We start from the raw sequence: 55,685 nt of genomic DNA, 5'->3' as shown, positions 1-55,685 counted from the left end.
TTTCCGGGCGTACCGCGGCCGGGGGACAGCGCTGCCGCGGGCCCGTTCTCACGGGGATGGGGGGAGGCTTCCGGGATGAGGAAGCGAAGACAACGATGTCGGCGGGCGCGTGGTGGTCGGGCCGACGGTCTCGCGATGGGGGATTCTGGGGCTTCGTGAACGTTCACGTGAGCGTTGCCGTTGAGTATCGGGGCGCCCGAAAACCGGTGTCAAGGGACTGCGCGGCAGATCTTGCACGGCGGATCCGCCGACGGGCACGGCGGCCCGGGGCGTCAGGCGGACTCGCGTACGACCAGTTCGGGCGTCACCCAGGCGTCCGCGCCCCGCAGCGGCTCCTCGCCGGCGCACAGCCGGGCCATCTGCTCGACGGCCAGCCGTCCCAGCTGCCGCTTGTCGATGTGCAGGGTGGTCAGGGCGGGGTCCACCAGCTCACCCAGGGAGAGACCGTCGAAGCCCAGCACGGCCAGATCGTCCGGCACCCTGCGGCCGCGGCGGCGGGCGGTGCGCATCGCCCCGACCGCGATCAGGTCGTTGAAGCCGAAGACCGCGGTGATCTCCGGCCGCGCGTCCAGCAGCCGCTCCATGCCGGCCTCGCCGCCCGCCACGCTGTGCTCGGGGCACAGCACGATCCAGCTCTCGTCGACGGGCAGACCGTGCCGCCGTATCTGCTCGAGGAAGGCCTGCCCACGGGCCCCGGGGCCGTGCTCGCCGTCCAGCATGCCGATCCGGCGGTGCCCGGCCTCGACCAGGTGGGCGATGCCCTGCTCGACACCGGCGAAGGCGTCGATGCCGACGGCCGCGAACCGGGTCTGCTGCGGGCCGCGCTCCAGCAGCACCAGGGGCACTCCCCCGAGGTGCCGGGTGAGCACCTCGTCCGAGTCCTTGAAGTAGCCCACGACCGCGTCGGCCTGGTGCGAGAGCACGTCCAGCGCCTGCCGCTCCCTGGCCTCGTCGATACGGGAGTCCCATACGACGACCTGCCAGCCGCGCTGCTCGGCCGCCTCCAGCACGCCGGCGGCCACCTCGGGGAAGAACGGGTTCCGCAGGTCCGGGATGACCAGGCCCGCCGTCACCGCCCCCTTCTGGACGAGCCCGCGCGCGAACCGGCTGGGCCGGTAGTCCAGGAGCCGCGCCGCCTCCAGCACCCGTTCCTTGGTGCCCGGGTCGATCTCACCCTTGTCGTTGACCGCCCGGGAGACCGTCTGGCGTGACACCCCGGCCAGCCGTGCGACATCGTGGATCGTGGCCCGGCGCCGGGCACCATCGGGCCGGTCCGTGCCCGGCTCCCCCCGCTGATTGTCCGTCCGCACGCAGAGCACTGTATCCGGCGCCGGATCCGGCCCGGCAGGGGAAGCGGGGCGGGCCGCTCAGTCGTCGAGCTCCGTGAACAGGGTGAGCTGGAGGGCGCCGGGGGCTTCCAGCCGGGAGTTCAGGGAGTTCCACGGGGTGCGCGTCGGCTCGGCGACGACCTCGGCCCCGGCGGCGGCCAGCTTCGCCGTGACGGCGACGGAGTCGTCCACCTGGAAGGCGACCCGGACATGCCCGGCCACCCGACGCCCCACCTCGACCTCGTCGATGAAGGCCGCGTGGTTCGGATCGGTCAGCTCCAGCGTGGCCCGCCCGGCATCGAGAATCGTGACCCGCCCGCCCTCCGAGGCGAAGGCTCCCTTCTCGGCCAGACCGAGCACGTCCCGGTAGAAGTGCAGCGCGGCGTCGTAGTCGTCGGCGGTCACGACGAGCCGGAGTTCTCGAACGGCTGGTTCCTCGGGCATGGGCTCCTCCGTGATCTCGGGTAACCGCAGACAACCCGGGCCCCGGCGGGTTGATTCCCGAGGTGTCCCTCAGAACAGCGCGCTGTACGCGTTCAGCGCCGGCTGCCCGCCGAGGTGCGCGTAGAGGACCGTGGAGTCGCGGCCGATCTCCCGGTCGGAGACCAGGCCGATCATTCCGGCCATGGACTTCCCCTCGTACACGGGGTCGGTGACCATGCCCTCCGTCCGGGCCGCGAGGCGCATCGCCGCCAGGGTGGTCTCGTCGGGGATGCCGTAGATGCCCGCGTGGTAGCGCTCGTCGAGTTCGACGTCGGACTCGGTCAGCTCGCGCTTGAGGCCGATGAGCTGCCCGGTGTTGTGGGCGATCCGGGCGATCTGCGTGCGGGTGGCGGCCGGCTTGGCCGAGGCGTCGATGCCGAGCACGCGCCGGGGCCGCCCGCCCGCCTCCTCCAGCGCGGCGAACCCGGCGACCATGCCGGCCTGCGTCGACCCGGTCACCGAGCACACGACGACGGTGTCGAAGAAGACGCCCAGCTCCCGCTCCTGCTGCACCACTTCATGCGCCCAGGCGGCGAAGCCGAGGCCGCCGAGCGGATGGTCGGAGGCACCGGCCGGGATGGCGTACGGCTTCCCGCCGCCCTCCTCGACCTCCCGGAGCGCCTGCTCCCAGCTCTCCTTGAACCCGATCCCGAACCCGGCCTTCACCAGCCGCACATCGGCCCCGGCGAGCCGGCTGATCAGGATGTTGCCGACCTTGTCGTACACGGCGTCGGGCCAGTCCACCCAACTCTCCTGTACGAGGACGCACTTGAGCCCGGCCCGGGCGGCGACGGCCGCGACCTGGCGGGTGTGGTTGGACTGCACCCCGCCGATCGAGACGAGCGTGTCACAGCCCTGGGCGAGCGCGTCGGCGACCAGGTACTCCAGCTTGCGGGTCTTGTTCCCGCCGTACGCGACACCGGAGTTGCAGTCCTCGCGCTTGGCCCAGAGGGAGGCACCGCCGAGGTGCTCGGTCAGCCGCTCCAGACGGTGGACGGGCGAGGGCCCGAAGAGCAGCGGGTAACGCTCGTACGAGGAAAGGGGCATGGGTCCTCCCGGGTTCGGGGGTCGGTCAGTCGGCGAGTGCTTCGAGCCCCCGCCAGATCTCCGCCGTGACGCGGACCGCCTCGGCCACGTCACCGGCCGCGCAGGCCTCGATCAGCCGCTCGTGCAGCCCGGTGGAACGGCAGCTCCCGCCCTGCCCGAAGCGCCGTCGCTCCAGGCGGCGGATGAGCGGGGTGTAGCGGGCGGCCGTCGCGGCTGCGGCGCGATTGCCGCTCACCCGGACGAGGACCTCGTGCAGCGCGTCGTCGGCACGCAGGGCCGCGTCCACGTCTCCGCTGCCGACGGCGGCGGCGAACCGCTCGTTGGCGGCCCGCATCTCCTCGATGTCCGCGGCCTTCAGCCGGGGCACGGCGACCCGCGTCACCAGCTCGTGCATGGCACCGACCACGGCGGCGGCGTCCCGCACGTCGGAGGCCACGAGCGGAGTCACCCGGGTGTAGCTCTGCGGCTTGCTCTCCAACAGCCCCTCGTCCACCAGCCGGGAGAACGCGTCCCGCACCGGCGCCCGGGACAGCCCGAGCCGCTCCGCGAACTCGGCGTCCCGCACCACCGCCCCGGGTTCGATCTCCCCGGCCACGATGGCGTCCCGGATCGCCGCGTACGCCCGGTCCCTGAGCAGGGTCCGGGGCACGGGTCGGATGGCCTCCATAACTGAAATGTTAGATGTCAGTGGTGGCCGTGGACAAGGCCTTGACCTGTTCACATGCGTTGATCATCCCCGGCGCCTGTCACGAGGCCATTGACCACGAACAGCCCAGAACGATCGACCACGACACCATGAACGCGGCGAACACCAATTGGCGAAAGGCTCTTCACCCGGTCAAGGGCCACGGACTCGTCATAGCCATGCATCTCACTACACGCCGGAGCGACGTGCCCGACCGTGGACACCAACTTCTGCAGCTTGGACGCCTTGTACCCGATACGGAGGTCCAGCAGTCCGGCGAGACGAACGAGCGCGGTAGCCCGTGAGATCTCCACGACGTGAATCGGGCGTCGACTCATGACAGCGTAGCCATTCACCACATGTCCCGGTCTCCGCTGCCTTCGGTCCACCCGAACCCTGTTCGCGACTCCCAAGCGCAAGAGAGCATCGGACACCTGCACCGCAAGGAGAGGCGAGACGGTGGCGAACTCGACTGATCCGTGCTTGGTACCCCGAGGATTGACCCTCTCGCGAACACAGCCATCGGTGTCGACAAGACCTGAAAGACATCCGATCCAGAATTCACGACTGAACCGGATATCGGGGAGCTGCTTCTCATCGCATCGCTGACCCCACACTCCGAATCGCCGCAGGCAGTCTGTGAACGGGTTGCGATGCCCCGCCCTGTAGGGAAACCGCAGCCGCACGATGGCACCCTGCGGAATCTCGCGCACACCACACCCGTACTCGGCAGCGAACTCACGCATGAACCCCACCGCTCCGTCCGAAGGGTCTCCGTGAAATTCCGGGGTACACGAGGTCATCCCGCCGTCCCCGAGCATCGCGCCGACGAAGTACCCCTCGCGGGCTTTGCCCTCCCTGCCAAAATGAGAAGCGGACAATGGAAACGGCACGCGATCACCCGGAACCAGGAGATCGGTGCGCTTCCACTGCCACGCCTGCCGCCCGATCCGCCGTTGGGTCACCCACGGCTGATCCAATGCCGCTTCGACCGTACGGCCAGAGACGAAACCGATCTTCATCACCGGTCTAAGGATGCCCCCGAAAACAGAGTCCGGAGCCGAAGCGACGATTTCACCGACCGAATGGTCTCGCAGACCCTGGTTTGCCCCGTACCGAACAGGCCTGGTGTCCCACGGCTTACTGAAGGAGAGCACGGGGAGGCATTGGGCGACCACTTCCTCAATCGCACGCACCGATCCGTCCGGCAGCCACACGCGCGAGCCCTCGACAACCCCTCCGTGCCCGCCCGTTTCCACAGCCCACCCCGCATCGAACGACAACCAGTGCGAGCGACAAACGCTATGGCGGCGCGAGGATGGGCTGGGACAAGCGGACGAAGATCACTCGTGTGAGGGACTGAGGCGGCTACCGGCGCTGCCGCTTCCAAGGCCCGGTGATGGCCAGCATGATGCCCGGGGTCTGAATGTTGGCGTAGAGCGTCCGGCCGTCGGGAGAGAAGGTGACACCGGTGAACTCGCTGTATTCCGGCTCCTCCTCGGTGCCGGTGTTGAGCTCGTTGCGGGCGATCGGGTACGTCCGTCCGCTGTCGGTGGCGCCGAACAGGTGCTGGATTCCTTCCCCGTCCTCGGCGATGACGAGGCCGCCGTACGGGGAGACGGTGATGTTGTCGGGGCCGTCGAAGGCGCCGTCCTCGGAGGGGTCGGGGTTGACGCCGAGCAGGACCTTCAGGGTCAGTGTCCGGCGCTTGGGGTCGTAGAACCAGACCTGCCCGTCGTGCCGGCCGGGGCTCTCCTCACGGGCGTACGAGGAGACGATGTAGGCGCCGCCGTCGCCCCACCACATGCCCTCCAGCTTGCGGGCGCGGGTGATCTGGTCGTCCTTGAACTGCTTGCGCACGGGGGTGGTGCGGGCGTCGCGGTCCGGCACGTCCAGCCAGTCGACGCCGTACACGGTGCCGATCTTCGTGGCCCGGGACAGGTCGTCGACGAACTTGCCGCCGGAGTCGAAGCACTTGGGAGCCTGGAGGACACCGGCGTCGTCGGCGAGCTCGCGGAACTTCCCGGGGCCGTACACGAAGCCCTTCGGCGGGGTCCAGCGGAAGAAGAGGCCGTTGGGGCCGGCGGCGTCCTCGGTGAGGTAGGCGTGGCCCCGCCTGGGGTCGATGACGACGGCCTCGTGGTCGTAGCGGCCGAAGAACTTCAGAGGCTTGGGGCCGCGGTTGACGCGCCGGTCGCACGGGTCGACCTCGAACACGTAGCCGTGGTCCTTGGTCATGCCGTTGACGCCGGCCTTGTCGGAGTTCTCCTCGCAGGTGAGCCAGGTGCCCCAGGGGGTGCTGCCGCCGGCGCAGTTGGTAGAGGTGCCGGCGATGCCCACCCACTCGGCGACGCGGCCGCCGGGGCGCACCTCGACGACCGTGCAGCCACCGGCGGCGGCCGGGTCGTAGACGAGGCCCTCGGTGAGCGGCACCGGGTGCTCCCAGTTGGCGCGCGGGCCCTTCAGTTCGTGGTTGTTGACGAGCAGGGTGGTGCCGCGGGGGCCGTCGAAGGTGGCGGTGCCGTCGTGGTTGGACGGCGTGAACTCGCCGGACTCCAGCTTCGTCCTGCCGCTGTAGGTGAGGATCCGGTACGTGAAGCCGGCGGGCAGGGCGAGGATGCCCTCGGGGTCCGGGACCAGCGGCCCGTAGCCGACTCCGTGCCGGGAGTCCGCGGACGCGTCCCCCGTGCTGTCGGTGTCGTAGGAGGCGAGGGCGTTCGGTGCGGTGGCGAGGGCGCCGACACTGCCCGCCAGCGCGACACCGGCACCGGTGATCACGGAGGTTCTGGCGAAGTCCCTGCGGGTGAGCGACATGGTGTCTCCTGTGACGGTGAGAATGCCGTGGAGGGTGGCGGACCTCGTTTCGGCAACACCGTCTCGCTCACCTGTGAACGCGAGTTGAACACCGCCCCAAGGGGCGCGGGGAACTGCGCGACAAGCCACGCCGAGCCGGCACCCGCAAACCGGGATCAACCACCCTGTTGCGACCGCGCCTTGAACGCAGCCTTCCGGGCCTCCTTCGCGACCTTCTTGTCCGGATGCAACCGCCCCATCGCCTCCAGCACATCGGCCACAGCCGGATGATCCACCCGCCACACCGCCGCGAAGAACCCACTGTGCTGCTGAGCGAGCCCCTGAACCAGCGCCCGCAACTCCTCGGAGTTCCCTTCCGCGGCAAGCTGCGCGGCCACCGTGTCGATGGTCAGCCAGTACACCATCGCCTCGGACGGCGGCGGCACATCCACCGCCCCGTGCTCGGTCAGCCAGACCCGCGCGAGCCCGCCCAGCTCGGCGTCGTCGAGAACCTCCCGCAGCGCCGGCTCGGCCGAGGCGCCGACCAGGGACAGCGCCTGCTGGCAGCGCAGCCGCCGCAGCGGCGCACCGGCGTCCGCGCCACGGGCCGCCGCCAGCAGCTCCCGCGCGGAGGCGAGGGGGTCACGGCGGGCCAGCCACTGCTCGGTCTCGGCCTGCGCGGCGGCCGGCGGGAACGCAGCCGTGCCGTGGAGCAGCGCGTCGGCGCCCTTGTCCGCGAGGTCCCCGACGGCCGGTGCCTCGAACCCGGCCTCCAGCAGCCGGGCGCGCATCCCGTAGAGCCCGAGCGGGGTGAGGCGGACCATGCCGTAGCGGGAGACGTCGGTGTCGTCGACGGGCGCCGCTGGCTCCTCGTCGGCGTCGGCCATGAGCGCCTCGTCCACCGGCTGGTACTCGACGAACCCCACCGGCTCCAGCATCCGGAACTGGTCGTCCAGCCGCATCATCGCGTCGGACACCTGCTCCAGGACGTCGTTGGTGGGCTCGCCCATGTCGCTGGGCACGATCACCGACGCGGCCAGCGCGGGCAGCGGCACCGGCGCCTCGCCGGGCGTGTCCTCGCCGGCGGTCAGCAGATAGAGGTTGCCGAGCACCCCGTCGAGGAACTCGGCCTCGGCCTCGGGGTCCCAGTCGAGTCCGGAGAGGTCGAGTTCGCCGTCCTCGTCGACGAGGTCCGCGAGTCCCTCCAGGTCGGGCACGCTCGCGTCGGCGAGCACCGTCTCCAGGGCCGCGAGCCACAGGGCGAGCACGTCCTGCGGCGAGCCGCCGGTGAGCAGGGCGAGGTCCTCGCCCGCGCGGACGGTGCCCTCCTCCTCGTCGACGACCTCGACGAGCCCGGTGTCCACGGCCACCCGCCACGCCTCACCGGCGTCGGCGGCGGCATCGTCCCCGCTCAGCCCGAGTGTCTCGGCCGCCGCGGGCAGTTGCTCGTCGACGAGCCCTCCCCCGGCGTCGACGCGGGTGTCCGGCCCGGCCCAGCGGGCGAGCCGGGCGGCCCGGGACAGCAATGGCGTGGACAGTGCGGCACGTGCCAGCTCCGCTTCGGAGTGCAGCCGCACCGGCGGCAGGGGGGAGCTGTCTGACATCGGCTGTTTCTCCTAGGGCGCCTCTTACGACTCAGCCGCTCAGCCTAGACGGATTTCCACCCATGCCGCCTGCTTCATCTCCCCGTCAGCCGCCGTACATGGCCGAAACCTTGACAAGTGACATGAGCAGGCTGGAGATTGACGCGCGTAGAAGTCGGCGGACAGTTGTTCACCGGGACGGCCCCACCCCGTCCGCCCGTCCACCGTCCGCTACGCGCGTCACACCGCCCGCCCCACAGGTAGCGGCAGTCAGTCCACGCACCACCCTCGTCCCGGCACCTGTCATGTCCCCGGAGGGAACCCCGTTGCCGAGCAAGTCGTCCGCGCGTCTCGCCGCGCTCACCGTCGCCGCCGCGTGCTCCGCGGCATCCACGATCGTCCTCACCACCCCCGCGCACGCGGACTCGGTCCGCGTCCACGACGTCCAGGGCAACACCCGGACCTCCCCGTACGCCGGGAAGCAGGTCACGGACGTGGCCGGAATCGTCACCGGCATCCGGACGTACGGTTCCTCCCGCGGCTTCTGGATCCAGGACCCGAACCCGGACGCCGACCCGGCGACCAGCGAGGGCGTCTTCGTCTTCACCGGCTCGGCGCCGAAGGGCGTCGCCGTCGGTGACTCCGTCACGGTCAGCGGCACGGTCGCGGAGTACGTCCCCGGCGGCGCCGCCTCCGGCAACCAGTCGCTGACGGAGATCACCAAGCCGACGTTCACGGTCCTCTCCAGCGGCAACACGCTCCCCGCCGCCACCAAGGTCGACGCCAGGTCGGTCCCCGCCGCCTACGCCCCGCCCGGCGACTCCACGGCGAGCGGCTCGATCAACGCCCTCGCCCTCAAGCCCTCGAAGTACGCCCTGGACCACTACGAGGCGCTGGAGGGCATGACCGTCCGCGTCTCCGACACCCGTGTCGTCGGCGCCACCGACCCGTACACCGAACTCTGGGTGACGGTGAAGCCGCACGAGAACCGCAACCGCCACGGCGGCACGGTCTACGGCTCCTACGACGCCCAGAACACCGGCCGACTCCAGATCCAGTCCCTCGGAGCGACGGCCGACTTCCCGAAGGCGAACGTGGGCGACACGCTCTCCGGCACGACGGCGGGCCCGCTCGACTACAACCAGTTCGGCGGCTACACCCTGGTGGCGAGCGAGCTCGGCACGCTCAAGACCGGTGACGTCAAGCGCGAGAGCACCCGCAAGCACAAGAACGGCGAACTGTCGGTCGCGACGTACAACGTCGAGAACCTCGACCCGTCCGACGCCACCTTCGCCGAGCACGCCTCCGCGATCGTGAACAACCTGAAGTCGCCCGACATCGTGTCCCTGGAGGAGATCCAGGACAACAACGGCGCGACGAACGACGGCACGGTCGCCGCCGACCAGACCCTGACCAAGCTGATCGACGCGATCGTGGCGGCCGGCGGCCCGAAGTACGACTGGCGCTCGATCGACCCGGTCAACGGCGCCGACGGCGGCGAGCCGGGCGGCAACATCCGTCAGGCGTTCCTGTTCAACCCGAAGCGGGTCTCCTTCACCGACCGCGCGGGCGGCGACGCCACGACGGCCACCGACGTGACGAAGATCCGCGGCAAGGCGCACCTCACGCTGAGCCCCGGCCGTATCGCCCCCGCCGACGAGGCCTGGAAGAACAGCCGCAAGCCGCTGGCCGGTGAGTTCGCGTTCCGTGGCCGTACGGTCTTCGTGATCGCCAACCACTTCAACTCCAAGGGCGGCGACCAGGGCCTGACCTCCCAGTTCCAGCCGCCGTCCCGCAGTTCCGAGACCCAGCGCCACCAGCAGGCCACGCTGGTGAACGCCTTCGTCAAGGACATCCTCGACACCCAGAAGAACGCGGACGTCATCACGCTGGGCGACATCAACGACTTCGAGTTCTCGAAGACCGCGAAGCTCCTGGAGGGCCGCGGCGAACTCTGGTCGGCGATCAAGTCGCTCCCCCGCAACGAGCGTTACTCGTACGTCTACCAGGGCAACAGCCAGGTCCTCGACCAGATCCTGATCAGCCCGTCGATCCGCCGCGACTGCGACTTCGAGTACGACAGTGTGCACATCAACGCGGAGTTCAACGACCAGATCAGCGACCACGACCCCCAGGTCCTGCGCTTCCGCCCGTAACGCCCGGGGGCCGGCTGAACGACTGCTTCAGCCGGCCCGCGGTCGGCGCGTCAACGCCCCTGGTGATGCCTCCACCGGAGCACCCCGACTGCCACCACCGCCCCCGCGGCCGCCCCCACCACCAACACCGGCCGCGGATGCCGCAACCCGGCCTGAACGGCGTTCCGCACCGGCTGGGGCCCCGTATGCGTCGCCCGGTCCTGCACCGTGTGCCCTGCCTGCACCGCACTGGTGCGCAACTGCACGGTCATCGCCCCGGCCTTGTCCCGGAGATCAGCCGCCCGCGCACGCGCACGCCCCTTCACATCCGCCTTCCCCGCCAGCTCCTCCACGGTGTTGCCGAGTTCGCTGCGGGTCCGCTCGATCTGCCGCCGCAGCTCATCGGGCCCCTTGGCCCCGCCCGTCGCGTCCGTCATCGATGCGCCCTTTCCCTGATCGCCTCCACGTCCGCCTTCACACTGCCGAGGGCCTCCTCAGGCGTGGGAGGCGTGGCCCGCCGCAGCTGCCCCCGGCCGACCACACCCAGCACGGCCGCGATGGCGAACAGCACCCCCGTCACGATGAGCGCCGAGGCCCACACGGACAGCACCAGCGAGAGCGCGGCAACCCCTGTACCGGCCAGCGCGAGCAGCCCCGCGTAGGCGACGGCACCCGCCGCGCCGAGCAGCCCGCCACCACGCCCCGCACGCCGCCCCTTCTCGGCCAGCTCCTCCTTGGCGAGCGCCACTTCCTGCCGCACCAGCAGGGAGAGCTGCTCCGCGGCCTGTCCGACGAGTTCGCCCACGGAGTGGTGCTCGTCGTGCACGACCCGATGTTCCATGGTCCCGGTCACAGTGTTCCGCCTCCTCTCGAAGTAGGAACGCCCGAGTACCCTCACCGCCCTCACACAACCTCGAAGCAGATCTGACCAACACCTGGTAGCAAATTTAAGTGGAGCTACACAGTCATGCGGCCGACACTACTGACATGACGACGACGCCACCGTTCGGCCGCACCCTCTGCGCGATGATCACCCCGTTCACCGAGACCGGAACCCTGGACCTCGACGGCGCCCAGCACCTCGCCGCGTACCTGGTCGCACACGGCTGCGACGGCCTCGTCCTCTCCGGCACGACGGGCGAGTCCCCGACCACCACGGACGCCGAGAAGTCGGCCCTGATCGCCGCCGTCCGTGAGGCCGTGGCCGACAGGGCGTCGATCGTCGCGGGTATCGGCACCGCCGACACGAGGCACACCGCCGACCTGGCCCGGGAGGCCGAGAAGGCGGGCGCGGACGGCCTGTTGGCGATACCGCCGTACTACAGCAGGCCCCCGCAGGACGCGATCGAGGCCCACTTCCGCGAGATCGCGGACGCGACCGAACTCCCGCTCATGCTCTACGACATCCCGATCCGCACCGGCGTCCGCGTCGAGCCCGGGACGATCCTCCGCCTCGCCGCACACCCCCGGATCGTCGCGGTGAAGGACTGCTCGTACGACTTCCTGGGCGCCCAGAAGGTGCTGTCCCGCACGGATCTGGCGTACTACGCGGGCTGCGACGAGCACAATCTCGCGCTGTACGCCGTGGGCGGCAGGGGTTACGTCAGCACGGTCGCGAACGTGATCCCGGGCCACCTGCGAGCGGTCCTGGACGCGTTCGACGCGGGCGACACCGCGCACGCGGCCCGCCTCCAGCAGCGAGCCACCCCCCTCATCGAGGCGATCATGTCGGCAGGCCTGCCGGGCACCGTCACCACGAAGGCACTCCTCACCGCGCTGAACCTCCCCGCGGGCCCGGTCCGCGCTCCCCTGCGCCCCGCCGACCGCACCAGGACCGAGGAACTCCTGTCGCTCCACAGGACCCTGACCACCACCTGACCGGCCCCGGGGTGGGCCCTGCCCCGCCAACGGGCCGGGGTCCGCACCGCACCCACGTGCGATACGAACCCCGGCACCTCGCCCCGCAGGCGTGCCGCCGATTCAGTTCCAGGCGTACCCGTCACCGAACAGCAGCGTGTGCTCCAGCACGTCCTCCGCCGGGTCGTCGACCTGCCCGGTGCTGACGTTGACCAGACCGAACCGGTGGCCGTTGTGCGAGTTCGTGTTGGTCTCGTCGGCGTGCGCGGCCCCCGCCGGAATCCAGCACACCGCCAGTGCCGCGACCGCCCCGGCCAGACAGCGCGCCACGACCCGCTCCCGCTCGTTCCTCATGCCCCGGTCCTCGTTTCATCGGTTCGACGTCAGATCGGACACTGCGTCCACCGGTTCATCTGCCTGGCCCGTCACGAGGTCACGCCCGCTAATACGTCCGCATGCGGCCCGGCTCAGCGGAAGCCGTCGCCGTTCTCCGCCGCCCACTGCCGGAACGGCCTGGCCGCGGAACCGGTGACCCGCGCGACCGTGTCGCGCACCGCCAGCAACTCGTCGTTGACGTCCCCGCCCATGAGATCGAGCACCGCGTGCGCGGTCTCGTCCCCCAGGAAGGGCGCCATCTCCCGATGCGCCTCCTCCGGGCTGATCTCGACGAGGGTCACCGTCCGCCCCAGAGCCGCCGCCACGGCCGCGACCTGCTGCCGGACGGTGACGCGCGCCGGCCCCGTCAGGGCGTACGTCCGCCCTCGATGACCCGGATGGATCAGCGCCACCCGGGCGACCGCGGCGATGTCCGCGGGATGCACGGCGGGAAGCCCGACGTCCGCATACGGCGCCCGGACCACGCCCTCCGCACGGATCGACCCCGCCCACCACAGAGTGTTCGAGGCGAACTGCGTCGGCCGCAGGATCGTCCAGGCCATCCCGCTGTCCTTGAGCAACCGCTCGACGGCCAGGTTCTCGCCGGCCGCCGGCAGATGCGGATGGGTCTGCACGGTGATCGACGACACGAGCACCACATGCTCCACACCCGCTCGCCTGGCAGCCGCGAGAACCTCCTCCTCGGCCCCCGTCCCCGACAACAGGAACAGCGAACGCACCCCCTCCAGCGCGCCCTTCAGGGAATCCGCCCGCGCGAGATCACCCTCGACGACTTCGACCCCCGCAGGGACCGAGACCCGTCCCGCATCCCGCGTCAGAGCCCGCACAGCCACGGAACCACCCAGGCTCAACTCCCCCAGCAGAGCCCTTCCGATGTTCCCGGTCGCACCGGTCACAAGAATCATCGCCGCCCGCTCCTGCCCCCAGATATCGATCACTTGCCCGGCAGGCTAGGACCTCGACTTTGCTTGAGGTCAAGGCGGCGGAACGGCCCTGAACACACGAACGCCCTCCCGGCCGTTCTCGGGCCTGGGAGGGCGCTCGGCGATGACCGACGCGGATCAGTTGTGGCTGTGCAGGATCTCGTTCAGCCCGCCCCACACCGCGTTGTTCGGCCGGGCCTCGACCGTTCCGGTGACCGAGTTGCGGCGGAACAGGATGTTGGAGGCGCCGGACAGCTCGCGGGCCTTGACGATCTGGCCGTCGGGCATGGTGACGCGGGTGCCGGCGGTGACGTAGAGGCCGGCCTCGACGACGCACTCGTCGCCGAGGGCGATGCCCACGCCCGCCTCGGCACCGATCAGGCAGCGCTCACCGATCGAGATGATGACGTTGCCGCCGCCGGACAGCGTGCCCATGGTGGAGGCGCCGCCGCCGATGTCCGAGCCGTCGCCGATCAGGACGCCCGCGGAGATACGGCCCTCGACCATCGACGTGCCGAGCGTGCCGGCGTTGAAGTTGACGAAGCCCTCGTGCATGACGGTGGTGCCCTCGGCGAGGTGCGCACCGAGGCGGACCCGGTCGGCGTCGGCGATGCGGACGCCCTTGGGGGCCACGTAGTCCGTCATGCGCGGGAACTTGTCCACGCTCGTCACCTGCAGGTGCAGGCCCTCGGCGCGCGCGTTCAGGCGGACCTTCTCCAGGTCGTCGACGGCGACCGGGCCCAGCGAGGTCCAGGCGACGTTGGCGAGGTGGCCGAAGATGCCGTCGAGGCTCTGGCCGTGCGGCTTCACCAGACGGTGCGAGAGCAGGTGCAGACGGAGGTAGACGTCGTGCGCGTCGACCGGCTTCTCGTCGATCGAGGCGATGACCGTGCGGACCGCGACCACCTCGACGCCCCGGCGGGCGTCGGGGCCGACCGCGGCGGTCGCGCCGTCGCCGAGCAGCTCCGCGGCACGCTCGGCGGACAGCCGCTCGGTGCCGGAGGGACCGGGCTCGCCGGCCAGCTCGGGTGCGGGGAACCAGGTGTCGAGGACGGTGCCGTCGGCGGCGATCGTGGCGAGGCCGGCGGCCACGGCGCCGGTGGTGCGAGGAGCAGTCGTGTCGGTCATGAGGGCAACCTAACCGGCGGACGGCGGTCGATGCGAACCGGTACGGAGGCGTCTCACGTGCCGGGCGGTACGTCTCCCCTGCTGGTCGGCGACGCGGGGCGGCCGCCCCGCCACCGGCCTCACCCCCCGCCCGCCATCGGCCTCACTCCCCCGTCCCGCGAGGACCCGCCCCCGCCATGACCCGCCCCAGCACCTCGCGTGCGTACGCCTCGTCGTACGGCACCCCCGTCAGCAGCACCTGAAGACAGATGCCGTCGATGAGCGCCACGAGCGCCCGCGCGGTGACCGGATCCGTGCGCCCGGACAGCAACTCGGCGAATGACTCGGTGCACTCGGAGGCGACAGGGCGCAGGGCGGGTCGCCGCAGCGCGGCCAGATACAGCTCGTACTCCAGCTCGATGGCGTTGCGGTCGCCCGCGAGCCACTCGCTCATCCACCCGGCGAGTTCGGCCGCGAGGTCGGTCCGCGGATCCCGCAGGCCGTCGCGCGCGGCGGCTACCTTGGCGAACCCCTCGTTGGCCTGCCGCAGCGCGGCGACCAGCAGTTCGTCGAGGGTCTTGAAGTGGTACGTCGTGGAGCCGAGCGGCACATCGGCCTCGGCGGCGGCACTGCGGTGGCTCAGCCCCGCGATGCCCTTCGCCCCGACGACCCGGATCGCCGCGTCGATGATCCGCTGCCGCCGCTCGGGGTCGTAACGCCGGGGCATCAGTGAGCACCTCCCAGATTCAGCACCACGACCCCGGCGATGATCAGCGCGATACCGGCGGCCTTGGCGGCGGTCATGCCCTCTCCCAGGAACAGGATCCCGATGGTGGCGATGGCCGCGGTGCCGACGCCGGCCCAGATGGCGTAGGCCGAGCCGACGGAGACGGTCTTCAGCGTCTGCGCGAGCAGCGCGAAGGAGACGACGTATCCGAGGAGCGTGAGCAGCGAGGGCCCGAGCCTGCTGAAGCCGTCGCTGTACTTCATGGCGGTGGTCGCACCCACTTCGGCGGCGATGGCCGCGGACAGCAGCAGATAACCCATGTGTACCAGCGTACACATCATCTGTACGACCGTACACATCACAGGACGGAAACCGCTCTCACATAACGCCCCCGGTGATCCCGGACGTCCACTACGGTGTCACCGATCACACACCGGGCCACCACAACTGCGCCGCCGTCAAGGGTGCCCCGATGGAGGAACCAGCGCATGACAGAAGACAAGTCCCGGCCGCCACAGGACCGTCCGTGGGAAAGCGGTTGGGCCCCGGACACCACCCGGGCACCGGGAACGCGAAGGCTCTGGCTGGCGGGCGCCCTCGCCCTGGCCACGGTCACCGCGTGCGTGACGGCGATAGCCGTGATGGACAGTCAGGCCGGCGAACCGGCAGCCGAGTCGGCGGAGCCGACGACACTCAGCAGTTCGGCCCCGGGCGGCCTGATCTCCTTCGCGACGCCCTCCGAGAACGCCACGCGGACGCCCGGCAAGGACCGCGAACGCCCGTCGCCCACCCCCACGACGAGCGCGTCCACCAGCCCGAGCGCCTCGCCGAAGCCGCGCCCCAAGGCACCGAAGCCCTCGGAGTCCGACCGGACTTCACCGGCCCCCGAGCCCCCGAAGTCCGACGGGATATCCATACGCTCGGTCAACTATCCCGACCGCTACTGGCGGGTGCGCGACGGCTATGTGCGTCTGGACTCGATCGGCTCCGGCCCCGAGCAGCGTGAGGACGCCACGTTCCGGCGCGTCGCCGGACTCGCCGACTCCTCCTGCTACTCCTTCACCACCGCGGACGGCCGCTACCTCCGCCACCGCAGTTTCGTCCTCGTCAAGGACGGCGACGACGGCTCGTCCCTGTTCCGCAAGGACGCCACCTTCTGCCCCCGCCCCGCGTACTCCTCGGGCGCGGTCATGCTGGAGTCGGTGAACTACCCGGGCCGCTTCCTGCGCCACCGCAACTTCCAGCTCCGCCTCGACCCGTTCCAGCACTACGGCGACTTCCGCGCGGACGCGTCGTTCCGGCTGGTGGGCGGGCTGGACTGAGCCACGCTGGAGACGAGCACGCGAAGGGGCGGCACCCAGGAGGGTGCCGCCCCTTCGTCATACGTGTGTCTCAGACGTTGAACCCGAGCGCCCGAAGCTGCTCCCGGCCGTCGTCCGTGATCTTGTCGGGGCCCCACGGGGGCATCCAGACCCAGTTGATGCGCAGTTCGTTCACGATGCCGTCCGTGGCCGACTTCGCCTGGTCCTCGATGACGTCGGTGAGCGGGCAGGCCGCCGACGTCAGCGTCATGTCGATCGTCGCGATGTTCGCGTCGTCGATGTGGATGCCGTAGATCAGCCCGAGGTTGACGACGTCGATGCCCAGCTCGGGGTCGACGACGTCGTACAGGGCTTCGCGGACCTCGTCCTCCGAGGCCGGCTTCATCTCGATGGTCTCGCTCATGCCGTCGTCTTCCTTTCGGCGTCGGCCTCGCCCAGGGCCTGGGCCGTCGCGTCCTTCCAGGCCATCCAGCTCAACAGGGCGCACTTGACCCGGGCCGGGTACTTGGAGACCCCGGCGAACGCGACCGCGTCCTCCAGGACCTCCTCCATGGCGTCGTCGGGCTCGAGCTTCCCCTTGGACTGCATCAGCTCCAGGAAGGTCTCCTGGATCTTCCGCGCGTCGGAGAGGTCCTTGCCGACGAGGAGTTCGTTCAGTACGGACGCGCTCGCCTGGCTGATGGAACAGCCCTGGCCCTCGTACGAGACGTCCTCGATCGTCGTGCCGTCGTACTTCACGCGCAGGGTGATCTCGTCACCGCACGTCGGGTTGACGTGGTGCACCTCGGCGTCGCCGTCCCGCAAGCCCCGCCCGTGCGGGTTCTTGTAGTGGTCCAGGATGACTTCCTGGTACATCGAATCCAGCTTCACGGTTTCCGCACGCCTCTCAGCCGAAGAAGTTCCGTACGTGCTCCAGGCCGTCGACCAGTGCGTCGATCTCGGCCGGCGTGGAGTACAGATAGAACGACGCTCGTGTGGTCGCGGGAATTCCGTAGCGCAGGCAGACCGGCCGCGCGCAGTGGTGGCCGACCCGGACCGCGATGCCCTGCTCGTCGAGTACCTGGCCCACATCGTGCGGGTGGATGTCCCCGAGGGTGAAGGAGATCGCCGCGCCCCGCTCCTCGGCCGTGGTGGGGCCGATGATCCGGAGGTCGGGGACCTCCAGAAGCCGCTTCACCGCGTACTCGGTGAGCGCGTGCTCGTGGGCGAAGATCTTGTCCATGCCGATCGAGTTGAGATAGTCGATCGCCGCGCCGAGTCCGACCGCCTGGGCGATCGGGGGCGTGCCCGCCTCGAACTTGTGGGGCGCCGGGGCGTAGGTCGAGGAGTGCATCGACACCGTCTCGATCATCTCGCCGCCGCCGAGGAACGGAGGCAGGTCCTCCAGGAGTTCCTGCCGTCCCCACAGGACGCCGATGCCGGTCGGGCCGCACATCTTGTGGCCGGTGAAGGCCACGAAGTCGGCCTGCAGGGCCTGTACGTCCAGCGGCATGTGCGGAGCGGCCTGCGAGGCGTCGACGCACACCAGCGCACCGACCTCCTGGGCGCGGCGCACTATCGCCTCGACCGGGTTCTGGGTGCCCAGGATGTTGGAGACCAGCACGAAGGAGACGATCTTCGTCTTCTCCGTGATGACCTGGTCGATGTTGGACAGGTCCAGGCGGCCGTCGTCGGTGAGGCCGAACCACTTCAGCTTCGCGCCCGTGCGCTGCGCGAGCAGCTGCCACGGCACGATGTTGGAGTGGTGCTCCATCTCCGTGATGACGATCTCGGTCTCGGAGTCCACGCGGTAGGGCTCGTCGGCCCAGCCCAGCATGTTCGCCACGAGGTTGAGCGACTCCGAGGCGTTCTTGGTGAAGATCACCTCGTTGCGCGAGGGCGCGTTGATGAACTCCGCGACCTTGTCGCGCGCGCCCTCGTACAGCGCCGTGGCCTCCTCGGCGAGGACATGCACGCCACGGTGGACGTTGGCGTTGTGCTGCTCGTAGTACTCGTCGAGCACGTCGATGACCTGGCGCGGGGTCTGCGAGGTCGCGGCGTTGTCGAGGTAGACGAGCTTCTTTCCGTCATGGACCTGGCGGTCCAGGATCGGGAAGTCCTTGCGGAGCGCCTCGGTGTCGAGGAGGCCCGGCAGCTGTGTCACGCGGATGCGCCACCCTTCGTGTATGCCTCGTAGCCCTCGTCCTCCAGCTTGTCGGCGAGCTCGGCACCGCCGGACTCGACGATGCGGCCGCCGGAGAAGACGTGCACGTGGTCGGGCTTGATGTAGCGGAGGATGCGGGTGTAGTGGGTGATCAGCAGGGTGCCGACCTCACCCGTCTCACGGACCCGGTTCACGCCCTCGGAGACGACGCGCAGGGCGTCGACGTCCAGGCCGGAGTCGGTCTCGTCGAGGACCGCGATCTTCGGCTTGAGCAGCTCCAGCTGAAGGATCTCGTGGCGCTTCTTCTCACCGCCGGAGAAGCCCTCGTTGACGTTGCGCTCGGCGAAGGACGGGTCGATGTTGAGGCGCTGCATGGCCTCCTTGACCTCCTTCACCCAGGTGCGCAGCTTGGGGGCCTCGCCGCGGATGGCGGTGGCGGAGGTGCGCAGGAAGTTGGAGACGGAGACGCCGGGGACCTCGACCGGGTACTGCATGGCGAGGAACAGGCCGGCGCGGGCCCGCTCGTCGACGGACATCTCCAGGACGTCCTCGCCGTCGAGGGTGACGGTGCCGCCGGTGATCGTGTACTTCGGGTGACCCGCGAGGGAGTAGGCGAGGGTCGACTTGCCGGAGCCGTTCGGGCCCATGATGGCGTGCGTCTCGCCCTGCTTCACGGTGAGGTCGACGCCCTTGAGGATCTCCTTCGTGGCGTTGTCGGCCTCGACGGTGACGTGCAGGTCTCGGATTTCAAGCGTTGCCATGGGTGCCTCAGGACTCCTGGGTGAGGGAGACGAGCACGTCGTCCCCTTCGATCTTTACGGGGTATACGGGGACGGGGCGCGTCGCCGGAAGGGCGTCGGGCTTGCCGGAACGGAGGTCGAAGCGCGAGCCGTGCAGCCAGCACTCGATGTGACAGTCGTCGACCTCGCCCTCCGACAGGGAGACGTTCGCGTGCGAGCAGATGTCGTACACCGCGAACACCTCGCCCTCGGTCTGCACGATGGACATGGGCGTGCCGTCGAGTTCCACCCGCTTCGGGGTGTCGTCCTCCAGCTCGCTCAGCCCACAGACGCGTACAAATGCGAGGCTCATGCCACCGACGCCTCCAGCTCCTCGTCGATCTTGGCGATCAGGCGCTCCTCGATGTCCGGGAGGCCGATCTGCTGGACCAACTCGGCGAAGAAGCCGCGGACCACGAGGCGGCGGGCCTCCTGCTCCGGAATGCCGCGTGCCATGAGGTAGAAGAGCTGCTCGTCGTCGAAGCGGCCGGTCGCCGAGGCGTGGCCGGCGCCGACGATCTCGCCGGTCTCGATCTCGAGGTTGGGTACGGAGTCCACGCGCGCCCCGTCCGTGAGGACCAGGTTGCGGTTCATCTCGTAGGTGTCGGTGCCCTCGGCCTTGGCCTCGATGAGCACGTCGCCGATCCACACCGCGTGCGCCTGGTCGCCCTGGAGCGCGCCCTTGTAGACGACGTTCGACTTGCAGTGCGGGACGTTGTGGTCGACCAGGAGGCGGTGCTCCTGGTGCTGGCCCTGGTCGGTGAAGTACAGGCCGAACAGCTCGGCCTCGCCGCCGGGGCCGGCGTAGGCGACGCGCGGGTGCAGCCGGACGACGTCGCCGCCGAAGGTGACGACGACCGACTTGAAGGAGGCGTCGCGGCCGACGAGCGCGTTGTGCTGGGCGACGTGGACGGCCTTCTCGTCCCAGTCCTGGACGGAGACGACGGTCAGCTTGGCGCCGTCGCCCAGCAGGTAGTCGACGTTGGCGGCGAGCACCGCGTCACCGGTGTGGTCGATGACCACGACGGCCTCGGCGAAGGCGCCCAGCTCGATCACCTGGTGGCCGAAGGCGGTCCCGCCCTCGCCGTGCACCGCGATGCGGATCGGCTCGGTGAGGACGGTCTCCTTGGGGACGGTCACGACCGAGGCCTTCTCGAAGGCGGAGTAGGCCTGGGCGGCGACGCGGTCGGCCGGGGTGCCCGCCTTGCCGAGCCGCGCGTCGTCGCGGCCGACGGCCTCGACGGTGACGCCCTCGGGGGCCTGGACTTCGACCTTCACGCCGTTGCCGTTGGCCACGGCGGTGCCGTCGTGCAGACCGCGCAGGCGCTCCAGCGGGGTGAACCGCCACTCCTCCTCCCGGCCGTGCGGGACGGGGAAGTCCGCCACGTCGAAGGAGGGGGGCGCGCTCATGCGGGTCGCGACGGTCGACTCGGCCGCCACCGCGATCGAGCCGGTGGTGGTGGAACCCACCGGTGGGGGTCCCCCCGCTCGAGCGGAGCCGAGAGTGGGGGAGTTCTGGGCCTCAGCCATGGCTGTCGTAGTGCTCGCTTTCCGTTACGTAAGGGCTTGATGGACTGCGGCGGGGTTAGCCGACCGCGCCTTCCATCTGCAGCTCGATCAGCCGGTTGAGCTCCAGCGCGTACTCCATGGGGAGCTCCTTGGCGATGGGCTCGACGAAGCCGCGCACGATCATCGCCATGGCCTCGTCCTCCGACAGACCGCGGCTCATCAGGTAGAAGAGCTGGTCGTCGGAGACCTTGGAGACGGTCGCCTCGTGGCCCATGGACACGTCGTCCTCGCGGACGTCCACGTAGGGGTAGGTGTCCGAGCGGGAGATCGTGTCGACGAGCAGCGCGTCACAGAGCACGTTCGACTTCGAGCCCGGGGCGCCCTCGCCGATCTCGATGAGGCCGCGGTAGGAGGTGCGGCCACCGCCGCGCGCGACGGACTTCGAGACGATGTTGGACGACGTGTTCGGCGCCATGTGGACCATCTTGGCGCCCGCGTCCTGGTGCTGGCCCTCGCCCGCGAAGGCGATGGAGAGGGTCTCGCCCTTGGCGTGCTCGCCCATCAGGTAGACGGCCGGGTACTTCATCGTCACCTTGGAGCCGATGTTGCCGTCGACCCACTCCATGGTCGCGCCCTCGTAGGCCACGGCACGCTTGGTGACCAGGTTGTAGACGTTGTTCGACCAGTTCTGGATGGTCGTGTAGCGGCAGCGGGCGTTCTTCTTGACGATGATCTCGACGACCGCGGAGTGCAGCGAGTCCGACTTGTAGATCGGGGCGGTGCAGCCCTCGACGTAGTGCACGTAGGCACCCTCGTCGACGATGATCAGGGTCCGCTCGAACTGGCCCATGTTCTCCGTGTTGATGCGGAAGTAGGCCTGGAGCGGGATCTCCACGTGGACGCCCGGCGGCACGTAGATGAAGGAGCCGCCCGACCACACGGCGGAGTTCAGCGAGGCGAACTTGTTGTCGCCGACGGGGATGACGGTCCCGAAGTACTCCTTGAAGAGCTCCGGGTGCTCCTTCAGGGCCGTGTCGGTGTCGAGGAAGATGACGCCCTGCTCCTCCAGGTCCTCGCGGATCTGGTGGTAGACGACCTCGGACTCGTACTGGGCGGCGACACCGGCGACGAGGCGCTGCTTCTCCGCCTCGGGGATGCCGAGCTTGTCGTACGTGTTCTTGATGTCCTCGGGCAGGTCCTCCCAGGACTCCGCCTGCTTCTCCGTGGAGCGCACGAAGTACTTGATGTTGTCGAAGTCGATCCCCGACAGGTCCGAGCCCCAGTTCGGCATGGGCTTCTTCTCGAAGAGGCGCAGGCCCTTGAGACGAAGCTTGGTCATCCACTCCGGCTCGTTCTTCTTGTCGGAGATGTCGCGGACGACGTCCTCGTTGATGCCGCGCTTGGCAGAGGCGCCGGCCGTGTCGGAGTCGGCCCAGCCGTATTCGTACTTACCCAGACCCTCGAGCTCGGGGTGGGCAGTCTCCGTGGGGAGAGTCATGCGGGGTTCCTCCCGGCCGTGCTTGCAGATGCGTTATCGGTGTTGTGGGAAATCTTGGGGATGAACGTCGTGCAGACGCCGTCGCCGTGCGCGATGGTGGCGAGCCGCTGTACATGCGTACCGAGCAGCTCGGCGAAGAATTCCGTCTCCGCCTCGCACAGTTGCGGGAACTGCTCGGCGACGTGGGCGACCGGGCAGTGGTGCTGGCAGAGCTGTTCACCCTGTTGCGGGTGTGGCGCACTGCGCGCTGTAGCAGCGTACCCGTCCGCGCTCAGGGCCTTGGCCAGCGCTTCTGTCCGCTTCTCGGGCGGCGCCGCCTCGACCGCTTCGCGGTACGCGCCCGCCTGTGCGCCGATCCTGGCGCGGGCGAAGGCGGCGATCGCCTCGCTGCCGCCCTCACGGTCGGCGATCCAGCGCAGCGCGTCGGCCGCCAGCTTGTCGTACGACTGGTCGAAGGCGTCCCGGCCGCAGTCCGTCAGGGCGAACGCCTTGGCGGGGCGGCCTCGGGTGCGCGCACCGTAGACCCGCTGCGCGCGTGCTTCCACGACACCGTCGCCCGCGAGGGCGTCGAGGTGCCGGCGTACGGCCGCCTGGGTGAGGCGCAGCCGCTCGGCGAGCTCGGCGACGGTCGACGGGCCGTGGTCCAGGATGGATCGCGCGACGCGGTTGCGGGTGGACCGCTCACCGGTCGCGAGCTCCTCCTGTGGGGCACCCATGGGAGCCTCCCGAGCCTCGCCGACGTTTTTCACAACGCCATTGTTGCGTAATTCGTCAGGACCGGGCAAGCCACGCCCGGCCCGCTCTACGGTGCCTTGCGTCACTTAGGTAAAGCTAACCTGACCTGCGGAAACGATCTTTGATCGATCAAACCGGTGGCATGCCGAAGCCCCTTCGGGGACACTCCCGAACCATGTCCACACCCCCTCCGACCGGCCCTCTTGTCACCCGGGACACACTGCGGACGCAGTTGGGCGAACTGGGCGTACGCCCCGGCGAGACCCTTCTCGTGCACTCCTCGCTCAGCGCCCTCGGCTGGGTCAACGGCGGCGCCGTCGCGGTGGTGCGGGGGCTGCTCGACGCGCTGGGCCCGGAGGGCACTCTGGTGGTCCCCACGCAGACCGGGGACCTCTCCGACCCGGTCCTGTGGCGCAAGCCGCCCGTACCCCCGGAATGGTGGGCGGCCATCCGCGCGACCATGCCCGCCTACGACCCCCGGATCACGCCCGCTCGCGGGGTCGGAGTCGTCCCGGAGACGGTCCGGACCTGGCCCGGCGCCCTGCGCAGCGCCCATCCGCAGACCTCGTTCGCGGCGGTCGGGCCGCGCGCGGCGGAGGTGACCGAGGGGCACGCGCCCGACTGCAGGCTCGGCGAGCGCAGCCCGCTCGCGACGCTGGAGGCGACGGGCGCCCGGGTCCTGCTGCTCGGTGCCGGCTACGCCTCCTGCACCAGCTTCCACCTCGCCGAATACCGGATACCGTCCCCGCGCGTCGCCGTGGGCCGGCCCGGGCCGAACGGCTGGGAGACCGTGACCGAGGTGTCGATCAGCTCGGACCGCTTCGACGAGCTGGGCTACGACTTCGAACGGGACCGTCCCGTCGTACGCGGGAAGGTGGGGGCGGCCGAGGCCCGGCTGTTCCCGGTGGCGGACGCGGTGGCCTACGCCGAACGGTGGCTGGCGGTGCACCGGCCGCGTGAGGAGGAGTTCCCGCACCCCCCGGTCTGAGCCCCCGCGCGCCTACCTAGACTCTGGACCCATGCGAAGTGAGCCCGTGGTCCAGGTCCAGGCCCTGGTGAAGCGGTACGGCCCGAAGACCGCGGTGGACGGGCTCGACCTGGTGGCCCGGGAGGGTGTGACCGCCGTGCTCGGCCCCAACGGGGCGGGCAAGACGACGACGGTCGAGACCTGCGAGGGGTACCGGAAGCCGGATGCCGGCACGGTGCGCGTCCTGGGCCTCGACCCGGTCAGAGAGTCCGGGCGGCTGCGGCCCCGCATCGGCGTGATGCTCCAGTCCGGCGGCGTCTACTCGGGCTCCAGGGCCGACGAGATGCTCCGCCACGTGGCCAAGCTGCACGCTCATCCGCTGGACGTGGACGCGCTCATCGAACGCCTGGGGCTCGGCTCCTGCGGGCGGACGACGTACCGGCGCCTGTCGGGCGGGCAGCAGCAGCGGCTCGCCCTTGCCATGGCCGTGGTCGGGCGCCCCGAGCTGGTGTTCCTGGACGAACCGACCGCCGGTCTCGACCCGCAGGCCCGCCGCGCCACCTGGGACCTGGTGCGGGACCTGCGCGCCGACGGCGTCTCGGTGATCCTCACCACCCACTACATGGACGAGGCCGAGCAGCTCGCCGACGATGTGGCGATCATCGACGCGGGCCGGGTCATCGCCCAGGGCTCCCCGGAGGAGCTGTGCAAGGGCGGCGCCGAGAACACGCTCCGCTTCACCGGCCGTCCCGGCCTGGACGTGGGCTCGCTGCTCAAGGCCCTGCCCGCCGACTCCTCGGCCGCCGAGCTGACGCCGGGTTCCTACCGGGTCATCGGCAAGATCGACCCGCAGCTGCTCGCGACGGTCACCTCCTGGTGCGCCCAGCACGGCGTGATGCCGGAGAAGATCTCGGTGGAGCGGCACTCCCTGGAGGACGTGTTCTTGGAGCTCACGGGTAAGGAGCTGCGTTCGTGACCGCCACCGGCACCTATGCGCCGAAGCCGGGGGCCGCGCCTCTCCCCCGCATGATCGCGGCCCAGGCCGTGCTCGAGACGAAGATGCTGCTGCGCAACGGCGAACAGCTGCTGCTGACGGTCGTGATCCCGACCCTGCTGCTCGTCCTCTTCAGCACCGTGGACATCGTCGACACGGGCGAGGGGAAGACCGTCGACTTCCTCGCCCCCGGCATTCTCGCGCTCGCGGTGATGTCGACGGCGTTCACCGGCCAGGCCATCGCGACCGGCTTCGAGCGCCGCTACGGCGTGCTGAAGCGGCTCGCCTCCTCGCCCCTGCCGCGCTGGGGCCTGATGACGGCCAAGACACTGTCCGTGCTGGTCACCGAGGTGCTCCAGGTGGTCCTGCTGACGGTGATCGCCTTCTCGCTCGGCTGGTCGCCGCAGGGCAACCCGTTCGCCGTCCTGCTGCTTCTGGTCCTCGGTACGGCGGCCTTCTCGGGCCTCGGCCTGCTGATGGCCGGGACGCTGAAGGCCGAGGCGACCCTGGCCGCCGCCAACCTGGTGTTCCTGCTGCTGCTCGTCGGCGGCGGGGTCGTCGTCCCGCTGGACAAGTTCCCCGAGGGCGCGCAGGACGTCCTCGGCCTGCTGCCCATCTCGGCGCTGTCCGACGGGCTGCGGGACGTCCTGCAGCACGGGGCCGGGACGCCCTGGGCCGACCTGGGGATCCTGGCGGTCTGGGCCGTGGCCGGGCTGGCCGCCGCCGGACGGTTCTTCCGCTGGGAGTAGGCCATGAGGGACCCTCGTGAAAGCGTGCACAAGCGGCGCCCTACGATGGGTCGCGTGCCAAAAGTGACCCGCGCCGACGCCAAGGCCGCCCTGCGCAACCCGCTCGCCTTCATCGCCGCACGCTGGACCCCGGAACCCCGGACCGTCCAGCGGGCCGCCATGTCCGCCGTCGTGATGTCGGTGCTCATCGTGGTCACCGGCGGTGCCGTACGGCTGACCGGCTCGGGCCTGGGCTGCCCGACCTGGCCCAAGTGCACCGAGACCTCGCTCACCGCCACCAGCGAGATGGGCGTCCACGGCGTCATCGAGTTCGGCAACCGCATGCTGACGTACGTGCTGTGCGCGGCCGTCGGCTGGGCGATCATCGCCGCGCGCTCGCAGAAGCCGTACCGGCGCGGCCTGGTCCGTCTGGGCTGGGCGCAGTTCTGGATCGTGATGAGCAACGCGGTGCTCGGCGGCATCGTGGTGCTGGTCGGTCTCAACCCGTACACGGTCGCGGCCCACTTCGTGGCGACGTCCGCGCTCATCGCGGTGGCCACGGTGATGTGGCAGCGCACCCGTGAGGGCGACACCGCACCGCGTCCGCTGGTCGGCAAGGCCGTCCGGCAGCTGGTGTGGTTCCTGACCGCGGCCGCCGTCCTGCTCATCCTGGTCGGCACGGTGGTCACCGGCGCGGGCCCGCACGCGGGCGACTCCAGCGAGGTCGAGCGGATGCCGGTCGACTGGGAGACGGTGAGCAAGCTGCACGCCGTGCTGGCGTGGATCGTGGTGACGCTGACGTTCGCCCTGTGGTTCGTCCTCAAGGCGGTCGACGCGCCGAAGGGCCCCCTGAAGCACACCCGCGAACTGTTCCTGATCCTGCTCGCGCAGGGCGTCATCGGATACGTCCAGTACTTCACGGACCTGCCCGAGGTCCTGGTCGGCCTGCACATGTTCGGCTCGGCCGTGATGTGGATCTGGGTGCTGCGGGTGGTGCTGTCGCTGCGGGAGCGCCCCGAGGTGGCTGTGGACCTGCCCGGCCCCGCCGCCGAGGCCTCCCTGACGAAGGCCTAGCCGAGCCCGTACACCCTGCGCGCGTTCCCCGACGCCAGCATCCCCGCCACCCGCTGCGCGTCGGTCAGGGACCACGCGCCCTCGGCGACCCAGGTTCCGAGCACCCGGCCGAGCGCCTCGCGGAACAGCCGGGCGGCCACCACGTGCAGCTCGGGCAGCCCCTGGGCGCCGCTGGAGAAGAGAATCTTGCCGAACGGGGCCAGCTCCAGGATCTCCGCGAGGACGGTCGCGGCCCGGGCGCCGGTGCGGACCAGGGCGGCGCCGCAGTCGGCGTGGACGTGCGGGAAGACACCGGCCAGATGGGCGGCGTGCCGGTGGTACGGGTAGCCGTGCAGCAGGACGAGGTCCGTGCCGAGCCCGGCCGTGGCCCGCACGAAGTCCGTCAGCAGCACCGGATCCGTACGGTCGATGCGCAGGCCCGGCGCCCCGAGCCCCGCGTGCAGCTGGAGCGGCAGCCCCGAGGCGACGGCGCTCCACAGCAGATGCCGCAGCAGCACCGGATCGCTCAGCTCCCCGCCGACGCCGCGCCCCGCGAGCCAGCGGCCGGCCGCACCTCGCACCTCTCCAGGCCCGGGCGGTTCGGGCGCGAGCGCGAGGCCGTGCCGGACGCCCGCGACCGAGGTGAAGGCGACGGCGTTCGCGGCGGCGGCGTGCACCGACTCGGCGAGGTTGGCGAGGAAGGACTCGACGGTTCCGGAGGTGTCGGCGACCTGCTCGGCGAGCAGTTCCAGGCGCACGATCTCGTGGGCCTCGGCGGCGCCCGCTGAGGCCAGCTCCCGGGGCTCCGTGAGGTCGCCGGGCAGGCCGGTGTCGACGAGGTACGTCGTGATGCCGCTGCCGCGCAGGAGCCGGCGGCCGGACTCCAGGACGCCCAGTTCACGGCGGCGGGCCAGGTAGTGGGCGGGGGTGCAGTGGGGTTCCAGGCCGAGCAGGGGCGGGCACCAGCGCCGTACGGCGAAGCCGGTCTGGGTGTCGAAGAGGGTGGTGCCGGGGGCGGGTGGGCCCTCGGTGCGGGAGAGGTGGGCCTCGAAGGTGCCGAGGCCCAGTTCCGTGCGGAGTACTCCGTGGCAGTACTGGTCCACTAGGGACGGCGTTTCGATCATCCGGGCTCCCCGGTGTGGACCCTGTTGTTCTCAAGGGTCCTAACGGGTGAAGGGGGATGAGGTCGCGGTCCCGGAGGGGGGTGCGGGTGAATCGGCGGCTGCCGGCGGAGTGTGGCTCGTCGCGCCCACGCGGCGGAGCCGCAAATGGATACAGCCCCGCGCCCCTAAAGACAAAAGGCCAGTTGCTCAACCGTTGGACGGGCCGCCTACCTGGATGCCCGCCATGCGCGTCCACTCGTAGCGGCCCGTCGTCACCTTGGCGGCGAATTCGCCGTCGAAGGACTCGTGGCGGGTGATGCCCGACTTCTCCACCGCCTGGTCGGCGATCTCGATCGACGGGGCGACCAGGTCGCCCCAGTTGCCGTCCTCGCCGACGAGGACGATGCGGGCGCCGCGTTCGCCGAGGTAGGCGACCTGGCCCTCGGCGCCGCCGTGGGTCTTGGAGAAGGCGGTGATCTGCTTGGCGAGCCGGGCGACCTTGCGCTCGGTCTTCGGGTCAACCTGCTGCGTGTCTGCCATGCTCAGGATGCTACTCACGAGTAGATCGACTGGCGAGAGCAGGGCCCTGTGACGTACGTCAGCGCAGGAACGGGTCGACCGCGACCGCCACGAACAGGATCGACACGTAGGTGATCGACCAGTGGAAGAGCCGCATCTCCTTGAGCTTGGCGCCCGTCACCTCGGCCTTGGCGCGGTTCTGCAGGCCGTGTGCCTCCCACAGCCAGAAGCCGCCGGCCAGCAGGGCGACCGCCGTGTAGAACCAGCCCGTGTAGCCGAGCGGGGTCAGCAGGAGCGAGACGGCGACCATGACCCAGCTGTAGATCACGATCTGCTTGGCGACCACCTTGTTGGAGGCGACCACCGGCAGCATCGGCACGCCCACGCGCGCGTAATCCTCTTTCACCTTCATCGACAGCGGCCAGTAGTGCGGCGGCGTCCAGAAGAACATGACGAGGAACAGGATGATCGGCGCCCACGACATGGAGTTCGTGACCGAGGACCAGCCGATCAGCACGGGCAGACAGCCGGCGATGCCGCCCCACACGATGTTCTGCGAGGTACGGCGCTTGAGGATCATCGTGTAGACGACGACGTAGAACAGGAGTGCGCCGAGGGAGAGCCAGGCCGAGAGCCAGTTGACCGTGAGGCCGAACAGCAGCGTCGAGACGACGGCCAGCGTGATGCCGAAGGCCAGGCACTCGCGCGGACTGACCATGCCGGTGACCAGCGGGCGCTGCGAGGTGCGGTCCATCAGCGCGTCGATGTCGCGGTCGATGTACATGTTGAGCGCGTTGGCGCCACCTGCGGACAGGTAGCCGCCGACGCAGGTCAGCAGCACCAGCGTCAGATCGGGCACGCCCTGCTGCGCCAGGAACATCACCGGAACGGTGGTGATCAGCAACAGCTCGATGATCCGCGGCTTGGTGAGAGCCACGAACGCCTTGACACGGGCCCCGAACGGCCGGTGGGCCGGGCTCTGGTCCGTCCCGAGCATCCCCGCTGGACGGGATTCAACGGCCGTCACGCACACCCCTACAGAGACATCCCAGCAAGCCTCAGCCGTGTGAAGTCCCGGTAAAGGCTCGCGCGTACCACGCCACTTTAGACGTTGCCCAGACTCGGACATTCGCGGGGGTCGTCTCGTGTTGAGGGGAGGGTTCCGACGGGCGCGTCGAAGCTCGATTGAGCACCCGGATGAGCGGCTCCGTATTCACATGCCTAATGCGGTTCGGCCCAGTCAGGAGGCGGATCGGGAGCAGTCCCGGCACTCTGGAACGACCTGGAAGAACGCATGTCCCACAGGGGTAGGCTCGACTGCGGCCGGTGGGCGCCCCGATACACCGGCATCCGAACATGTGGAGAGGAGCCCTGACCCAGGGTGAGCACCAAGCCGACCACAACAGACCTCGAGTGGACCGAGTTGGATCAGCGGTCCGTCGACACCGCGCGTGTCCTGGCCGCCGATGCCGTACAGAAGGTCGGTAACGGCCATCCGGGTACGGCGATGAGCCTGGCGCCTGCCGCCTACACCCTCTTCCAGAAGGTGATGCGGCACGACCCGGCGGACGCCGACTGGGTCGGACGGGACCGCTTCGTGCTGTCCGCCGGCCACTCGTCCCTGACCCTCTACACCCAGCTGTACCTGGCCGGTTTCGGCCTGGAGCTGGACGACCTGAAGTCCTTCCGCACCTGGGGTTCGAAGACCCCCGGTCACCCCGAGTACGGGCACACGACCGGTGTGGAGACCACGACCGGCCCGCTCGGACAGGGCGTCGCGAACGCGGTGGGCATGGCCATGGCCGCCCGCTACGAGCGCGGACTGTTCGACCCGGAGGCCGCCGAGGGCGAGTCCCCCTTCGACCACTTCATCTACTGCATCGCCGGTGACGGCTGTCTGCAGGAGGGCATCTCCGCCGAGGCCTCGTCCCTCGCGGGCCACCAGAAGCTGGGCAACCTGGTCCTGCTGTGGGACGACAACCACATCTCGATCGAGGGCGACACCGAGACGGCCGTGTCCGAGGACACGGTGAAGCGGTACGAGGCGTACGGCTGGCACGTGCAGCGCGTGGCGCCGAAGCCGGACGGCGACCTGGACCCGCACGCGCTCCACGACGCGATCGAGGCGGCCAAGGCCGTCACCGACCGGCCGTCGTTCATCGCGATGCGCTCGATCATCGCCTGGCCCGCCCCGAACGCGCAGAACACCGAGGCCGCGCACGGCTCGGCGCTGGGTGACGACGAGGTCGCCGCGACCAAGCGCGTCCTCGGCTTCGACCCGGAGCAGAGCTTCGAGGTCTCCGACGAGGTCATCACGCACACCCGCAAGGCGCTGGAGCGGGGCCAGGCGGCCCGGGCCGTGTGGGAGAAGGCGTACCAGCAGTGGCGGGACAACCACCCCGACCTCGCCGCCGAGTACGACCGCGTCGCCAAGGGCGAGCTGCCCAAGGGCTGGGAGGAGAAGATCCCGGTCTTCGAGGTCGGCAAGGGCGTGGCCACGCGTGCCGCCTCCGGCAAGGTCCTCCAGGCCCTCGGCGCCGTCGTCCCCGAGCTGTGGGGCGGCTCGGCCGACCTGGCCGGCTCGAACAACACCACGATCGACAAGACGTCGTCGTTCCTCCCGGCGGACAACCCGCTGGAGGAGGCGAACCCGTACGGCCGCACGATCCACTTCGGTATCCGTGAGCACGCGATGGCCGCCGAGATGAACGGCATCGCGCTGCACGGCAACACCCGGATCTACGGCGGCACGTTCCTGGTCTTCTCCGACTACATGCGCAACGCGGTGCGGCTGTCGGCGCTGATGCACCTGCCGGTGACGTACGTGTGGACGCACGACTCCATCGGCCTCGGCGAGGACGGCCCGACGCACCAGCCGATCGAGCACCTGGCGTCGCTGCGGGCGATCCCGGGTCTGAACCTGGTGCGCCCGGCGGACGCCAACGAGACCGCGATCGCCTGGCGCGAGATCCTCAAGCGCTGGACGAAGGAGTTCGGCAAGGGGCAGCCGCACGGTCTGGCGCTGACGCGTCAGGGTGTGCCGACGTACGCGCCCAACGAGGACGCCGCCAAGGGCGGTTACGTCCTGTTCGAGGCCGACGGCGGCGAGCCCGAGGTCGTCCTCATCGCCACCGGCTCGGAGGTGCACGTCGCCGTCGAGGCGCGCGAGCAGCTCCAGGGCGCCGGCGTGCCCACGCGCGTGGTGTCCATGCCGTCGGTGGAGTGGTTCGAGCAGCAGGACCAGGGGTACCGGGACAGCGTCCTTCCGCCGGCCGTCAAGGCCCGCGTCGCGGTCGAGGCCGGTATCGGACTGACCTGGCACAAGTACGTCGGGGACGCCGGCCGCATCGTTTCCCTGGAGCACTTCGGTGCTTCGGCCGACGGCAAGGTCCTTTTCCGCGAGTTCGGCTTCACTGCCGAGAACGTGGCCGCCGCCGCCCGGGAATCGATCGCCGCAGCTCAGCGCTGACGCTCATATACGACACGTAGGAGATGGAATTTCCATGACAGACGCACTCAAGCGCCTCTCCGAGGAAGGCGTCGCGATCTGGCTGGACGATCTGTCGCGCAAGCGGATCACGTCCGGCAACCTCGCCGAGCTGCTCGACCAGCAGCACGTCGTGGGCGTCACCACCAACCCGACGATCTTCCAGAAGGCGATCTCCGAGGGTGACGGCTACGACCAGCAGCTGTCGGACCTCGCCGCCCGCAAGGTGACCGTCGAAGAGGCCATCCGCATGATCACCACGGCGGACGTCCGCGACGCCGCCGACATCCTGCGCCCGGTCTTCGACGCCACCGGCGGCCAGGACGGCCGGGTCTCGATCGAGGTCGACCCGCGCCTCGCCCACAACACCAAGGCGACGGTCGCCGAGGCCCGGCAGCTGGCCTGGCTGGTGGACCGCCCCAACACGCTCATCAAGATCCCGGCCACCAAGGCGGGTCTGCCGGCCATCACCGAGACGATCGGCAACGGCATCAGCGTCAACGTCACGCTGATCTTCTCGCTGGAGCGCTACCGCGAGGTGATGGACGCCTACCTGGCCGGTCTGGAGAAGGCCAAGGCCAAGGGCCTGGACCTGTCCAAGATCCACTCGGTGGCGTCCTTCTTCGTCTCGCGCGTCGACACCGAGATCGACAAGCGGATCGACGCGCTCGGCACCCCCGAGGCCAAGGCGCTGCGCGGCAAGTCCGCCATCGCCAACGCCCGGCTCGCCTACCAGGCGTACGAGGAGGTCTTCTCCACGGACCGCTGGAACGCGCTGGACCGTGAGGGCGCCAACAAGCAGCGTCCGCTGTGGGCCTCCACGGGTGTGAAGGACAAGGCGTACAAGGACACCCTGTACGTCGACGAGCTGGTCGCGCCGAACACGGTGAACACCATGCCGGAGGCGACCCTGTACGCCACCGAGGACCACGGCCAGATCACCGGCAACACCCTCGCCGGCACGTACGAGCAGGCTCGCGCCGACCTCGACGCGGTCGAGCAGCTCGGGATCAAGTACGACGACGTGGTCCAGCTGCTGGAGGAGGAGGGCGTCGAGAAGTTCGAGGCGTCCTGGACCGACCTGCTGAAGTCGACCGAGGCCGAGCTTCAGCGCCTCGCCCCCTCGGAGGGCTGAACAGGTGTCGAGCAGCAATCCGCTGCGTGACCCCGCGGACCGACGGCTCCCGCGTATCGCGGGGCCGTCGGGCCTGGTCATCTTCGGCGTCACGGGCGACCTGTCACGCAAGAAGCTCATGCCCGCCGTGTACGACCTCGCCAACCGGGGTCTGCTGCCGCCGGGCTTCTCGCTGGTGGGCTTCGCGCGCCGTGAGTGGGCGCACGAGGACTTCGCACAGGAGGTCCACGACGCGGTCAAGGAGCATGCTCGCACGCCCTTCCGCGAGGAGGTCTGGCAGCAGCTCATCCAGGGCATGCGCTTCGTGCAGGGCACGTTCGACGACGACGACGCCTTCGAGCGGCTGCGCTCCACGATCGAGGAGCTGGACAAGGCACAGGGCACGGGCGGCAACTTCGCCTTCTACCTCTCCGTGCCGCCGAAGTCCTTCCCCGTGGTCATCCAGCAGCTGAAGAAGCACCAGCTGGCCGACCAGCAGGGCGGCTCCTGGCGGCGCGCGGTCATCGAGAAGCCCTTCGGGCACGACCTGAAGTCGGCCGAGGAGCTCAACAAGGTCGTCCACGAGGTGTTCGCGCCGGAGCAGGTCTTCCGGATCGACCACTACCTCGGCAAGGAGACCGTCCAGAACATCCTGGCGCTGCGCTTCGCCAACACGATGTTCGAGCCGATCTGGAACCGGTCCCTCGTGGACCATGTGCAGATCACCATGGCCGAGGACATCGGCATCGGCGGCCGGGCCGGGTACTACGACGGCATCGGCGCCGCCCGTGACGTCATCCAGAACCACCTGCTCCAGCTGCTGGCCCTCACGGCCATGGAGGAGCCGGCCTCCTTCGACGCGGACGCGCTGGCCGCCGAGAAGACCAAGGTGCTCGGCGCCGTGCGGCTGCCGAAGGACATGGGCCGGGACACCGTGCGCGGCCAGTACTCGGCCGGCTGGCAGGGCGGCGAGAAGGTGACCGGCTATCTGGACGAGGACGGCATCAACGCCTCGTCGAAGACCGACACCTACGCCGCGATCAAGCTGGAGATCGACAACCGCCGCTGGGCGGGCGTCCCCTTCTATCTGCGCACCGGCAAGCGGCTCGGCCGCCGGGTGACGGAGATCGCGGTCGTCTTCCAGCGGGCCCCGCACTCCCCCTTCGACACGACGGCCACCGAGGAACTGGGCTCCAACGCGATCGTCATCCGCGTCCAGCCGGACGAGGGCGTGACGGTCCGCTTCGGCTCGAAGGTCCCCGGCACGTCGATGGAGATCCGGGACGTGTCCATGGACTTCGCGTACGGCGAGTCCTTCACGGAGTCCAGCCCCGAGGCGTACGAGCGTCTCATCCTGGACGTTCTCCTCGGTGACTCGAACCTCTTCCCGCGCACCGAGGAGGTCGAGCTGTCCTGGAAGATCCTCGACCCGATCGAGGAGTACTGGGACGAGAACGGCAAGCCCGCCCAGTACCCGGCCGGTACCTGGGGGCCCGTCGAGGCGGACGAAATGCTCGAGCGACACGGACGGAGCTGGCGCCGGCCATGAAGACAGACCTGACGGACACCACCGCCAGCAAGATCAACAAGGCGCTGGTGCAGGGCCGCCGGGCGATCGGCACCCCGGCGGTCGGCATGGTGCTCACGCTGGTCATCGTGACGGACGAGGAGAACGCCTACGACGCGCTGAAGGCGGCGAACGACGCCTCGCACGAGCATCCCTCGCGCACGCTCGTCGTCATCAAGCGCGTCTCCCGCTCGCCCCGCGACCGTACGCAGTCCCGCCTGGACGCGGAGGTCCGCCTGGGCGCGGACGCCGGCTCGGGCGAGACGGTGGTGCTCCGCCTGTACGGCGAGGTGGCCGAGCACGCCCAGTCGGTGGTGCTGCCGCTGCTGCTGCCGGACGCCCCGGTGGTGGTGTGGTGGCCGGTGAACGCGCCGCTCGACCCGGCGAAGGACCCCCTCGGTGCCCTCGGCCAGCGCCGTGTCACCGACACCTACGCCTCCGAGCAGCCGGTACGGGACCTGGCGACCCGGTCGGGGACCTACACCCCCGGTGACACGGACCTGTCCTGGACCCGCATCACGCCCTGGCGCTCCATGCTGGCGGCGGCCCTCGACCAGGTCACCTGCGAGGTCAGGGCCGTCGAGGTGGAGGGCGAGGAGTTCAACCCGAGCTGCGAGCTGCTGGCGATGTGGCTCGCGGACCGGCTGGACGTGCCCGTGAAGCGCTCACTGTCCGGCGGCCCCGGTCTGACGGCGGTCCGCCTGGACACCAACTGCGGCCCGATCAAGCTGGACCGCCCGGACGGCTCCCTCGCCACGCTCTCCATCGACGGCCAGCCGGACCGCGGAGTGGCGCTCAAGCGCCGGGACACGGCCGAGCTGATAGCGGAGGAGCTGCGGCGGCTGGACCCGGACGACACGTACGCGTCGGCCCTGCGGTACGGGGTGGACCGGCTGAAGTCCTCCTGGTCGGCTCCGGCCCCTCGGGTCTCCGGGGAGTCGGTGGCCAAAGGAGAGAGCGGAGAGCCCAAAAGTGACGGGCGAGGCCGCCTCGCCCTCCCCGCTCCCGTCGAAAGGGCTGCGAAAGCACCCGCTGCGGAAGCGACGGCGCAGGAACCGCTGAAGCAGGAAGCGCCCGCGCTGGAACCGGTACGGAAGGCTACGACGAAGTGAGGGCTACGACGAAGTGAGTACGGCACCGCAGCTGGTCGTGCACCGCGACAAGGAGCTGATGGCGCAGGCCGCGGCGGCCCGGCTGATCACGAAGATCGTGGACGCCCAGGCCTCCCGGGGTTCGGCGTCCGTGGTCCTCACGGGCGGCCGCAACGGCAACGGCCTGCTGGCCGCCCTGGCCGCGGCGCCCGCCCGGGACGCCGTCGACTGGAGCCGGCTCGACCTCTGGTGGGGCGACGAGCGATTCCTGCCCGAGGGCGACCCGGAGCGCAACATCACGCAGGCGAGGGAGGCACTGCTGGACGCGGTGCCGCTCGATCCGAAGCGGGTGCACGCGATGCCCGCGTCGGACGGTCCCCACGGCGCCGACGTGGACGCGGCGGCTGCCGCGTACGCGGAGGAACTGGCACGGGCGGCCGGCCCGGAGAACCACGGACCCGTCCCAACGTTCGACGTCCTGATGCTGGGCGTCGGCCCGGACACGCATGTCGCGTCCCTGTTCCCGGAGCTGCCGGCGGTCCGGGAGACGGACCGTACGGTCGTCGGCGTCCACGGCGCGCCCAAGCCGCCGCCGACCCGGGTGACGCTGACCTTGCCTGCGATCCGGGCGGCTCGTGAGGTGTGGCTCCTGGCGGCGGGCGAGGACAAGGCGCAGGCGGCGGCGATCGCGTTGTCGGGCGCGGGCGAGATCCAGGCCCCTGCGGCGGGGGCGTACGGCCGCAGCCGGACACTGTGGCTGCTGGACGGGGCGGCGGCCTCTCAGCTCCCGCGCTCGCTGTATCCGCCGGCGTCGGCCTGACGTACCAGGGGGCTCCGCCCCCTGGACCCTCGATCCTTCGCCCACCCACCACCCGATGCGGTCAGCCAGGAGGCTGGACTCGCGAGTTGCCCCTTTCAAGGGCAGTTTCGGGTGGTGGGTCGGCATAGGCGGGGGGTCCAGGGGGCGGAGCCCCCTGGTCGTGCATCGGCAGCGGCTACTTGACCGACCCCGCCATCACACCCTGCACAAAGTGCTTCTGGAACGCGAAGAACACGACCACCGGAACCACCAGCGACACGAACGCCCCCGGCGCCAGCACATCGATGTTGCTGCCGAACTGCCGGATCTGGGACTGGAGTTCCACGGTAAGCGGCTGCGACGCGCTGTCCGCGAACAGCAGCGCCACCAGCATGTCGTTCCACACCCACAGGAACTGGAAGATGGCCAGGGAGGCGATCGCCGGCCGCCCCACGGGCAGCACGAGTCGCGTGAAGATACGCCACTCACTGCCCCCGTCCATGCGCGCGGCCTCCAGCATCTCCTTCGGGATCTCGGAGAAGTAGTTCCGCAGGAGGAACACCGCGAACGGCAGCCCGTAGGCGACATGGAAGAGCACGACACCCGGGATCGTCCCGAACAGCCCCAGCTGCCCGAAGAGTTTCGCGACCGGCAGCAGCCCGATCTGCACGGGCACCACCAGCAACGCGACCACGACCAGGAAGATCGCCTCCCGCCCGGGGAAGTCCAGCCACGCGAAGGCATACCCCGCGAGCGCCGCGATGACGACGACCAGCACCGTCGTCGGCACCGAGATCAGCACCGTGTTCCAGAACGCCGTAGTGATCCCGGCGTTCCCCAGCAGCTCCGAGTAGTTGTCGAAGGACAGCTGCCCCGGGCTGGAGAACACCGTCCACCAGCCGCCCTTCGCGGTGTCCTCGGCGGACCGCATCGAGGACAGGAACAGCCCGGCCAGCGGCGTCATCCACACCAGGCCCACGATCACGAGGAAGGCCTGGACAACTCCGTTGCCCAACCCGCGCCGAACTGCGTTCATCGCTGGCTCCTTCGGAAACGGCGGACGTTGAACACCATGGCCGGAACCACCAGCAGCAGGAGCAGCACACCGAGCGCGCTGCCGAGGCCCTGGTTGTTGCCGCCGCCGAACGACACCAGCCACATCTGCGTCGCGAGTACGGTCGCGTCTTCCTGTACCGGCCCGGGCGCGATGATGTAGACGAGGTCGAAGACCTTCATCACGTTGATGACCAGGGTGATGAAGACGACCGTCAGGACGGGTGCCAGCAAGGGCACCGTGATCCGACGGAAGATCTGCCACTCGTTGGCGCCGTCCATGCGCGCCGCCTCCAGCGTGTCCCGCGGGAGCGTCGCCAGGCCCGCGCCGATGAGCACCATGGAGAAGCCGGTCCAGATCCACAGGTACGCGCCGATGATGGCCGGTGTGACCAGCGCGGGTCCGAGCCAGGAGACGCCCTCGTAGGGCGGGGCGAAGTTGGAGGACGGCAACTGCACCGCGTAGGAGCCCGGTTCGAGGCCCTGGAAGCGGAAGGAGCCGTCGGACGCGGTGGTCGCCGTGGCGACCGCCTTGCCGTCGCGCACCGCCTCGACCTTCATCTCGGGCAGTCCGCTCTCGCGCCGGTCGACCTTGCCCTGCTCCCCTCCCCCGCCGGGCGTGAAGTCCAGGTAGACCACGCCGCGCACTTCGTCGGCGGCGGCCTTCTGCCCCGCCGCCGCGTACGCCGGCTTCGTCCCGCCCGGCAGGTCGTCGGGCAGCACCCCGACCAGTGGGAGCGTCACCGCGTTGCCCGGTGACACGCTCTGGCTCGTGCGGTACGACCCGTCCTTCTCCTTCGTCAGACCCTGCCCGTCACGTCCCCGGGCCGTCGGGTAGGACGAGGAGCCCTCGAACGCGTCGTGGACGGAGACGACCGCCGCGTTGAGGACGCCCTTGTCGGGGTCCTCGTCGTAGGCGAGGCGGAAGATGATGCCGGCGGCGAGGAAGGAGACCGCCATCGGCATGAAGAGGAGCAGCTTGAAGGCCGTGGCCCAGCGGACCTTCTCCACCAGGACGGCCAGGATCAGCCCGAGGCCGGTCAGCAGGGCCGGTGCGACGACGACCCAGATGGCCGTGTTGCGGACGGCGTTGAGGGTCGCCGGGTCGCTGAACATCTCGGCGTAGTTGTCGCCGCCGACGAAGGTCGTCCCGGAGGCGTCGAAGAAGCTGCGGCCGATGCTGAACAGCACGGGGTAGACGACGAGCGCGCCGAGCAGCAGCAGCGCGGGCAGCACGAACAGCAGGGCGATGACCTTGCCGCGCCGGCGCAGGCGCCGCGTGCGGTCGGCGACCGTGCCGGGCGGCGGGGGACTCGTCTCTTTCACGAGGGTCGCTGTCATGACGTATCAGTCCTGGTACGCCTTGGCCGCCGCGGCCTCCAGCTTCGCCGCGGTGCCCTTCGGGTCGGACGGGTCGCGCAGGAAGTCCTGGAGCAGCTTCCACTCGCCGGTGCCCTTCGTACCGCCGAAGGCCGCCGGGGCCTGGTCGGACATGTCGAAGCGGACCGAGTCCGAGTCCCCGGCCTGCACGAGGGACTTGGCGGTGGCGCGGGTGACGTCGTCGCCGTACTTGGCGAGGTCGAGCTCCTTGTTCGGGGAGAGGAAGCCGCCCGCCTCGGCCCACACCGCGGAGGCCTCCGGCGTGGCCAGGTACTCCGTGAGAGCCTGCGCGGCCTTCTGGTTCTTGCCGTCCTTCAGGACGGCGGCCGCGTCACCGCCGCTGACGACCGGCGCCTCGCCGCCGCCGACCGCGGGGAACGGGAAGAAGTTCGCGTCCTTCCCGACGGTCTTCCCGAACTGGTCCTTGGCGACGCCGGCGACGAAGTCGCCCTCGTAGACCATGCCGGCCTCGGGCTCCGGCCCGAAGACCTTCTCCACGGAGCCGGGGAAGTCGGTGTTCAGGGCGCCCTTCTGGCCGCCGGCGATGAGCTGCTTGTCCTTGAAGAGCTTGCCGAGTGTGGTGAGGGCGTCGACGACCGACGCGTCGGTCCACTTCAGCTTGTGCGCGGCGAGGGCGTCGTACTTCTCGGGTCCGGCCTGGGAGAGGTAGACGTTCTCGAACCAGTCGGTGAGGGTCCAGCCGTCCTGTCCGGCGACGGAGAACGCGGCGAGCCCGGAGTCGGACACGGTCTGGCCGGCCTTCAGCATCTCGTCGTACGACTTGGGCGGCTTCACGCCGGCCTGGGCGAGGGCGTCGGGGCTGTACCAGACGGTCGACTTGTGGGCGGCCTTGAAGTACAGGCCGTAGAGGGTGCCGTCGACGCTGCCGTACTTCTTCCACACGGGGGCGTACCCCGCGTCCACGGACTGCTCGGTCTTCTTCGACAGCGGCTTCAGCCAGCCCTTGGCGGCGAACTGCTTGAGGACGCCGACCTGCGGGACCATCACGACGTCGGGGGCGTTGCCGCCCTCGATCTTGCTGCCGACGACGGTGGAGACGTTGTCGCCGGTGGACGTGAACTGCGTCTTGGCGCCGGTCTTCTCGGTGAAGGCGTCCAGCACCTTCTGGAAGTTCTTCTGCTCGGTGCCGGACCAGACGCCGGCCACGGTGACCGTCTGGCCGCTGAGGGCCTTGTCGCCGCCTCCGGCCGCGACGGGGCCGCCGCCGCAGGCGGTCGCGCCGAGCGACAGGGCGAGGGCGGTGCAGCCGGCGAGCAGGGTGGTACGTCGTCGCATCATCGTTGATGTCCCTTCGGGGAGTTGACTTGCGGGGAGTTCAGGAACGGATCCACCAGGCGGCCGTGGAGCCGGGCAGTACCCCGGCGGGGCAGGGGCCGCTGGCGAGCAGGGGGGTGCCGGGGACCGGCGCGGGGGTGGGTGCCGTACCGAAGTTGACGGCGCACACCAGGTCGTCGCCGCGGGCGAAGGCGAGGACGCCGGGCGGGGCGTCCAGCCAGCGCAGGGTGCCTTCGCCCAGCTGGGGCAGGGTGCCGCGCAGTTGGAGGCCGTCGCGGTACAGGTGCCAGAAGGAGCGGGTGTCGGCGAGGGCGCGGTCGGTGGCGTACTCGGCGAAGTACTCCGGCTGCGGCAGCCACGGCTTGGCGCTCTCCTCGCCGGAGGTGAAGCCGAAGGGCGAGGCCTGTCCCGACCAGGGCAGCGGCACCCGGCAGCCGTCGCGGATGCGGGCCCGGCTGCCGGTGCGGTGGAAGATCGGGTCGGTGAGCACGTCGTCGGGCAGGTCCACGACCTCGGGCAGGCCGAGCTCCTCGCCCTGGTAGATGTAGGCGGCGCCGGGCAGGGCCAGCATCAGCAGCGCGGCGGCGCGGGCCCGGGCGGCGCCGAGGCCGCTGCCTTCGGTGGCGGGTTCGCCGTAGCGGGTGACGGTGCGGACCTGGTCGTGGTTGTTGAGGACCCAGGTGACCGTCGAGCCGGTCCCGGCGATGTCCTGCATGGCCTCGGAGATGACCTTCTGGAAGGCGTCGGGGTCCCAGGGGGCGCTGAGCAGGTCGAAGAAGAAGGCCTGGTGGAGTTCGTCCGGGCGGACGTACCGGGCGTGCTCGCGGGCGGTCGGGACGGAGACCTCGCCGACGAGGAGGCGCTCGCAGCCGTCGCGCTCGGTGTAGTCCTCGCATATGGAGCGCCAGCGGCGCCACACCTCGTGGACCTCGGGCTGGTTCCAGGCGAGCGGGTTGACCGAGTCGCGGGTGCGGGCGTCGGCCTCCGGGTCGTCGGAGTCGGGCAGCTCGGGGTGCTTGTAGAGGCCGGCGGCGACGTCGATGCGGAAGCCGTCGACGCCCCGGTCCAGCCAGAAGCGCAGGACCCGGTCGAACTCGGCCGCGACCTCCGGGGTTCGCCAGTTCCAGTCGGGCTGCTCGGGCGTGAACATGTGCAGGTACCACTGGCCGGGCCGCCCGTCCGCCTCGGTCACCCGGCTCCACGCAGGGCCGCCGAACATCGCGTGCCAGTTGTTGGGCGGCTCGTCGCCGTCCGGGCCGCGGCCGTCGGCGAAGTGGAAGCGGGCGCGGGCCTCGCTGCCGGGAGCCGCGGCGAGGGCCTCGCGGAACCAGGGGTGCTCGCTGGAGCAGTGGTTCGGGACGATGTCGAGCAGCACCTTGACGCCCAGCCTTCGCGCGGCGCCCACCAGCAGGTCGAACTCGGCGAGGTCGCCGAAGAGCGGGTCGACGTCGCAGTAGTCGGCCACGTCGTAGCCGTGGTCGTGCTGCGGCGAGGGATAGAAGGGGCTCAGCCAGATCCCGTCGACGCCGAGCTTCTTCAGATACGGCAGTCCGGCCCGGACGCCGGCGAGATCGCCGATGCCGTCGCCGGTGCTGTCGAGGAAGCTGCGGACGTACACCTGATAGATCACTGCGTCACGCCACCAGTGGTGCCTGTTCAACCCATCGACCTGTCTCTGTGGAGGGGCAGCGGTTATGCATGCATGTTAAGTAGGCGTGTCGCGAGGGTGTCAACGAAAAGACAGAAGCTACCGAGGAGTTGAGGTAGTAAAATTGGGTATCAAACGGGCATATCTCAGCCAGATGAGACGTCCGCGTTACCTAACAAGTAACTAGAAGCGGGTCACTGGAAGCCGCTGGAAGCCCTAGCCGCGCGAGATGACGGCGAGTTCTCGTGCCAGACGGCGCACCGCCGCCGTCGGCGTCTCGTGCCCGGCCATCGCGTCGTGCACGACCGCCTGGACGACCAGGCTGACCTGGTCGTAGCGCGGGCTCTTGGGGCGCGGCGCGGCCGCGAGCACGCTCTCGCGCAGGGTCGGCAGATACGGGAACCTGCGGATGAGCTGCGGGTCCTTGTACAGATCGGCCCGTACGGGCGGCAGCGCGCCACGGGTGAGGACCTGGCGCTGGACGCCCTCACTGGTGAGGTACGCGATCAGACGGGCGGCCGAGTCGGGATGCCGGGCATGTGAGCTGACGGCCAGGTTGGAGCCGCCGAGGACACTCGTCCCCGGCCCGTCCCGTCCGGGCAGCGGCACGGCGCCGATCTTCCCGGCGACCCGGGACCCCGGGGCGGAGGCGCCGACGTACGCGTACGGCCAGTTCCGCAGGAAGAGCAGCCGGCCGTCCTGGAAGGCCTGCTTGGACTCCTCCTCCTTGTAGGCCAGCGCCTCTTTCGAGATCCAGCCCTCTCGCACTCCGCGGGTCAGGAAGCCGATGCCCTCGCGGGCCGCCGCCGAGTCGACGGTGACGCGTTCGCCCTCGTCGCCGAGGATCGAGCCGCCCGCCGAGTAGACGGCTTCCGCCGCGTTGACGGTGAGGCCCTCGTAGGGGAGGAACTGCCCGGCGTAGCCGTCGAGTCCGTGCTTCGGGGCGATGGTCTTCGCGTACCGCTCCAGTTCCGCCCAGGTGCGCGGCGGTGCGACGCCCTCCTCGGCGAGGACGTCCTTGCGATAGAGGAGCAGACCGGCGTTGGTGACGTACGGGACGGCGTACAGCTGTCCGTCGTAGGTCGCCGTGTCGACGACCGGCGGGAGGAAGGTCCTCAGCGGGAAGCGGTCGCGGGGCAGGGGTCTGATCCAGCCCGCGGCGGCGAACTCCGAGGTCCAGTTGACGTCGATGTTGAGCACGTCGAACCGGCTGCGGTCGCCGTCGCGCAGGTCGGTGGCCATCTGCGCCTGGGTCTCGTCGGCCGAGTCGGGCAGCTCGACGAGGGTCACCTTCTCGCCGGGGTGGGTGCGGTTCCAGCCCTCCAGCAGGGGGCCGAGATAGCCGGTGAGGTCTCCGGCGGTGGCCAGGGTGAGCGGTCCGCGACCGCCGTCGGCCGGCTCGCCCGCCTGCGCTCCGGCGGCGACGTAGCCGGTCATGACCACGACGAGAACGAGAAGGCCCCTACCCGCGGCATGGATCCACCGCATAGGTTCCTCCCTGTGCACCGGCGACGGGCACCCTTGCCCGGAATCAGAGGCCATGTATACCTGTTAGGTATGGGCGATACTAGGGTCTGGAGCACATTGACCGGACAGGAGGACTGCACGCGTGCGCCTGCACCTCCTGGCACTCCTCGCCCGCGGCCCCGCCCACGGCTACGAGCTCAAGCAGGACCTTGAGCAACTGCTGGGCTCCGCGTACCCTCAGCCGAATGTCGGCCAGATCTATGTGACCCTCGGCCGCCTCGAGAAGTCGGGACTGATCGAGGGCGAGGACGTGGCGCAGTCCAGCCGGCCCAATAAAAAGGTCTACCACCTCACCGACGCCGGGCGGGAGGCGCTGCGCGCCTGGTTCGAGGAGCCCGAGGACGAGCCGCGGGTACGGGACGACTTCTTCATGAAGCTGGCGCTCGCTCCGCAGACCGGGCTCGCCGATCAGATCTCCCTGATCAACCACCAGCGGCGCCAGTATCTGAACACCATGCGGCAGCTGTCGAAGCTGGCCGCCGCCGAGAACCGCGACAACCGCATCGCGCAGCTGCTGATAGAGGGCGCGATGCTGCACCTGCAGGCCGATCTCGACTGGCTGGAGCGGTGCCAGGAAGAGCTGGAGGAGCTGGAGTGAGCGACGACCGTCCCGCTCCTGTGCTGCGCGCCGAGGGGCTGGTGAAGACGCACCACGGCGAGGGCGCGCCCGCCCATGCCGTGCGCGGGGCCGACCTGTGCGTACGGCAGGGCGAGTTCGTGGCGATCACCGGCCCGTCCGGCGCCGGGAAGTCGACGCTGCTGCATCTGCTCGGCGGGCTCCAGCGGCCGGACGCGGGCCATCTCTGGCTCGACGGCGAGTCCACCGACACCTACAGCGAGGCCCGCTGGGCGGTGGAGCGCAGGAAGCGGATCGGGATCGTCTTCCAGTTCTTCAACCTGGTGTCCAACCTGTCCGTCGCCGACAACGTGGAGCTGCCCGCGCTGCTCGCCGGGAGTTCGCCGAAGCGGGCGCGCACCGAGCGCGAGCAGCTGCTGGCCGAGCTGGGCCTGACGGGCAAGGAGCGCAGCATGCCCGGCGAGCTGTCCGGCGGTGAGCAGCAGCGGGTCGCCCTGGCCCGGGCCCTGGTCAACCATCCCCCGCTGCTGCTGGCCGACGAACCCGCCGGCAGCCTCGACAGCAAGGGCACCCGCGAGGTGATGCGGCTGCTGTCCCGCTTCCACCAGCGCGGCCAGACGATCCTGCTGGTCACGCATGACGCTCGGCTGGCGAGCGCCGCGGACCGGGTGATCAGCTTCTTCGACGGCCGGATCGCCGACGACGCGGAACTCGACGGCGGCACCCCACCGCGCCGGTCCGGCATCTCCGGTGTGCTGGAACTCAAGGACTGACATGCGGGTGAAGAGCTGACATGCGGGTGTACGACGGCTGCCCGGCGTCCGGGCCGAGAGGCTGAGGCCCGTGCGAGCCACCCTGCGCTGGGCGCACTCCGATCTGCGCACGCACCGCGGCGAGGCACTGTTCCTCGTCCTCGCCACCGCGGGCATCGTCGCCTCGCTGCTGCTGGCCACGGCTCTGTTCGGGTACGCGACCAACCCCTGGCAGCGCGTGTTCACGCAGTCGCACGGCGCGCATGTGTGGCTGCACACCGACAGCGCCGCCGACACCGGGAAGCTCGCCGGGCTGGACGGCGTCGACTCCGTCGCCGGGCCCTACCCCACCGCCGCCACCACCGTCTCCTCACGGGGCAGCCGCGCCGCCGTCGAGCTGCGCGGCACTCCGGAACGCCCCTCCGTCGGCAGCCCGCCGGTCGTCTCCGGCCACTGGCTCGACCCCGCGACACCGAACGGTGTGGTCCTGGAGACCCGCCTCGCCCGTGCGCTGCTGGCCGAGCCCGGCGACACCCTCACCGTGCCCGGCACCGCCCGCGAGCTGACTGTCGTCGGGCTCGCCGACAGCGCCGAGCCGCGCTACCGGCCCGGTGAGCAGCCGGGCCTGGTGTGGGCCCTGCCATCGGCCGTGCCTGACCCAGGCGGGCAGGTGATCGGGCTGCGCCTGACGGACCCCGGCGACACCTCCTACGTCGTGCAGCGTGCCGTGACCGTGCTGGGGGCCGGGGCGATCGGCGAGGTCTCCACCTGGCAGCAGGCACGTGCCGAGGCGCAGGGCGACAACCGGCTCCTCGGCCAGGTGCTGGGCCTGTTCGGACTGGGCGCGCTGGTCGCCGCCGGGCTCGCCGTGCACGGGGCGATCAGCACCCGTATCCGCGGCCATCTGCGGGACCTCTCCGTGCTGAAGGCGATCGGCTTCACCCCGGGGCAGGTGGTCCGCGTCTTCCTGCTCCAGCACCTCGCCTACGCCCTGCTGGGCGCCGTGGCCGCCGCCGCGCTCGCCGAGGCCCTGGGCAGCCGGCTCCCCGGGCGGTTCGGGGACGCGGTCGGCGTGTGGCAAGGCCTTCCCGGGCACACCGTGGCGCTGGTCGTGGTCCCGGTGGGCGCGGTGCTGTTCATCGGCGCGACCACCGGCCTGGCCGCGTGGCGGGCGGGACGGGTGCCGCCGGTGCCGGTGCCGAGGCCCGCGGCGGCGCTGGGCGGGCGGCCGGCCGGGGCGACGGGCCGGAGCCGGCGCGCCGGCGGTCTGCGCCGCGTCCTCGGGCTCCCGCCCGCGGCTCCCCACACCGGACAGCTGTCCGGCCTGGCCCGCCGGGCACTCGGCCTGCGGATTCCGCCCGCGCTGGTGCTCGGCTGGCACAAGGCGTTCACCCGCCGCCCCCGCTCCCTGGCCACGGTCGCCCGCCTCACGCTGCCGCTGCTGCTGATCGTCGTGGCGATGAGCGCGTGGACCACCATCGACCGCTTCCACAGCGAGCCGGAGCAGATCGGCCTGCCCACCACGCTCAGCGTCCGCGCCGACAGCGGCCTGGGCGAACGGCAGACCCGCACCCTCCTGGAACACGACCCGCAGGTCGCCGCCGCCTACCCCGGCGTCGAGACGGCCGCCCTGGTCCCGGGCCAGACGGCGACCATCGCCCTGCGCGGCCTCGGCACCCACCACGACCCCTACCCGTACACCCTCGCCGAGGGCCGCGCCGCCCGCGGTGCCGACGAGGCGGTGGCCGGGCAGGGGCTGCTCGACCTGCTGGACGTGCGCGTCGGCGACTGGGTCCGGATGACCGTCGGCGACCAGCCGCAGATCCTGCACATCGTGGGCCGCAGCATCGAGCCGGAGAACGCCGGCCGGGTCATCTCCACGTCCCTCGACACCCTCCGCGCGAACGACCCCGGGCTCCGCCCGACCCTCTACGAACTGCGGCTGGACCCCGGCGCCGCCCCGGGCGAGGTCGCCGACCGGCTCGCCACGGCCGGGCGCGGCCATCTGGACGTGCACACGGTGGCCAACCCCGCCGACGGGCTCTCCCCGCTGCGCGCCGTCGTCGCCGGGCTGATCGCCGTGCTCGCCCTCATCGGGCTGATCGAACTGCTGACCGCGATCGGCGGCGCCGTCCGCGAGGGCGAACGGGACCTGCTGGCGCTGAAGGCCATCGGCCTGTCCCCCCGCCAGATCACGGCGATCACGGTCACGGCCACCGGCTGTACGGCCCTGGCTGCCGTGCTCGCCGCCACCGCCCTGGGCCTGCCGCTCGCCCACTGGCTCATCGACGCCCAGGGCAGATCGAGCGGGATCGGCGCGGGGATCGCCCAGGGCCCGTCGGCCCTCCTCATGCTGCCGCTGGGGGCGGCGGCGGTGCTCTGCGCGGCCGCGCTGGCCGCCCTGCCCGCGGCCCGCGCGGCACGCCGCCGGCTCGCGGACACACTGAGCGCGGTCGCCTGACCTCGACCTCAGCGTATTCGGCGGCTTCGGAGGCTTCGGCGGCTTCGCCGGTCAGCCGCCGTAGGGCCGCTGCGGGTGGTACGGCGGCTGAGGGTGTGCCGCGTAGGGGTTGCCGTACGGGTTGTTGTACGGGTTCCCCTGCGGCGGCGGGTGCGGCTGCCCCGCCGGGTGTGCCTTCAGCCGGATCCCGTACCGCCGCCTCAGCCGCCCCATCTCCAGCAACGCGATCGCGGTGACCGTCAACGGAGCGCCCAGGATGAAGACGATGCCCAGCGTGAGGCTGAGCCCGTGCAGATCGCCGGTGACCAGGTCCGGGACGGCCATCAGCCAGCTCGTCACCATGGCGAGCAGCGGCGGCATGCAGCGGTGCACGGCAGCCGTGCCGAAGAAGTTGCCGGAGACCCGCACCGCCCCGTAGGCCGTGAAGATGAGCATCCACATCATGGTCACGCCGACCCCGATGATCACGGCGGGGTGCGCCGACCCGTTCACCGTCCGCACCAGCACGAGCAGGGCGGCCACACATCCGACGAACAGCACCAGCAGCTTGAGGGAGTTGAGCAGCGGCACCCGCAACTGCCGTACGGTGCCGCCGCGCCGCCAGACGTAGAGCATCGCCCCGACCGTCAGCGGCGTGAGGAAGAGCAGGACGACCGAGGCGGTCATCGCGTTCTCCAGCAGTTCCGTGAAGTCGAAGCCGCCCTGGATGAAGGTGTAGACGCCGAGGGAAGCGACCGCGCCTGCGACGACCCGGAACTTCTTGAGCCGCTCCACGGACGGATCGAGCGACTCCGGTATCCACGCCGGGTGGAACACGGCCCGAGCCACGTCCTGGGGCTTCAACAGGGACCGGGCCGTCAGCGTGCCGCCCGTCCAACTTCCGCGTGTGCGTGCCACTTCGCGCTCCCCCGAGCACTCGCTGTCATGATCGCGCGGAGTCTACGGGACGCGGACGGCGTCCCGCCGTCCGCGTCCACTGTCCGGAAGCCGTCACTCCCGGCCGCGCACCTCCCGGTAGGCCGCGACCAGCGCCTTCGTGGAGGCGTCCAGGCCCTCGACCTCGGCGCCCTCGGTCAGCGCGGGCTCGACCCGCTTGGCGAGGACCTTGCCCAGCTCCACGCCCCACTGGTCGAAGGAGTCGATGTTCCACACCGCGCCCTGCACGAACACCTTGTGCTCGTAGAGGGCGACGAGCTGGCCGAGGACGGACGGCGTCAGCTCGGGCGCCAGGATCGTGGTCGTCGGGTGGTTGCCCTGGAACGTCTTGTGCGGCACCAGCTCCTCCGGAACCCCCTCGGCCCGCACCTCCTGCGGCGTCTTGCCGAAGGCGAGCGCCTGCGTCTGGGCGAAGAAGTTGGCCATCAGCAGGTCGTGCTGCGCCTTGAGCTCGTCGCTCAGCTCGACGACCGGCCGTGCGAAGCCGATGAAGTCCGCCGGGATCAGCTTCGTGCCCTGGTGGATGAGCTGGTAATAGGCGTGCTGCCCGTTGGTGCCCGGCGTGCCCCACACCACCGGCCCCGTCTGCCACTCCACCTCACGCCCGTCCCGGCCCACGGACTTGCCGTTGGACTCCATGTCGAGCTGCTGGAGGTAGGCGGTGAACTTGGACAGGTAGTGGCTGTACGGCAGCACCGCGTGCGACTGGGCGTCGTGGAAGTTGCCGTACCAGATGCCCAGCAGGCCCAGCAGCAGCGGCACATTGGACTCGGCGGGCGCGGTCCGGAAGTGCTCGTCGACGATCCGGAACCCGTCGAGCATCTCCCGGAAGCGGTCCGGGCCGATGGCGATCATCAGCGACAGGCCGATCGCGGAGTCGTACGAGTAGCGGCCGCCGACCCAGTCCCAGAACTCGAACATGTTGTCGACGTCGATGCCGAACCCGGCGACCTTCTCGGCGTTCGTCGACAGGGCGACGAAGTGCCGGGCGACGGCGGCCTCTCCCCCACTCTCGACTTCGCTCGAGCGGGAGGTACCCCCATCGAGCGCGGCCAGCAGCCAGCTTCGGGCGGAGGTGGCGTTGGTGACCGTCTCGATGGTGGTGAAGGTCTTGGACGCGACGACGAACAGCGTCTCCGCCGGGTCCAGGTCCCTGACCGCCTCGTGCAGGTCGGCGCCGTCCACGTTCGACACGAAGCGGAACGTCATCGAGCGGTCCGTGTAGGCGCGCAGCACGTCGTACGCCATCGCGGGGCCGAGGTCGGAGCCGCCGATGCCGATGTTGACGACGTTGCGGATGCGCTTGCCGGTGTGGCCGGTCCACTCCCCGGAGCGGACACGGTCGGCGAAGCCGGCCATCTTGTCGAGCACGGCGTGCACACCCGGCACCACGTTCTCGCCGTCGGCCTCGATCACCGCGTCCCGCGGCGCCCGCAGCGCGGTGTGCAGCACGGACCGGTCCTCGGTGGTGTTGATCTTCTCCCCGCGGAACATGGCGTCCCGGAGCCCGAAGACATCGGTGGCGGCGGCCAGTTCCCGCAGCAGTCGCAGGGTGTCGTCGGTGACGAGGTGCTTGGAGTAGTCGACGTACAGGTCACCGACCCTCAGGGCGTACGCGGTGCCGCGGCCGGGCTCGGCGGCGAACAGCTCGCGCAGCCGAACCTCGCCCAGCTCCTCGCGGTGCTTGGCCAGTGCCGTCCACTCGGGCGTCTGGTTGAGCCTGGTACGGCCGTCTGCGTTCATCTCGGACTTCAGCCTTCTTTCCTGTCCTGCCTGCGCACCTTGCCCCGCTGCGGTCCCAACCTAATTGATCAGCGCGTGGCCTCGGTGGTCGTGGCACCGTCGTCCGGTTCAACAACAGATACGTTCGCGTGGAGCGTGGGTATCAGCGCGATGACGGCCAGGAGGAAGAAGGCGGCGGTGAGCAGGGGCGGGGTGTTCGGGCCCCAGGCTGTGGCGACGGCTCCGCCCAGCAGGGCGCCGAGGGGGACTCCGGCGAAGGCCAGGGTGCGGAAGGCCGAGCTGACCCGGCCCAGCAGCTCGGCGGGGCTGCGCTCCTGCATCAGCGTCGTCGTGTTGACGTTCCACACCATGCCCATGAGCCCGAAGACGGCCAGCATCCCCACCAGCACGGTCAGGCTGCGCACGGTGCCCATGACGACGAGGGCCGCGGTCTGCACCGATCCGGCGAGCAGCACCGACCGCAGCCGGCCGAGCCGCGCCACCAGCCGGCTGTTCACCACTCCCCCGGCCAGGCCGCCCAGGGTGACGGCGGCGCCCGCCGCCGCGTAGCCCGCGGGGCCCACCTCGAGCCAGTCGGTGACGAGGACGACCAGAAGGGCGAGCAGGGTGCCCATGCCGATGTTGCACAGGGCCGAGGCGGCGCACAGGCTGCGCAGGGCGCGGTCGCGCCACAGGGTGCGCAGCCCCTGGGCGATCTCGCGGCGCAGGGTGCTGCCCGCCGGCCTCGGCTCACGGTCGGTCCCGTCAGCCGGCAGTGTGGCGATCAGCGCGGCGGCCAGCAGGAAGGTCACCGCGTCGGCCGCGAAGGGCACGGCGGCCCCCGCCGCCAGCAGCAGCGGCACGACCGGCCCGCCCAGCAGGCCGCCCGCGACGCGCTGGCCGGTCATCAGCCGGGCGTTGGCACTGCCGAGCGCGTCCCGGTCGACCAGGGCGGGCAGCAGCGCGGTCGCGGCGTTGTCGAAGAGGGTCTGGAGGGTGGTGAGCGCGACGGCCAGCGCGATGAGCAGGCCGATCGAGGCGTGGCCGAGCGCGACGGCCACGGCGAAGGCGGCGACCAGCAGACCGCGTAGCGCATCCGCCATCCACATGGCGCGCCGCTGGTCCACGCGGTCGGCGACGGCCCCGCCGAGCAGTCCGAAGACGATCCAGGGCAGATAGCCGCAGGCCGTGACGGAGGCGATGAGCAGCGGCTCGTCGGTCAGTGTGACGGCCAGCAGGGGCAGCGCGGCCGTGCGCAGCGCGTCACCGAAGCTGGACAGGACGGCGGCGCTCCACAGCCGTCCGAAACCCCCGCGCCACGCGGGCGCGCGCACGCTCCCCACCTCGACCGTCGCCACTGCTCCCCCTCACGGTTCACCCGATGCACAAACCGTAGAGGGCACCACTGACAATCGGTCCGCGAGCGGACCGCGGCGGGGCTCGGAAACCAGCTCCGGCCGGGCACCCGCTGGTGCCCGGCCGGTCTCGACTCCTAGATCTCGCCCCGCAGTTTGGCGAGCGCCTCGGCGAGGATCGCCTCGCCGTCCGCGTCGCTGCGCCGCTCCCGTACATACGCCAGGTGCGTCTTGTAGGGCTCGGTGCGCGGCGGGTCCGGCGGGTTGTCCCGGTCCTGGCCGGCCGGGAATCCGCAGCGGGGACAGTCCCAGGTTTCGGGCACCTGCGCGTCGCTGGCGAAGCTCGGCTGGGTCTCGTGTCCGTTGGAGCACCAGAAGGAGATGCGCAGCCGCGGCGCGGACTCGCCGCGCTCGGCCTCGCCCATCGGCCCCGCCCCGACCCGGCTTCCCCGGATCGCGTTGCCACTTGCCACGGTCGTAACTCCCTGCGTGATGGTGCCGCGAAGCGAGTCGGCGTTCCGCTTCGCCGCGAGCGCCTCAGTCTACGTAAGGCCCAACGCGCGTCCAGTGATTGGAGTTACAACCCTCACACGAAGACGCAAGCCCCATGATAGGCCGCGCTCAGCGGCGCGTACCGGACATGGGGCTTGCGAACGAGTTCCGTGCGGCTTGCGCCTCGGTCAGTTGTTCACCTTCATCAGGATGCCGAGCACGACAATGCACGCGAACCAGCCCAGACCGACCACGACGGTGATCCGGTCGAGGTTGCGCTCGGCGACCGAGGAGCCGCCGACGGAGGACTGCATGCCGCCACCGAACATGTCGGAGAGGCCGCCGCCCTTCCCCTTGTGCATCAGCACCAGCAGCATCAGCAGCAGGCTGAAGACGATCAGGGCGATCGAGAACCCCATAACCACGGCTGGACCAACTTCCTCGGATTCTGACGGACGACGCGGGGCCCAGCAGATGCTGGACCCCGCAAGGGTACGACGTTACGCCGCTACCGCATACTCACTGGTCGCGGAAGCGCACGATCTTGACGAACTCGTCGGCGTCCAGCGAGGCACCGCCGACCAGGGCGCCGTCGATGTCGGCCTGGGCCATGATCTCGGCGACGTTGCCCGCCTTGACCGAGCCGCCGTACTGGATGCGGACCTTGTCGGCCAGGTCCTGCGAGTACAGCTCGGCGATCTTGCCGCGGATCGCCGAGCAGACCTCCTGGGCGTCCCCGGCTCCGCAGACCTTGCCGGTGCCGATGGCCCAGACGGGCTCGTAGGCGATCACGACGGTCTCGGCCTGCTCGGCGGGGAGGTCCTTCAGACCGCCCTCGACCTGGGCGAGCGTGTGGGAGACGTGGTTGCCCGCCTCGCGGATCTCCAGCTCCTCGCCGACGCACAGGATGGGCGTCAGGCCGTGCTTGTAGGCGGCCTTGACCTTGGCGTTCACCAGCTCGTCGGTCTCGGCGTGGTACTGGCGCCGCTCGCTGTGGCCGATCGCGACGTACGAGCACTTCAGCTTGGCCAGCATCGGGCCGGAGATCTCGCCGGTGAAGGCACCGCCGTCGTGCGCCGAGATGTCCTGGGCACCGTACTTGATCTTGAGCTTGTCGCCGTCGACCAGGGTCTGCACGGAGCGCAGGTCGGTGAAGGGCGGCAGGACGGCGACCTCGACGGCCTCGTAGTCCTTGTCGGCCAGGGCGAAGGCGAGCTTCTGGACGTGGGCGATGGCCTCGAGGTGGTTGAGGTTCATCTTCCAGTTGCCCGCCATCAGCGGCGTGCGCGCGGTCATGTGGGTCAGTCCTCCAGTGCGGCGAGGCCGGGGAGCGTCTTGCCCTCGAGGTATTCGAGGGAGGCGCCGCCACCGGTCGAGATGTGGCCGAATGCCGTCTCGTCGAAGCCCAGGGTGCGCACGGCGGCGGCGGAGTCGCCACCGCCGACCACGGTGAAGCCCTTGGATTCGACGAGTGCCTGGGCGACCGCCTTGGTGCCCTCGGCGTAGTCGGGGTGCTCGAAGACGCCCATGGGACCGTTCCAGAAGACGGTGGCGGCGTCGGCGAGCTTGGATGCGTACAGCTTGCAGGTCTCGGGCCCGTTGTCGAGGCCCTGTCGGTCGGCCGGGATGGCGTCCGCGGCGACGGTCGTGGGGTTGGCCGGGGCCTTGGTCTTCAGGTCCGGGAACTCGGTCCCGGCGAGGACGTCGACCGGCAGGACCAGCTCGACGCCGGTCTTCTCGGCCCGCTCGATGTACTCCTGGACCGCGGGGATCTGGTCCTCCTGGAGGAGGGACTTGCCGATCTCGTAGCCCTTGGCCTTGAGGAAGGTGTAGGCCATGCCGCCGCCGATGAGGATGCGGTCGGCCTTGCCGAGCAGCTGGTCGATCACGGCGAGCTTGTCGGAGACCTTGGCCCCGCCGAGCGCGACGACGTAGGGCCGCGCGACCTCGTCGGTGAGCTTCTTGAGGACGCCGACCTCGGTCGCGATGAGGTAGCCGGCGTAGTGCGGCAGCCGGGCCGGGAGGTCGTACACGGAGGCGTGCTTGCGGTGCACGGCTCCGAAGCCGTCGCCGACGTAGACGTCGGCGAGGTCCGCGAGCCGGTCGGCGAAGGCGCCGCGCTCGGCGTCGTCCTTGCTCGTCTCGCCGGCGTTGAAGCGCAGGTTCTCGACGACGGCGACCTGGCCGTCGCTCAGCGCGGCGACGGTGGCCCGGGCGGACTCGCCTACCGTGTCGGTCGCGAAGGCCACGTCGGTGCCGAGGAGTTCACCGAGGCGCGCGGCGGCGGGTGCGAGGGAGAAGGCCGGGTCCGGGGCGCCCTTGGGGCGGCCCAGGTGGGAGGCGACGACCACGCGGGCGCCCGCCTCGGCGAGGGCCTTGACCGTGGGCAGCACGGCGCGGATACGGCCGTCGTCGGTGATCGCCGTGCCGTCCAGCGGCACGTTCAGGTCGGCGCGGACGAAAGCCCGCTTGCCCGCGACCCCTTCGGCGAGGAGTTCGTCGATCGTCTTCATGAGGGGACTCCTGAAAGAGCTCGTGATCGCTCGTAAGCGCTCGTGATCGAACAGCTCTGATCTGTACGTGCGTCAGGGCTCGGACAGCGCATCCTCGCGCTGGCCGAGCCCTGCACTCACATGGTCGTGCCTGCTCGATTGATCAGAGCTGGTTGCCGACGAAGACCGTAAGGTCGACGAGGCGGTTGGAGTAGCCCCACTCGTTGTCGTACCAGCCGAGGATCTTCACCGAGTTGCCCTCCTGGACCATGGTCAGGGAGGCGTCGAAGGTGCAGGAGGCCGGGTCGCTGACGATGTCCGAGGAGACGATCTGGTCCTCGGTGTAGGCCAGGTAGCCCTTGAGGTCGCCGTCGTCGGAGGCCTTCTTGAACGCGGCGTTGACCTCGTCCTTGGTGACCTCGCGCTGGAGCGTCACGACCAGGTCGGTGGCCGAGCCGGTCGGGACCGGGACGCGCATCGCGATGCCGTCGAGCTTGCCCTTGAGCTGCGGCAGGACCAGCGCGGTGGCCTTCGCGGCACCCGTGGTGGTCGGGATGATGTTCTCGGCGGCGGCGCGGGCGCGACGCAGGTCCGAGTGCGGGAAGTCCAGGATGCGCTGGTCGTTGGTGTACGCGTGGACCGTCGTCATCAGGCCCTTGACGATGCCGAAGTTCTCGTCGAGGACCTTGGCCATCGGCGCCACACAGTTGGTGGTGCAGGAGGCGTTGGAGATGACGTGGTGGTTCGCCGGGTCGTACTTGTCCTGGTTGACACCCATCACGATGGTGATGTCCTCCTCCTTGGCCGGAGCCGAGATGAGGACCTTCTTGGCGCCGCCGGTGAGGTGCTTGGCGGCGTCGGCCTTCTTCGTGAAGATGCCGGTCGACTCGATGACGATGTCGACGCCCAGCTCGCCCCACGGGATGTCGGCGGGGTTGCGCTCGGAGAGCACCTTGATGGTGTGGCCGTCGACCGTGATCGTGTCTGCGGTGTGCGACACCTCTGCCTTGAGGCGGCCCAGGATGGTGTCGTACTTGAGCAGATGAGCGGTGGTCGCGGTGTCACCCAGGTCGTTGACAGCCACGATGTCGATGTCCGCACCCTGCTCCAGCAGCGCACGGAAGTAGTTGCGGCCGATGCGGCCGAAGCCGTTGATGCCTACGCGGATCGTCACGAACCGATCTCCTCGTTGGTACGCCGGCCATGAAGAGCCGGCGAGCTCTGTTTGGGATGTCCCCGACCGCCTACGACCCTACCTCCCTGAGCCCCAGGTGGTGACATCCAGATGCCCCATACACGGCAGGGCGGTCCGTACCCGCCAGTAGGGGTACGGACCGCCCACCACTGAGAGCAAGATCACTCGATTTCGCTACACGGAGCGCATCCCTGTTGACCAGGGACGTCACCCTTTCGGGTAAGGGAGTGTCACCCGTCCAGGGAAGCGAGCGCCTTCCTCATCAGTGCCGTCCGGTCGGCCGCCGCGGCGACGTGCTCCAGGCCGAAGCCCAGCAGCACGGTGTCA

General features: G+C 70.3%; 54 protein-coding genes (1 of these 54 cut by a window edge). 15 read left to right on the top strand and 39 right to left on the bottom strand.

Annotated features, from left to right (window positions below):
- Positions 1–272: 272 nt before the first annotated feature.
- The 7 genes from ACFT4A_RS11465 to ACFT4A_RS11435 all read right to left on the bottom strand — a co-directional run bounded on the left by ACFT4A_RS11465 (position 273) and on the right by ACFT4A_RS11435 (position 7,940).
- Positions 273–1,310, bottom strand: coding sequence for a LacI family DNA-binding transcriptional regulator (locus ACFT4A_RS11465; RefSeq protein ID WP_382828181.1), 1,038 nt, complete (start codon positions 1,308–1,310; stop codon positions 273–275).
- A gap of 57 nt (positions 1,311–1,367) precedes the next feature.
- Positions 1,368–1,772 (bottom strand): VOC family protein, encoded by a 405-nt coding sequence (locus ACFT4A_RS11460; protein ID WP_382828178.1) that lies wholly within the window; start codon positions 1,770–1,772, stop codon positions 1,368–1,370.
- 69 nt (positions 1,773–1,841) lie between these two features.
- Positions 1,842–2,858 (bottom strand): 1-aminocyclopropane-1-carboxylate deaminase, encoded by a 1,017-nt coding sequence (locus ACFT4A_RS11455; protein WP_382828175.1) that lies wholly within the window; start codon positions 2,856–2,858, stop codon positions 1,842–1,844.
- Between the two features lie 25 nt (positions 2,859–2,883).
- The gene (locus ACFT4A_RS11450; RefSeq protein WP_382828172.1) at positions 2,884–3,525 is read right to left on the bottom strand and encodes a GntR family transcriptional regulator; all 642 of its coding nucleotides are present in this window, start codon (positions 3,523–3,525) and stop codon (positions 2,884–2,886) included.
- A 50-nt stretch (positions 3,526–3,575) separates the two neighbouring features.
- Positions 3,576–4,565, bottom strand: a complete 990-nt coding sequence (locus tag ACFT4A_RS11445) for an LAGLIDADG family homing endonuclease (protein ID WP_382828480.1) — start codon at positions 4,563–4,565, stop codon at positions 3,576–3,578.
- 346 nt (positions 4,566–4,911) lie between these two features.
- Positions 4,912–6,357 carry an alkaline phosphatase PhoX gene (locus tag ACFT4A_RS11440; protein ID WP_382828169.1) on the bottom strand — a complete coding sequence of 482 codons (1,446 nt, stop codon included), beginning with the start codon at positions 6,355–6,357 and terminating at the stop codon, positions 4,912–4,914.
- 155 nt (positions 6,358–6,512) lie between these two features.
- Positions 6,513–7,940: a hypothetical protein gene (locus ACFT4A_RS11435; RefSeq protein WP_382828167.1), complete on the bottom strand. Its 1,428-nt coding sequence runs from the start codon at positions 7,938–7,940 to the stop codon at positions 6,513–6,515.
- Between the two features lie 305 nt (positions 7,941–8,245).
- On the opposite strand from ACFT4A_RS11435, the gene ACFT4A_RS11430 reads away from it, so the two are divergent.
- Entirely contained in the window at positions 8,246–10,075 is a 1,830-nt protein-coding gene (locus ACFT4A_RS11430) for an endonuclease/exonuclease/phosphatase family protein (RefSeq protein ID WP_382828165.1), read from the top strand.
- Positions 10,076–10,125: 50 nt separating this feature from the next.
- On the opposite strand, the gene ACFT4A_RS11425 is transcribed toward ACFT4A_RS11430, so the two are convergent.
- Entirely contained in the window at positions 10,126–10,491 is a 366-nt protein-coding gene (locus ACFT4A_RS11425; RefSeq protein WP_382828163.1) for a DUF3618 domain-containing protein, read from the bottom strand.
- The gene (locus ACFT4A_RS11420; protein ID WP_382828161.1) at positions 10,488–10,907 is read right to left on the bottom strand and encodes a phage holin family protein; all 420 of its coding nucleotides are present in this window, start codon (positions 10,905–10,907) and stop codon (positions 10,488–10,490) included. The genes ACFT4A_RS11425 and ACFT4A_RS11420 overlap by 4 nt, the downstream gene beginning before the upstream one ends.
- Positions 10,908–11,041: 134 nt before the next feature.
- Between ACFT4A_RS11420 and dapA the strand changes: the two genes are divergently transcribed.
- Positions 11,042–11,932, top strand: a complete 891-nt coding sequence (gene dapA, locus ACFT4A_RS11415; RefSeq protein WP_382828158.1) for a 4-hydroxy-tetrahydrodipicolinate synthase — start codon at positions 11,042–11,044, stop codon at positions 11,930–11,932.
- A gap of 102 nt (positions 11,933–12,034) precedes the next feature.
- Here the strand turns inward: dapA and ACFT4A_RS11410 are convergent, their stop codons facing one another.
- From ACFT4A_RS11410 to ACFT4A_RS11390, 5 genes are all read right to left on the bottom strand, one after another.
- Positions 12,035–12,265: a hypothetical protein gene (locus tag ACFT4A_RS11410; protein ID WP_382828157.1), complete on the bottom strand. Its 231-nt coding sequence runs from the start codon at positions 12,263–12,265 to the stop codon at positions 12,035–12,037.
- Between the two features lie 113 nt (positions 12,266–12,378).
- A complete protein-coding gene (locus tag ACFT4A_RS11405) occupies positions 12,379–13,212 on the bottom strand; it encodes an NAD(P)H-binding protein (RefSeq protein WP_382828154.1) in 834 nt (277 codons plus the stop codon).
- A gap of 156 nt (positions 13,213–13,368) precedes the next feature.
- Positions 13,369–14,358: a 2,3,4,5-tetrahydropyridine-2,6-dicarboxylate N-succinyltransferase gene (dapD, locus tag ACFT4A_RS11400; RefSeq protein WP_382828152.1), complete on the bottom strand. Its 990-nt coding sequence runs from the start codon at positions 14,356–14,358 to the stop codon at positions 13,369–13,371.
- A gap of 142 nt (positions 14,359–14,500) precedes the next feature.
- A complete protein-coding gene (locus ACFT4A_RS11395) occupies positions 14,501–15,064 on the bottom strand; it encodes a TetR/AcrR family transcriptional regulator (protein WP_382828150.1) in 564 nt (187 codons plus the stop codon).
- On the bottom strand, positions 15,064–15,384 hold the full coding sequence (locus ACFT4A_RS11390; protein ID WP_382828148.1) for a DMT family transporter: 321 nt from the start codon (positions 15,382–15,384) through the stop codon (positions 15,064–15,066). Before ACFT4A_RS11390 ends, ACFT4A_RS11395 begins: the two co-directional genes overlap by 1 nt.
- A 168-nt stretch (positions 15,385–15,552) precedes the next feature.
- Between ACFT4A_RS11390 and ACFT4A_RS11385 the strand changes: the two genes are divergently transcribed.
- Complete coding sequence (locus tag ACFT4A_RS11385; RefSeq protein ID WP_382828146.1) at positions 15,553–16,386, top strand: AbfB domain-containing protein; 834 nt, start codon at positions 15,553–15,555, stop codon at positions 16,384–16,386.
- Positions 16,387–16,456: 70 nt separating this feature from the next.
- On the opposite strand, the gene ACFT4A_RS11380 is transcribed toward ACFT4A_RS11385, so the two are convergent.
- The 8 genes from ACFT4A_RS11380 to ACFT4A_RS11345 are packed head-to-tail and all read right to left on the bottom strand — an operon-like array spanning position 16,457 to position 23,064.
- Positions 16,457–16,789, bottom strand: coding sequence for a metal-sulfur cluster assembly factor (locus tag ACFT4A_RS11380; protein ID WP_184596910.1), 333 nt, complete (start codon positions 16,787–16,789; stop codon positions 16,457–16,459).
- Positions 16,786–17,256 carry a Fe-S cluster assembly sulfur transfer protein SufU gene (sufU, locus tag ACFT4A_RS11375; protein WP_382828143.1) on the bottom strand — a complete coding sequence of 157 codons (471 nt, stop codon included), beginning with the start codon at positions 17,254–17,256 and terminating at the stop codon, positions 16,786–16,788. Before sufU ends, ACFT4A_RS11380 begins: the two co-directional genes overlap by 4 nt.
- A gap of 16 nt (positions 17,257–17,272) precedes the next feature.
- A complete protein-coding gene (locus ACFT4A_RS11370) occupies positions 17,273–18,529 on the bottom strand; it encodes a cysteine desulfurase (protein ID WP_382498721.1) in 1,257 nt (418 codons plus the stop codon).
- A complete protein-coding gene (gene sufC / locus ACFT4A_RS11365; RefSeq protein WP_189731061.1) occupies positions 18,526–19,290 on the bottom strand; it encodes a Fe-S cluster assembly ATPase SufC in 765 nt (254 codons plus the stop codon). The genes ACFT4A_RS11370 and sufC overlap by 4 nt, the downstream gene beginning before the upstream one ends.
- 7 nt (positions 19,291–19,297) lie before the next feature.
- Entirely contained in the window at positions 19,298–19,621 is a 324-nt protein-coding gene (locus ACFT4A_RS11360) for a non-heme iron oxygenase ferredoxin subunit (RefSeq protein WP_189731059.1), read from the bottom strand.
- Complete coding sequence (gene sufD / locus ACFT4A_RS11355) at positions 19,618–20,838, bottom strand: Fe-S cluster assembly protein SufD (protein WP_382828141.1); 1,221 nt, start codon at positions 20,836–20,838, stop codon at positions 19,618–19,620. Before sufD ends, ACFT4A_RS11360 begins: the two co-directional genes overlap by 4 nt.
- Before the next feature lie 55 nt (positions 20,839–20,893).
- On the bottom strand, positions 20,894–22,315 hold the full coding sequence (sufB, locus tag ACFT4A_RS11350; RefSeq protein WP_189731056.1) for a Fe-S cluster assembly protein SufB: 1,422 nt from the start codon (positions 22,313–22,315) through the stop codon (positions 20,894–20,896).
- Positions 22,312–23,064 (bottom strand): helix-turn-helix transcriptional regulator, encoded by a 753-nt coding sequence (locus ACFT4A_RS11345; RefSeq protein ID WP_382828138.1) that lies wholly within the window; start codon positions 23,062–23,064, stop codon positions 22,312–22,314. Before ACFT4A_RS11345 ends, sufB begins: the two co-directional genes overlap by 4 nt.
- A 161-nt stretch (positions 23,065–23,225) precedes the next feature.
- Here ACFT4A_RS11345 and ACFT4A_RS11340 point away from each other — a divergent pair, with 161 nt between their 5' ends.
- From ACFT4A_RS11340 to ACFT4A_RS11325, 4 genes are read left to right on the top strand one after another with little or no spacing between them, the layout of a single operon-like run.
- Entirely contained in the window at positions 23,226–24,038 is an 813-nt protein-coding gene (locus tag ACFT4A_RS11340; protein WP_382828135.1) for an aminoglycoside N(3)-acetyltransferase, read from the top strand.
- Positions 24,039–24,069: 31 nt separating this feature from the next.
- Complete coding sequence (locus ACFT4A_RS11335) at positions 24,070–24,993, top strand: ABC transporter ATP-binding protein (RefSeq protein ID WP_215122213.1); 924 nt, start codon at positions 24,070–24,072, stop codon at positions 24,991–24,993.
- A gap of 50 nt (positions 24,994–25,043) precedes the next feature.
- A complete protein-coding gene (locus ACFT4A_RS11330; protein WP_382828477.1) occupies positions 25,044–25,760 on the top strand; it encodes an ABC transporter permease in 717 nt (238 codons plus the stop codon).
- Positions 25,761–25,763: 3 nt separating this feature from the next.
- The gene (locus tag ACFT4A_RS11325) at positions 25,764–26,813 is read left to right on the top strand and encodes a heme A synthase (RefSeq protein ID WP_382828132.1); all 1,050 of its coding nucleotides are present in this window, start codon (positions 25,764–25,766) and stop codon (positions 26,811–26,813) included.
- Here the strand turns inward: ACFT4A_RS11325 and ACFT4A_RS11320 are convergent.
- The 3 genes from ACFT4A_RS11320 to ACFT4A_RS11310 all read right to left on the bottom strand — a co-directional run bounded on the left by ACFT4A_RS11320 (position 26,810) and on the right by ACFT4A_RS11310 (position 29,411).
- Positions 26,810–27,916, bottom strand: a complete 1,107-nt coding sequence (locus tag ACFT4A_RS11320) for an amidohydrolase family protein (RefSeq protein WP_382828130.1) — start codon at positions 27,914–27,916, stop codon at positions 26,810–26,812. The genes ACFT4A_RS11325 and ACFT4A_RS11320 overlap by 4 nt on opposite strands.
- Positions 27,917–28,102: 186 nt before the next feature.
- Positions 28,103–28,435 (bottom strand): hypothetical protein, encoded by a 333-nt coding sequence (locus tag ACFT4A_RS11315; protein WP_382828127.1) that lies wholly within the window; start codon positions 28,433–28,435, stop codon positions 28,103–28,105.
- A gap of 58 nt (positions 28,436–28,493) precedes the next feature.
- Positions 28,494–29,411, bottom strand: coding sequence for a heme o synthase (locus ACFT4A_RS11310; RefSeq protein ID WP_189731087.1), 918 nt, complete (start codon positions 29,409–29,411; stop codon positions 28,494–28,496).
- A gap of 384 nt (positions 29,412–29,795) precedes the next feature.
- Between ACFT4A_RS11310 and tkt the strand changes: the two genes are divergently transcribed.
- The 5 genes from tkt to pgl are packed head-to-tail and all read left to right on the top strand — an operon-like array spanning position 29,796 to position 36,493.
- Entirely contained in the window at positions 29,796–31,883 is a 2,088-nt protein-coding gene (tkt, locus tag ACFT4A_RS11305; protein ID WP_382828125.1) for a transketolase, read from the top strand.
- 34 nt (positions 31,884–31,917) lie between these two features.
- Positions 31,918–33,036 (top strand): transaldolase, encoded by a 1,119-nt coding sequence (tal, locus tag ACFT4A_RS11300; protein WP_382828123.1) that lies wholly within the window; start codon positions 31,918–31,920, stop codon positions 33,034–33,036.
- Positions 33,037–33,040: 4 nt separating this feature from the next.
- Positions 33,041–34,564 (top strand): glucose-6-phosphate dehydrogenase, encoded by a 1,524-nt coding sequence (gene zwf, locus ACFT4A_RS11295; RefSeq protein WP_382828121.1) that lies wholly within the window; start codon positions 33,041–33,043, stop codon positions 34,562–34,564.
- The gene (opcA, locus tag ACFT4A_RS11290) at positions 34,561–35,694 is read left to right on the top strand and encodes a glucose-6-phosphate dehydrogenase assembly protein OpcA (protein ID WP_382828118.1); all 1,134 of its coding nucleotides are present in this window, start codon (positions 34,561–34,563) and stop codon (positions 35,692–35,694) included. The genes zwf and opcA overlap by 4 nt, the downstream gene beginning before the upstream one ends.
- 13 nt (positions 35,695–35,707) lie before the next feature.
- Positions 35,708–36,493, top strand: coding sequence for a 6-phosphogluconolactonase (pgl, locus tag ACFT4A_RS11285; RefSeq protein ID WP_193480695.1), 786 nt, complete (start codon positions 35,708–35,710; stop codon positions 36,491–36,493).
- Positions 36,494–36,668: 175 nt separating this feature from the next.
- Here the strand turns inward: pgl and ACFT4A_RS11280 are convergent, their stop codons facing one another.
- The 5 genes from ACFT4A_RS11280 to ACFT4A_RS11260 form a co-directional block, all read right to left on the bottom strand.
- A complete protein-coding gene (locus ACFT4A_RS11280) occupies positions 36,669–37,508 on the bottom strand; it encodes a carbohydrate ABC transporter permease (RefSeq protein ID WP_382828115.1) in 840 nt (279 codons plus the stop codon).
- Entirely contained in the window at positions 37,505–38,866 is a 1,362-nt protein-coding gene (locus tag ACFT4A_RS11275; RefSeq protein ID WP_382828112.1) for an ABC transporter permease subunit, read from the bottom strand. The genes ACFT4A_RS11280 and ACFT4A_RS11275 overlap by 4 nt, the downstream gene beginning before the upstream one ends.
- Positions 38,867–38,872: 6 nt before the next feature.
- A complete protein-coding gene (locus tag ACFT4A_RS11270; RefSeq protein WP_382828111.1) occupies positions 38,873–40,204 on the bottom strand; it encodes an ABC transporter substrate-binding protein in 1,332 nt (443 codons plus the stop codon).
- Positions 40,205–40,241: 37 nt separating this feature from the next.
- Positions 40,242–41,861, bottom strand: a complete 1,620-nt coding sequence (locus ACFT4A_RS11265) for a glycoside hydrolase family 13 protein (protein ID WP_382828108.1) — start codon at positions 41,859–41,861, stop codon at positions 40,242–40,244.
- Positions 41,862–42,065: 204 nt separating this feature from the next.
- Positions 42,066–43,337: an ABC transporter substrate-binding protein gene (locus tag ACFT4A_RS11260; protein WP_382828106.1), complete on the bottom strand. Its 1,272-nt coding sequence runs from the start codon at positions 43,335–43,337 to the stop codon at positions 42,066–42,068.
- Positions 43,338–43,458: 121 nt separating this feature from the next.
- Between ACFT4A_RS11260 and ACFT4A_RS11255 the strand changes: the two genes are divergently transcribed.
- From ACFT4A_RS11255 to ACFT4A_RS11245, 3 genes are all read left to right on the top strand, one after another.
- Complete coding sequence (locus ACFT4A_RS11255) at positions 43,459–43,974, top strand: PadR family transcriptional regulator (RefSeq protein ID WP_382828103.1); 516 nt, start codon at positions 43,459–43,461, stop codon at positions 43,972–43,974.
- A complete protein-coding gene (locus ACFT4A_RS11250) occupies positions 43,971–44,726 on the top strand; it encodes an ABC transporter ATP-binding protein (protein WP_382828102.1) in 756 nt (251 codons plus the stop codon). Before ACFT4A_RS11255 ends, ACFT4A_RS11250 begins: the two co-directional genes overlap by 4 nt.
- 70 nt (positions 44,727–44,796) lie before the next feature.
- Complete coding sequence (locus ACFT4A_RS11245; protein WP_382828099.1) at positions 44,797–47,166, top strand: FtsX-like permease family protein; 2,370 nt, start codon at positions 44,797–44,799, stop codon at positions 47,164–47,166.
- Between the two features lie 51 nt (positions 47,167–47,217).
- Here ACFT4A_RS11245 and ACFT4A_RS11240 read toward each other — a convergent pair whose 3' ends face one another.
- From ACFT4A_RS11240 to ACFT4A_RS11200, 9 genes are all read right to left on the bottom strand, one after another.
- On the bottom strand, positions 47,218–48,063 hold the full coding sequence (locus ACFT4A_RS11240) for a hypothetical protein (RefSeq protein ID WP_382828096.1): 846 nt from the start codon (positions 48,061–48,063) through the stop codon (positions 47,218–47,220).
- Between the two features lie 93 nt (positions 48,064–48,156).
- Positions 48,157–49,845 carry a glucose-6-phosphate isomerase gene (pgi, locus tag ACFT4A_RS11235; protein ID WP_382828094.1) on the bottom strand — a complete coding sequence of 563 codons (1,689 nt, stop codon included), beginning with the start codon at positions 49,843–49,845 and terminating at the stop codon, positions 48,157–48,159.
- 68 nt (positions 49,846–49,913) lie between these two features.
- A complete protein-coding gene (locus ACFT4A_RS11230; RefSeq protein ID WP_382828091.1) occupies positions 49,914–51,182 on the bottom strand; it encodes an MFS transporter in 1,269 nt (422 codons plus the stop codon).
- 134 nt (positions 51,183–51,316) lie between these two features.
- Positions 51,317–51,652 (bottom strand): RNA polymerase-binding protein RbpA, encoded by a 336-nt coding sequence (locus ACFT4A_RS11225; RefSeq protein WP_003976875.1) that lies wholly within the window; start codon positions 51,650–51,652, stop codon positions 51,317–51,319.
- A 207-nt stretch (positions 51,653–51,859) separates the two neighbouring features.
- Positions 51,860–52,090 (bottom strand): preprotein translocase subunit SecG, encoded by a 231-nt coding sequence (gene secG, locus ACFT4A_RS11220; RefSeq protein WP_184596855.1) that lies wholly within the window; start codon positions 52,088–52,090, stop codon positions 51,860–51,862.
- Positions 52,091–52,190: 100 nt separating this feature from the next.
- Positions 52,191–52,967, bottom strand: a complete 777-nt coding sequence (gene tpiA, locus ACFT4A_RS11215) for a triose-phosphate isomerase (protein ID WP_382595734.1) — start codon at positions 52,965–52,967, stop codon at positions 52,191–52,193.
- Positions 52,968–52,972: 5 nt separating this feature from the next.
- The gene (locus ACFT4A_RS11210; RefSeq protein WP_382828088.1) at positions 52,973–54,184 is read right to left on the bottom strand and encodes a phosphoglycerate kinase; all 1,212 of its coding nucleotides are present in this window, start codon (positions 54,182–54,184) and stop codon (positions 52,973–52,975) included.
- 142 nt (positions 54,185–54,326) lie between these two features.
- Entirely contained in the window at positions 54,327–55,337 is a 1,011-nt protein-coding gene (gap, locus tag ACFT4A_RS11205) for a type I glyceraldehyde-3-phosphate dehydrogenase (RefSeq protein ID WP_215122191.1), read from the bottom strand.
- A gap of 251 nt (positions 55,338–55,588) precedes the next feature.
- Positions 55,589–55,685: the final stretch of a M14 family zinc carboxypeptidase gene (locus tag ACFT4A_RS11200; protein WP_382828084.1), read on the bottom strand. It continues 2,858 nt past the right edge of the window; 97 of the gene's 2,955 nt are visible here — the last part of the coding sequence; the start codon falls outside the window, past its right edge; it ends in the stop codon at positions 55,589–55,591.

Origin of the sequence: Streptomyces sp. NPDC057099 (assembly GCF_042671245.1) — a bacterium.
Taxonomy (GTDB): domain Bacteria; phylum Actinomycetota; class Actinomycetes; order Streptomycetales; family Streptomycetaceae; genus Streptomyces; species Streptomyces purpurascens.
Note: the sequence above shows the minus strand (reverse complement) of the source record. Positions and strands in the feature narration are given on the sequence as shown.

Excerpts from the sequence above, each read along its gene's own strand:
- tal (WP_382828123.1), top strand. The coding sequence starts at position 31,918 with ATGACAGACGCACTCAAGCGCCTCTCCGAGGAAGGCGTCGCGATCTGG.
- ACFT4A_RS11360 (WP_189731059.1), bottom strand. The coding sequence starts at position 19,621 with ATGAGCCTCGCATTTGTACGCGTCTGTGGGCTGAGCGAGCTGGAGGAC.
- tpiA (WP_382595734.1), bottom strand. The coding sequence starts at position 52,967 with ATGACCGCGCGCACGCCGCTGATGGCGGGCAACTGGAAGATGAACCTC.
- secG (WP_184596855.1), bottom strand. The coding sequence starts at position 52,090 with ATGGGGTTCTCGATCGCCCTGATCGTCTTCAGCCTGCTGCTGATGCTG.
- sufB (WP_189731056.1), bottom strand. The coding sequence starts at position 22,315 with ATGACTCTCCCCACGGAGACTGCCCACCCCGAGCTCGAGGGTCTGGGT.
- ACFT4A_RS11320 (WP_382828130.1), bottom strand. The coding sequence starts at position 27,916 with ATGATCGAAACGCCGTCCCTAGTGGACCAGTACTGCCACGGAGTACTC.
- ACFT4A_RS11450 (WP_382828172.1), bottom strand. The coding sequence starts at position 3,525 with ATGGAGGCCATCCGACCCGTGCCCCGGACCCTGCTCAGGGACCGGGCG.
- ACFT4A_RS11395 (WP_382828150.1), bottom strand. The coding sequence starts at position 15,064 with ATGCCCCGGCGTTACGACCCCGAGCGGCGGCAGCGGATCATCGACGCG.
- dapA (WP_382828158.1), top strand. The coding sequence starts at position 11,042 with ATGACGACGACGCCACCGTTCGGCCGCACCCTCTGCGCGATGATCACC.
- ACFT4A_RS11270 (WP_382828111.1), bottom strand. The coding sequence starts at position 40,204 with ATGATGCGACGACGTACCACCCTGCTCGCCGGCTGCACCGCCCTCGCC.
- ACFT4A_RS11325 (WP_382828132.1), top strand. The coding sequence starts at position 25,764 with ATGAGGGACCCTCGTGAAAGCGTGCACAAGCGGCGCCCTACGATGGGT.
- ACFT4A_RS11275 (WP_382828112.1), bottom strand. The coding sequence starts at position 38,866 with ATGACAGCGACCCTCGTGAAAGAGACGAGTCCCCCGCCGCCCGGCACG.
- ACFT4A_RS11460 (WP_382828178.1), bottom strand. The coding sequence starts at position 1,772 with ATGCCCGAGGAACCAGCCGTTCGAGAACTCCGGCTCGTCGTGACCGCC.
- ACFT4A_RS11425 (WP_382828163.1), bottom strand. The coding sequence starts at position 10,491 with ATGACGGACGCGACGGGCGGGGCCAAGGGGCCCGATGAGCTGCGGCGG.
- ACFT4A_RS11380 (WP_184596910.1), bottom strand. The coding sequence starts at position 16,789 with ATGAGCGAGACCATCGAGATGAAGCCGGCCTCGGAGGACGAGGTCCGC.
- sufD (WP_382828141.1), bottom strand. The coding sequence starts at position 20,838 with ATGGCTGAGGCCCAGAACTCCCCCACTCTCGGCTCCGCTCGAGCGGGG.
- ACFT4A_RS11410 (WP_382828157.1), bottom strand. The coding sequence starts at position 12,265 with ATGAGGAACGAGCGGGAGCGGGTCGTGGCGCGCTGTCTGGCCGGGGCG.
- ACFT4A_RS11310 (WP_189731087.1), bottom strand. The coding sequence starts at position 29,411 with ATGCTCGGGACGGACCAGAGCCCGGCCCACCGGCCGTTCGGGGCCCGT.
- ACFT4A_RS11335 (WP_215122213.1), top strand. The coding sequence starts at position 24,070 with ATGCGAAGTGAGCCCGTGGTCCAGGTCCAGGCCCTGGTGAAGCGGTAC.
- ACFT4A_RS11390 (WP_382828148.1), bottom strand. The coding sequence starts at position 15,384 with ATGGGTTATCTGCTGCTGTCCGCGGCCATCGCCGCCGAAGTGGGTGCG.
- ACFT4A_RS11315 (WP_382828127.1), bottom strand. The coding sequence starts at position 28,435 with ATGGCAGACACGCAGCAGGTTGACCCGAAGACCGAGCGCAAGGTCGCC.
- ACFT4A_RS11455 (WP_382828175.1), bottom strand. The coding sequence starts at position 2,858 with ATGCCCCTTTCCTCGTACGAGCGTTACCCGCTGCTCTTCGGGCCCTCG.
- ACFT4A_RS11330 (WP_382828477.1), top strand. The coding sequence starts at position 25,044 with ATGATCGCGGCCCAGGCCGTGCTCGAGACGAAGATGCTGCTGCGCAAC.
- opcA (WP_382828118.1), top strand. The coding sequence starts at position 34,561 with ATGAAGACAGACCTGACGGACACCACCGCCAGCAAGATCAACAAGGCG.
- ACFT4A_RS11405 (WP_382828154.1), bottom strand. The coding sequence starts at position 13,212 with ATGATTCTTGTGACCGGTGCGACCGGGAACATCGGAAGGGCTCTGCTG.
- ACFT4A_RS11280 (WP_382828115.1), bottom strand. The coding sequence starts at position 37,508 with ATGAACGCAGTTCGGCGCGGGTTGGGCAACGGAGTTGTCCAGGCCTTC.
- pgi (WP_382828094.1), bottom strand. The coding sequence starts at position 49,845 with ATGAACGCAGACGGCCGTACCAGGCTCAACCAGACGCCCGAGTGGACG.
- dapD (WP_382828152.1), bottom strand. The coding sequence starts at position 14,358 with ATGACCGACACGACTGCTCCTCGCACCACCGGCGCCGTGGCCGCCGGC.
- ACFT4A_RS11440 (WP_382828169.1), bottom strand. The coding sequence starts at position 6,357 with ATGTCGCTCACCCGCAGGGACTTCGCCAGAACCTCCGTGATCACCGGT.
- sufC (WP_189731061.1), bottom strand. The coding sequence starts at position 19,290 with ATGGCAACGCTTGAAATCCGAGACCTGCACGTCACCGTCGAGGCCGAC.
- ACFT4A_RS11435 (WP_382828167.1), bottom strand. The coding sequence starts at position 7,940 with ATGTCAGACAGCTCCCCCCTGCCGCCGGTGCGGCTGCACTCCGAAGCG.
- ACFT4A_RS11385 (WP_382828146.1), top strand. The coding sequence starts at position 15,553 with ATGACAGAAGACAAGTCCCGGCCGCCACAGGACCGTCCGTGGGAAAGC.
- ACFT4A_RS11210 (WP_382828088.1), bottom strand. The coding sequence starts at position 54,184 with ATGAAGACGATCGACGAACTCCTCGCCGAAGGGGTCGCGGGCAAGCGG.
- ACFT4A_RS11260 (WP_382828106.1), bottom strand. The coding sequence starts at position 43,337 with ATGCGGTGGATCCATGCCGCGGGTAGGGGCCTTCTCGTTCTCGTCGTG.
- ACFT4A_RS11340 (WP_382828135.1), top strand. The coding sequence starts at position 23,226 with ATGTCCACACCCCCTCCGACCGGCCCTCTTGTCACCCGGGACACACTG.
- ACFT4A_RS11445 (WP_382828480.1), bottom strand. The coding sequence starts at position 4,565 with ATGAAGATCGGTTTCGTCTCTGGCCGTACGGTCGAAGCGGCATTGGAT.